Below are 42166 nucleotides of genomic sequence, written 5' to 3' on the forward strand. Positions count from 1 at the left end.
GATCATCTGCACGGCCGTGGTGTTGCGGTTCGCGAAGGCGCGCAGGCGCTCGAGCGCCTCCTGCTCGCTGAGCGCCGCGGGCAGGTCCAGGGGGGTGCGCTGACGGATGTCGGCGGGCACGGCGGCGTCCGCCAGGTCGTCGAGGCTGGTCCGGCCCACGCGGGCGAGCATGGTCTGCAGGTCGTCGGGACGGGCACCGATGTGCCGATCGGCGAAGGCCGTCGTGGGGGACGTGGTCGCGAGCTGGATCGTCATGAGGAACTCCCGGGTGCTGCACGCCAGGGCGGCGTGGATCGGTTCGAGTTCCTCCCCGCTCTGTCTGGGACCTGAGAGATTCCGCGGCCGGGGGGCCGCTTGCACCGTCGGTGAGTCCGGCGACGCGCGCCGGGCTGCTTTCCAGAGTTGCCGAACCGTGGTGGTACAGGGGCCTGAGAGTTTCCTGGGGAGGAATTGCTCCTACGGCGCCCGCCGGTCCGGATGGACCGGGGGACTCTCCCACCACGATTCATGGGCGTCTTCAGCGTCCAGGATAGCCGGATCGGGAAAGGGGTGTCCACCGTCACGCGGGGAGCCCGGGGCACGGCGGCGTACGCAGGACGTGGATTGACGACGTGCTCCAGCTCACATAAGATGTCTGACATCTTATGTGTCGGGCATGTCCTGCGGATGCCGGTGCGGACGGGCGGGCCCGCCGCCGCTCCCCTCCGGACGGGACCCGGCGCCTCGGCCCGGGACTCCTTCCGCTCCGGGCCGTCCCGAACCCGCCCATCAGAGGAGCCCTGCGGATGACCGCTCCACGGACCCTGCTCGTGCTCGACGACGACCCCACCGGGTCCCAGTGCGTCCACGACGTCGACGTCGTCCTCGAGCTCGACGCCGAGCCCGTGCTGGACGTGGTCCGGCACCCCGGGCGCACCTGCTTCGTGCTCACCAACAGCCGGGCCCGGCCCGAGCCCGAGGCCGTGGCGATCAATACCGAGCTCGTCTCGGCGGTGCTGGAGCGCCTCGCGGCCGAGCACCTGCCCTTGCCCCACCTCGTCTCCCGCAGCGACTCCACCCTGCGCGGGCACGTCGTCGCCGAGCCCACGGCCCTGGCGGACGTCCTGGAGCGGCACGGGGTGGCGGTCGACGGGTTCCTCCTCGCCCCGGCCATGATCGAGGCGGGACGGTACACCGAGGACGACGTCCACTACGCGGTGCTGCAGGGGCGCCCGACGCCCGTGGGGGAGACCGACTTCGCCGCCGACGCGACGTTCGGCTACACCTCCTCGGACCTCAAGGACTTCCTCGTGGAGCGCTCCGGAGGGGCGCTGGAGCGCTCGGGAATCCTCTCCATCGGTCTCGAGGACATCCGCTCCGGGGGCGTGCCTGCCGTCGCGGAGATCCTGCGCGGGGCCCGGGACCGGGCCTGGGTGGTCGTCAACGCCACGAGCTACGCGGACCTCGACACCGTGGCGGAGGCCCTCGCGGTGCTGGAGTCGGAGGGGCGGACCTTCGTGACCCGGTGCGGTCCGTCGTTCGTGCGGCCTCTCGCCGGTCTCGCCGACTCGCGCCTGCTCGGTCCCGAGGACATCGTCGTGGGCCCCGGGCGCCTCCCGCACGGACTCGTGGCCGTCGGGTCCCACGTCGGGCTCACCAACCGCCAGCTCGCCGAGCTGCGCGAGCGGCGCGACCTCTTCGAGGTCGAGCTGCACGTGCCCACCCTGCTCGACGACGACGCCGCCCGTCCCGGCTACGTGGCCGATGCCGTCGCGCGGATCCGCGCGGCGCTCGAGGGCCGCGACGCGGTCGTGTGGACGAGCCGCGAACTGGTGCGCACGGACGACCCCGAGGAGTCGCTGGCCATTGCGCGGTCGGTCTCCGACGCGCTCGTGGAGGTCGTGCACGGGGTGGCGCAGGCCCGCCCGGCGTGGGTCGTGGCCAAGGGCGGGATCACCTCCCACGAGGTGGCCCACCGCGGCCTCGGGATGCGCCGGGCCACCGTGGCCGGTCAGTTCTTCCCCGGCCAGATCTCGATGTTCCAGCCCACCGACGCGCCGGAGACCACGCGGGGCGGACCCTACGTGGTGTTCCCCGGCAACGTGGGCGGGGAGAGCGCCCTCGCCGACGTCGTGGACGTCCTCGACCGGGCGGCCGAGCTGGCCCGGTCGCAGGACCCGCGGCGCGGCCGACCGGCCCCGCACGGGGAACCTCCGCGCAACGTCGACCCCGAGGAGCACCAGTCATGAGCACACCGCTGTCCGTCGGCTTCCTGGGACTGGGCGCCATGGGTGCTCCCATGGCCCTCACCCTGGCCCGCGCCGGCTTTCCCGTCCGCGGCTTCGACGTCTCGCCCCGCGCCGGGGAGGTCGTGGGCGAGGCCCTGGAGCTGCTGCCCGATCCCCGGGACGCGGCGGCAGGAGCCGATGTCGTCGTCGTCATGGTGGCGACCGGGGCGCAGCTGCACGACGTCCTGTTCGGCGAGCGCGGCATCGCCGACGCCCTCGGCCCGGACACGGTCCTGCTCGTGATGGCGACCGTCGGGCCCCAGGCCCTGGAGTCCTGCGCGCAGGGCCTCGAGGGCCGCGGCGTGCGGGTCGTCGACGCGCCGGTGTCCGGGGGGACGGCGCGCGCCGCCACCGGGGACCTGCTCGTGATGGTCGGCGGCGCGGTGGAGGACGTCGACGCGGTCCGGCCGCTGCTCGACGCGATGGCCGGCAACGCCCCGGTCGTCGGTCCCCGGGTGGGCGACGGGCAGCGCTTCAAGGTGGTCAACCAGCTGCTGTGCGGCGTGCACATCGCCGTGGCGGGCGAGGCGCTGGCCCTGGCGGACTCCATGGGCCTGGACGCGGCGCAGTGCCTCGAGGTGCTCTCGACCGGCGCCGCCACGTCCTTCATGTTCGAGGACCGCGGTCCGCGGATGCTGCAGGGCGACCAGGCCGAGGTCCGTTCGGCCCTGGACATCTTCGTCAAGGACATGGGCCTGGTCACGGACGCGGCCCGGGCGGTCGACCAGCCGGTGCCGCTGGCCTCCGCGGCCGAGCAGCTCTACGTGCGCGGCCGCCGCGAGGGCCACGGCCGGCACGACGACTCCGTGGTCTTCGACGTCCTCCGCTCCCGCTGACCGGGTTCCCGTGCCGGGCGGCGCGCCGCCCGGCACGGAACGGAGCCGGCGCTCGGGTGCTCCCGGGGAGCTGCCCTGCGGATCAGCTCTTGGGGGACCAGAAGCGGCGGTCGCGGTCCCACTGCACCGTGCCGCCGTGGGCCTTGCGGAACTCCGCGAGGACCTCCTTGCTGATCCCGGTGTGGCCGTTCTCCAGGGTCCGGACCCACTCCGGGCCGAAGGTCTCGGGGATGTCCTGGACGGCCTGGTCCTGGGACAGCCGTCCCTCGGTGCGGATGCGGTCGATCATCCAGGTGGCGATGTCCTGTGCGCTCGTCATGCCCCGAGCCTACGCGGCTGCGCGCCCGTCATCGGCACGAGGGATCGGACGGGGAATCGGACGGGGTGGTGCTTGCCGAGCTGCACGTGGCGCCCGGACGTCGTGCTGACCGAAGCGGCCGGAGCCTGTTCGCGGCCGTCCTCGACGGAGCCCGGGCCGGGGCTCAGGCCAGGTGCACCACGGTGCGGGTGTCTGCGTCCCAGCGGCGCAGGGCCACGGCGCGCAGCGGCTCGGGGTGCGGGGCCAGGAGGTCGAGCGCTGCGGCCACCTGGTCCGGGCGCATCCGGCGGGCCAGGGTGACGTGCGGGGTCCAGGCGCCGGGGAACGAGGTGCGGACCTGCCCGGGAACCGCGCCCACGGCGGCGCAGACCCGCCGGTGCAGCTCGAGCAGCTCGGGGGTGGTCACGACCTGGCGGACCACCACGTAGCCGCCCCGGCCGGGGCCGAACAGCAGCACGCCGGCAGTGGTCAGCGGCAGGTCCACGAACCCGGCGGCCGCAGCGACCCGCTCGTCGACCTCCGGCACGGTCTCCGGGGCCAGGGACGGGGCGGCCACCAGGGTGATGTGGGGGCGGTTGGACTCGGAGCGGTGCCGCCCGGAGCTGGGCAGCCCCGCCGCGGCCAGCCGGTCCCAGTCGGCGCGCACGGCCGCCTCGGAGTCCTCGCCGAGCAGCAGCTCCAGGCTGTGCATCATCCGCCTCCTCGCGCGTCGGCAGCCGGCCCGGAGGGGCCGCTTCCGGTGGAGGCGAGTCTAGCTGGGGGCCCGCCGGGCTTGCCTATACTGGCCGGACGGCAATCGGGAGGACCTCCATGCGCGACATCGCGATCCGTTTCGAGGGCGCCGGCAAGACGTACCCGGACGGGACCACTGCCGTGGAAGCCCTCGACCTCGAGATCCCCCGCGGGTCCCTCACCGTGTTCGTGGGCCCGTCCGGCTGCGGCAAGACCACCTCCCTGCGGATGATCAACCGCATGGTGGAGCCCACCTCCGGCACCGTGACGGTGGAGGGTCGCGACGTCACGTCCGTGCCCTCCCACGAGCTGCGCCGCTCCATGGGCTACGTCATGCAGCAGTCGGGGCTGCTACCGCACCGGACCGTGGTGGACAACGTCGCCACCGTCCCCCGGCTCAACGGCGTCCCGAAGCGGCAGGCGCGGGAACGGGCCCGTGAGCTGCTGAGCACCGTGGGGCTCGACGAGGCCCTGGGCTCCCGCTACCCCTCCCAGCTCTCGGGCGGTCAGCAGCAGCGCGTGGGCGTGGCCCGGGCGCTCGCCGCCGACCCGCCGGTCCTGCTGATGGACGAGCCGTTCTCCGCCGTGGACCCCGTGGTGCGCCAGGACCTGCAGCGCGAGCTGCTGGACCTCCAGCGCCGGCTGCACCGCACCATCGTGTTCGTCACCCACGACATCGACGAGGCGATCCTGCTCGGCAACCGGGTGGCCGTCTTCGCCACGGGCGGGCGGCTCGCGCAGTACGCCACCCCGGAGGAGCTGCTGCGCGCGCCCGCCGACGACTTCGTGGCGGACTTCGTGGGCCGGGACCGCGGCTTCCGCTCCCTGACCTTCGACTCGGCCCACGACATCCCCGTGCACCCGGTGGCCACCGTGCGCCCGGACGGCCGCCAGGGCGTGGTCGGGGCCGGGGACGGGCGGGTCCCCGACGGATGGACGCTGCGGGTCGACGACGACGGCGCCCCCCGTGGCTGGGTGCGCCCCGGCGCGGAGGACGACCCCGTGGTCGGCGGCACCCTGCACCGGCCCGGCAGCTCCCTGCGCAGCGCCCTGGACGCGGCCCTGTCCTCGCCGTCGGGCCTCGCCGTGGTCGTCGACGACGACGGCCGCGCGGTCGGGATCATGCACCCGGGGGAGATCATCGCGGCCATCGAGGACGCGCGCCTCGGCGGGCGGGCGTCCCGATGACCTGGACGAGCCGGAACTGGCCCTACGTCCTGGAGCTCACGGGCACACACCTCCTCCAGTCGGTGCTGCCCCTGCTGCTCGGCGCCCTGGTCGCGGTCCCGGTGGCCCGGCTCGCGGCCCGCAACCGCACGTTGCGCCCGGTGCTCGTCACGGGCTCCTCCCTGCTCTACACCATCCCGTCCCTGACCCTGTTCGTGGTGCTGCCCCTGCTCCTCGGCACGCAGATCACCTCGGTGGTGAACGTGGTCGTGGCCCTGACCGTCTACGTGGTGGCCATCCTGGTGCGCTCCTCCGTGGACGCCTTCGAGTCCGTCGACCGGGACGTCCTGCAGGCCTCCACCGCGATGGGCTACCGCCCGCTGCGGCGCTTCTTCGCGGTCGAGCTGCCCCTCGCCGTGCCCGTGCTGGTCGCCGGGCTGCGGGTCGCCTCCGTCAGCAACATCTCCATGGTCAGCGTGGGCGCCGTGATCGGCGTGCAGTCCCTCGGCACCCTGTTCACCGACGGGCTGCGCCGGTCCATCCTCGAGGAGATCGTGGTGGGCATCGTCCTGACCGTGGTCCTGGCGGTGCTCCTCGACCTGGTGCTGCGGGGGGCCGGCCACGCGCTGACGCGCTGGCAACGGGTGGGTGCGGCCCCGGTCGCGCGCGTGCGCAGAGGGGTGGTCGGATGAGCCTCGTGGGCGCCGCCCTGGCGTGGTTGACCCGGCCCGAGAACTGGTCCGGGGCCGGCGGCATCCCCGCCCGGACCCTCGAGCACCTGACGTACAGCGGCGTGACGATGGCCGTGGCCCTGGCCGTGGCGGTCCCGCTGGGTCTGTGGGTGGGGCACACGGGGCGCGGCTCCGGCGTCGTCGTGGGCCTGGCCGGTGCACTGCGCGCCCTGCCCACGCTGGGCCTGCTCACCCTCTTCACCCTGCTGCTGGGGCTCGGGCTGGTGCCGCCGATCATCGCGCTGGTCCTGCTGGCGATCCCCCCGATCCTGTCGGGGACCTACGCCGGGGTCGCGAACGTGTCCCCGGCGCTCAAGGACGCCGGGGCGGCGATGGGGATGACCGGGGGTCAGGTGCTGACCCGGGTGGAGGTGCCCAACGCCCTGCCCGTGATCCTGGGCGGGATCCGCAACGCCGCGCTGCAGGTGGTGGGGACCGTGACCGTGGTCGCCTACATCAATCTCGGCGGCCTCGGCCGCTACCTCATCGACGGCCTCGCGGTGCGCGACTACGACCGGATGCTCGGCTCCGTGGTGCTCGTGGCGGCCCTGGCGCTCGCCGTGGACGCCGTCCTGGCGCTGGCCCAGCGGCTGTCCACCTCGCCGGGGCTGCGCCTCGCCGCTGCCTGACCCGCCGCAGCCCATGACCCACTGACGTCCCGTGCCAGCGACCGACAGGAGAACCACCATGACCACCGCTCCTCCGCTCCACCGCCGCGCCGCCGCGCCCGCCCTGGGCGCCGCCCTGCTGCTGGGCCTGACCGGCTGCGGAGGCGGCGGTGATCCCCTGGCCGAGACGGACGGGTCCGCGAGCGCGTCCTCGGAGACCGTGACCGTGGGCTCCGCCGACTTCCCGGAGAGCCAGATCGTGGCCGAGCTCTACGCCGGGGCGCTCGAGTCCGCCGGGGTCGAGACGGAGACGTCCCTGGGCATCGGGGCTCGCGAGGCCTACGTGGGCGCCGTCCAGGACGGGTCCGTGGACGTGGTCCCGGACTACTCCGGCAACCTCCTGCTCTTCGTGGACCCGGAGGCGACGGCGAGCTCGGCCGAGGAGATCATGGCGGCCCTGCCGGACGCGCTTCCCGAGGGCCTGACCGTGCTGGAGGCCTCCGAGGCGGAGAACAAGGACGCCATGGTGGTCACCTCCGGGACCGCGGAGCAGTACGGGCTCACGAGCATCGCGGACCTGGCGGAGGTGTGCGGGGAGCTGGTGATCGCGGGTCCGCCCGAGTTCGCCGAGCGCGCCTACGGCCTCGACGGCCTGGAGGAGAAGTACGGCTGCGTGCCCGAATCCTTCGAACCGATCAACGACGGCGGCGGCCCGCTCACCGTCCAGGCCCTCCTCGACGGCGACGTGGACGTCGCCGACATCTTCACGACCACCCCGGCGATCGCCGAGAACGACCTCGTGGTGCTGGAGGACCCGGAGAACAACTTCATCGCCCAGCAGGTCCTGCCGCTGGCCGCGGGGGACCGGCTGCCCCAGGAGGCGGTGGACGCCCTGAACGAGCTGTCCGGCAAGCTCAGCACGGAGGACCTCGTCGAGCTGAACCGCCAGGTCAGCGGCGAGGACCAGGTCAGCCCGGCCGACGCCGCACAGGAGTGGCTCTCCGCCAACGGGTACTGAGCCCGGTGCCGCGTCCCGGGGTCCGTGCTCCCGGGGCGCGGCGCCCGCCCTGCACAGGGTTCTCCACACGCGCGCAGGTCTCTCCCCGGGATCGGCAGGCCGGCCGGCCCGCTCCTGGAGGGCGGCGGCGGGCCTTTCTCCGCGGTGTCCCCAGGCCCCGTCCACACCTGTGGACAACTCTGTGCACAGGGATGTGGAGGAACGCCCGGGGCATCGGCTGAAAAGCCGGGGGCGCATCAGTATGCTGAGGGGCGGACCGCTCCCGCCGGCCGGCGGAAGCACGTCCCTGACCATCCGAGGGCTCGTCGTCAAGGAGGATCTCGAGTTCGGAGACCGCCCCGCCCCGGGGTGGACGACCGAAGGAGCAGTGTGCCCACCACCACCAGTACGCCCGGCATCCCGGGCCTGTCCCCGGAGAACCAGGCACGCGTGATCACCGCGTGCGTACGCCAGAAGGTGCAGGAACGTCGCCCGGCGGACCTGCCGGGCAGCGGATGGGCGGACTTCGACCGCCGGTTCGACGAGCACTTCCCCCGGCTGACGCTGCTCTTCGCCGAGATCTACGGTCACCGCGAGGACTTCCTCGAGCAGCTCGGCGAGCTCGGGCTGCAGCTGGCGCGCTCCTGGGCCGAGCGTCCCGACGACCTCAAGGCCCTGGACGCGCGGCGCGAGCAGGACCCCACGTGGTTCGGCGCGCGGCAGATGCTCGGCGGGGTCTGCTACGTGGACCGGTACGCGGGCGACCTGCAGGGCATCCGGGCGCAGATCCCCTATTTCCGGGAACTGGGCCTCACCTACCTCCATCTCATGCCCCTGTTCGAGGCGCCGGAGGGCAACTCGGACGGCGGCTACGCGGTGTCGTCGTACCGCCGCGTGGATCCCCGGCTGGGGACCATGGAGGAGCTCGCCGAGCTGAGCCGGGAGCTGCGCCGGAACGGGATCAGCCTGGTCCTCGACTTCGTCTTCAACCACACCTCCAACGAGCACGAGTGGGCGCGCCGAGCCGCCGCGGGGGAGCAGGAGTACGAGGACTACTACTGGATCTTCCCGGACCGCACCGTCCCGGAGCAGTTCGAGCGCACCACGCGGGAGATCTTCCCGGACGACCACCCCGGCTCCTTCACACCGATCCGCGCCACCGAGGAGGACCCCCGGTGGGTGTGGAGCACCTTCTACTCCTTCCAGTGGGATCTCAACTACACCAATCCCGCCGTCTTCCGGGCCATGGCCGCGGAGCTGCTCTTCCTCGCCGCCAAGGGCGTCGAGGTGCTGCGCATGGACGCCGTCGCGTTCATCTGGAAGCAGCTGGGCACCACGTGCGAGTCGCTGCCCCAGGCCCACGTGCTGCTGCGCGCGTACAACGCGATGTGCCGGATCGCCGCCCCGGCGGTGCTGTTCAAGTCCGAGGCGATCGTCCACCCGGACGAGGTCGCCCGGTACATCGAGCCCGGACAGTGCCAGCTCTCCTACAACCCGCTCCAGATGGCTCTGACCTGGGAGGCGATGGCCACCCGCGAGCCGAGGCTGCTGGCGCAGGCCCTCGAGGAGCGCCACGCCCTCCCGCCCGGCACGGCGTGGGTGGACTACGTGCGCGGCCACGACGACATCGGCTGGACGTTCTCGGACGAGGACGCGGCCCGGCTGGGCATCAACGGCCACGACCACCGCCGCTTCCTCAACGCCTTCTACACCGGCCGCCACCCCGGCAGCTTCGCGGACGGCGTCCCGTTCCAGGAGAACCCGCGCACGGGGGACTGCCGTGTGTGCGGGACCACGGCGTCGCTGCTCGGTCTCGCCGAGGACCCGGGGCCCGCGGTGGACCGCGTCCTGCTCGCGCACTCCCTGGCGATGAGCACCGGCGGCATCCCCTTGCTGTACCTGGGGGACGAGGTCGGCCAGCTCAACGACCCCTCCTGGGACGAGGACCCCGACCACGCCGGTGACGCCCGGTGGGTGCACCGCCCGCCGCGGCCCGTCCAGGACTACGAGCGCCGCCACGAGCTCTTCTCCGTGCAGGGCCGGATCTTCGGGGGCATCCGCAGGATGGTCGAGCTGCGCCGCAACTCCCCGGAGTTCGACGGCAACACGCTCGTCCCGTTCGACGCGCGCAACCCCCACGTGCTGGGCTACCAGCGCCCCGGCGTCAACACGGTGGTGCTGTGCCTGGCCAACTTCTCCGACTGGTCCCAGTTCGTCACGGGGGAGACCCTCTCGGGGTTCCTGCCCCAGGCCGTCGAGCTGCACGGCAACACCGAGCTCGACCTGCGCCACGGCCTGCTGCTCGACGCCCACGGATTCCTCTGGATCCGTGCGGTCCCGAAGCGCTGACCCCGTGGGTGCCTGGACGGTGCTGGTCCTCTCGGGCGTCCTCGAGGCGGTGTGGGCATCCGCGCTCGCGGCCTCGGACGGTCTGCGCCGGCCCGTGCCGGCCGCGGTGTTCGTGGTGACGGCCGCCGTGAGCCTGGCCGGGCTCGCCTACGCCATGGCCGAGCTCCCCACGGGCACGGCGTACGCCGTCTGGGTGGGCATCGGCGCGGCCCTGACCGTGGCCTGGTCCATGCTCACCGGCCGCGAGCCCGCAACACTCCTGAGGATCCTCCTGGTGCTCGGCATCGTCGGCTGCGTGATCGGGCTCAAGGTTGTCGGCTGAGGCCGGGGCGGCGCGGGCGGTCCGGGACCGGCGCGGCCGCGCCTGGGCGCTGCTGGTGATCAGCGGGGTCCTGGAGGCCGTCTGGGCCACCGCGCTGGGCGCGTCCGAGGGCTTCTCGCGGCCGGGCCCGGGCCTGCTCTTCGCCGTGGCCCTGGTGCTGAGCATGCTCACCCTGGCGCGTGCCGCCCGGGTGGTGCCGATGGGCACCGCCTACGCCGTGTGGACCGGCATCGGCGCCGTGCTCACGGTCGTGTGGGCGGCCGGAACGGGGCAGGAGCCCGTCTCGTGGGCGAAGGCCCTCTTCCTCGCGGGGATCATCGCGTGCGTCGCCGGGCTGCACGCCGCCGACCGGTCCTCCCCGGGGAAGGACCGGTGACCGGGGACCGCAGACCGGGTGCCCACCTCATGCTCGTGCTCACCGCCACGATGGCGGTGGGCCCGCTGCTGACCCACAGCCTCTCGGCGATGAGCCCCCTCGTCATCGCGGACCTGGGGCTCACCGAGGCGCAGTTCGGGCTGCTCGCCACCACCACCTTCTTCGTGGCGGCCCTGACCGCGGTGCGCACGGGCCGCTGGGCGGACCGGCTGAGCGCCCGCACCCTGCTGGTCGTGATGTTCGGCGGGGCCGCGCTGGCGATGCTGCTCACCGCCGCGGCGCCGGGCTACGCCGTGCTGCTGACGGCCATGGTGCTCTCGGGGCTCGGCCAGGTCATGGCCAATCCCGCGACCAACCGGCTCATCCGCCTGCACGTGCCCGCCGCGCGGCGCGCGAGCTGGCTCGGGATCAAGCAGGCCGGCGTGCAGGCCTCGCAGCTCGTGGCGGGTCTGAGCTTCCCCGCGCTCGGCCTGCTGCTCGGCTGGCGCACGGCCGTCCTGGTGGCCGTGGGCGCGGTGCTGCTCCTGCTCGTGCACGGCTGGTGGACGGTCCCGGGCAACCACCCCGGCGCCCCGGCGGGGCGCTCGCCCCGGACCGTGCCCCGAACCGTGCCCCGGACCGGGCCCCCGTCCTGGACGATGCTGCTGTCCCGGTCCCGGGCGGGCCTCCGGCGCGGTACCCGCCGCCGGTCCCGGAGGGCGCAGGCGCTCCCGTCCCGGACGGCACGCGCCGCCGCACGGCCGCCGATGCCCCGTGTCGTGCGCGCGTACGCCGCGGCCGCGGCGCTGACCGGGCTGGGGGCGCAGGCCGCGAACGTCTACCTGCCGCTCTACGCCCACCGGGAGCTGGGCCTGGACGTCGTCGCCGCCGGGGCCACCGTGTCCGTCTCCGCGCTCGTGGGCATCGCCTCCCGGGTGCTGTGGGCTCGGGTGATGGACCGGCCGGGCGCGGACGGCTTCGTCCTGCTGGCCGGGATGGCCCTGGGGGCGGCCGCGAGCGCCGGGCTGCTGATCCTGGCGCCGCTGCATCCCGGGCTCGCAGGGGCGGTGTGGCCGGCGGCCGTCCTGCACGGCGGCGCGGCGCTCGCGGTGAGCGTGGTGGTGATGTCCGGGGCGATGCGCGCCGTGCCCGCCGACCGGGTGGGGGCCTCCACCGGCGTGGTCACCATGGGACTGTACGCGGGGTTCTGCGCCGGTCCGCTGGTCCTGGGCGGCCTGCTCCAGCTCACGGGCTCCTTCGCGGTGGGCTGGGCCGTGGTGCTCGTCTGCTACCTGGCCTGCGGAGGGCTCGCCGTCCTCGTGCGCGTGCGCGGGTAACACGTCGTCCCCTGTTCGGGGGTGCTCCCGGGTGGTGCCGTCCCCCGGGTGGGGGGACCCCCGAGGCCCTGTACGACGCTGCGTGACGTCCCGGCACGGCCTTCTCAACAGCTTCTCCACAGGAGTTGTCCACACCGTGGATAACTTCCATCCGTGGAATTACGGTCCTGCCGGCCTCGCCGACCGCCCGCTGACCAGCCACGGCGCCGCCCGCCCCGCACAGGACGCATCGGTGCTCACCATGTGCCCAGACTCCTCCACACCTGTGGACAACTTTCTCCACGGCCTGTGCACCCAGCGGGGCGGGCGTCGCGGCAACCGGTCAGTAGAGTAGTTGTGTGCGCATGCGAAATGCTCCCGTCCGTGCGCGCCGTCCGTCCACCCCGGGCGCGAACCGGACCGGGGAGCGGAGGGCGCCATGCCGAAGGGCAGCACGACGTTCCGGCTGGTGGACACCACCGTGGTCGCGGCGGATCCGCCGCTGGTGGAGCGCGTCTTGCTCGACCCCGGGTGCCTGCGCCGCTGGAACCCCATTCCGGAACGGAACTACCGGGTCAGCACGGCCGTGCTGCAGCTCGGCACCTCGATCGAGTCCACGGTCCGAGTGGGCCCTCTCCGCTTCGACTTCGTGAACATCGTCTCCGACCACGTCCCGGGTCGGCGCCTGGGAATGCGCACCACCAAGGGGCTGGTGGATCTGCTGGTGACCATCACCTGGGAGCAGGTGGAGGGCGGGACCCGGATCGAGAAGCTCGTGGACGGGCGGTTCACCGAGTCCAAGGCCTGGCTCTGGCACCTGCTCGAACCGGCTGCCCGCCGGAGCGCCCGGCACGCCCTCGAGGCGCTCAAGCAGATGATCGAGACGGGCGACTACGAGTTCACGGTCCCGTCCCAGCTGACCCCGGACCCGCCCCGCTGCCCGCTCGAGAGCCCGCCCGACTTCTTCTGAGCTCCCCTGCCCGGTGGGCCCACCGGCGCACCGTACGCTGGTGGCGGAACCTCCTTGACCCCTGCTCGCGCACGGGATGAGGGTGGAACCACACGACAGCAATCGAAAGGATTCTCCTATGGCCGAGAAGTACACCCTTCCCGATCTCCCCTACGACTACGCGGCGCTCGAGCCCCACATCTCCGCGAAGATCATGGAGCTGCACCACGACAAGCACCACGCCACCTATGTGGCCGGGGCCAACACCGCTCTGGAGAAGATGGCCGAGGCCCGCGCGAACGGTGACGGCGCCGCCGCGGCCAAGCTGTCCAAGGACCTGCAGTTCAACCTCGGTGGCCACGTGAACCACTCGGTGTTCTGGCAGAACCTCTCCCCGGAGGGCGGCGACAAGCCCACCGGTGAGCTCGCCGCGGCGATCGAGGACCACTTCGGGTCCTTCGACGCCTTCCGCGACCACTTCACCGCCGCGGCCACCACGATCCAGGGCTCCGGCTGGGCGATCCTGGCCTACGAGCCCGTCGGGGGCAACCTGGTCATCGAGCAGATGTACGACCAGCAGAACGGCGTGCCGGTCGCCACCATCCCGCTGCTGCAGCTGGACATGTGGGAGCACGCGTTCTACCTCGACTACCAGAACGTCAAGGCCGACTACGTCAAGGCTTTCTGGAACATCGTGAACTGGGCCGACGTCCAGGAGCGCTTCGAGAAGGCGCGCACCGGGGGCCGGTCCATCATCTGATTCCCACCCCGCACCGTCGGCGCCGAGCGCGTGCGACCCCGCGAGCAGAGCCCCCGGACCGCGCGGCCCGGGGGCTCTGTGCGGTCCGGGGGTGCTGGACTGTCCGGGGGTGCTGGACTGTCCGGGAGCTCTGTGCGGTCCGGGCGTGCTGGGCCGTCCAGGGGTGCAGGGTGATCCGAGGGTGCAGGGTGGTCCGGGGCTCTGCGCCGTCCGGGCCCGGAGCGCCGCGGAGTCCCGGGGCGTCACCCGGACCGGGGTCTCCGCCCGTGGGGCACAATGGCCGGGACCCTGTTCGCACTCGACGACGAGAGCACGAGGACCCGGCATGAGCGACGAGAACCAGCAGTCCGCCCCCATTTCGCACGAGGAGATCTTCCGCTCCCACGAGGGCGGGAAGCTCTCCATGGTCTCGAGGTCCCCGCTGGTCACCCGCCGGGACCTGTCCATCGCCTACACCCCCGGGGTGGCCGAGGTCTCCCGGGCCGTGGCCGCCGATCCGGTTCTGGCCAACACCCACACCTGGGCCGGCCGGCTGGTGGCCGTGGTCTCCGACGGCTCGGCCGTGCTGGGGCTCGGGGACATCGGACCCGCCGCCTCCCTGCCGGTGATGGAGGGCAAGGCGGCCCTGTTCAAGACCTTCGCCGACCTCGACTCCATCCCGATCGTGCTGGCCACCCAGGACGTCGAGGAGATCGTGCGCACCGTGAAGCTGCTGCGCCCGTCCTTCGGGGCGGTCAACCTCGAGGACATCTCCGCCCCGCGCTGCTTCGAGATCGAGGCGAGGCTGATCGAGGAGCTGGACGTCCCGGTGATGCACGACGACCAGCACGGCACCGCCGTGGTCGTGCTGGCCGCCCTGCTCAACGCCGCCCAGGTGGTGGGCAAGGACCTGGCCGGGCTCAAGGTCGTCATCGCGGGCGCCGGTGCGGCCGGGATCGCGATCACCGAGATCCTGCTGGCCCAGGGCATCGCCGACGTGGTGCTGATGGACTCCCGCGGCATCGTCTCGCGGGAGCGCGACGACCTCAACTCGATCAAGGCCGGCTACGCGGCGCGCACCAATCCCCGCGGGCTGATCGGCGGGCCCAAGGACGCCCTCGAGGGCGCCGACGTGTTCGTGGGGGTCTCGGGCGGGACGGTTCCCGAGGAGCACCTCACCGAGCTGGCCCCCGAGGCGATCGTGTTCGCCCTGGCCAACCCGGACCCGGAGATCATGCCCGACGTCGCGGCGAAGTACGCCTCCGTGGTGGCCACCGGGCGCAGTGATTTCCCGAACCAGATCAACAACGTGCTGGCCTTCCCCGGCATCTTTCGCGGCGCCCTGGACGCGGGCGCGCGGCGGATCACCCCGGTCATGAAGCTGGCGGCCGCGCAGGCGATCGCGGCGATCGCCGCCGCGGACGGTCTGCGCCCGGACCACATCGTGCCCTCCGCCCTGGACCCCCGTGTCGCCCCGGCCGTGGCGGAGGCCGTGGCGGCCTGCGCGCGGGCCGAGGCGACCGTCTGATCCTGCCGGCCCGCGACGGCCCGGGCGACCACGGACATCCGTGGTCACCCGGGCCGTCGCAGGTCAGGAGCCGGTGTGCTCAGGCGTAGAAGCGGTTGAGGAAGGTCGCGACCACGGCGGGCCGCTCCTCGCCCTCGATCTCGATGATGCCGTCGGCGACCAGGTGCAGGCCGTTGCCCTTGACCTCCTGCACGTCGGTGATGGTCACGGTCATGCGGATCCGCGAGCCGACCTTGACGGGAGAGGTGAAGCGGACCTTGTCGAGACCGTAGTTGACCTTGGTCCGCACACCGGTGACGTCGAAGAGTTCGGACCACATCGGGATGAGCAGGGACAGGGTCAGGAAGCCGTGGGCGATCGGGGCGCCGAACGGACCCTCCGCGGCGCGCTCGGGATCCACGTGGATCCACTGGTGGTCGTCGGTGGCGTCGGCGAACGTGTTCACCTGGTCCTGGGTGATCTCCCGCCAGGCGGAGTGCCCGAGGCTCTTGCCGATCAGGCTCTTGACCTCGTCGAAGGCGACGACGGTCTGGGGCTGGGTCTGGGCTTCGGTCATGGCGTGTCCTCCGTGGTGGTGTTCGTGGTGTCTGCGGTGTCGGTGGTGGTGCGGATGGCCCCGGGCGGGCGGCTCAGACGAACGCGCTGCGGCCGGTGATCGACCGGCCGACCACGAGCGCGTTGATCTCGTGGGTGCCCTCGTAGGAGTAGACGGCCTCGGCGTCGGCGTGGAAGCGGGCGACGTCGTGGGCCAGGGTGATGCCGTTTCCGCCGACCAGCTCGCGGGCCAGCGCCACGGTCTCGCGCATGTGCAGACTGATCCACATCTTGGCCAGGGCCGAGTCCTCGTCCCGGTAGACGCCCTCCTGCTGCCGCTCGGCGAGGCCGGCGACCATGGTCAGGGACGCGGTGAGGTTGCCGAGCATGCGGGCGAGCTTCTCCTGGACGAGCTGGAAGCCGCCGACCGGGCGGCCGAACTGCTCGCGCTCCCGCACGTAGGCCAGTGCGGCCTCGTAGGCGCCGGCCTGGACGCCGGTGGCGATCCAGGCGACGTCGGAGCGCATGGCGCGCAGCATCGCGGCGACGTCCTTGAACGAGTTCACGTTCCCGAGCCGCATCGACTCGGGCACCCGCGCCGCGTCGAGGTGGATGTCGGCGTTCTGCATCATCCGCAGGGAGGTCTTGCCGGTGATCTTCTCCAGCCGCACCCCGGGGGCCTGCCGGTCCACGAGGAAGCCCTTGACCTGCCCGTCGGCCTCGTCGCGGGCGAAGACGGCCAGGTGGTCCGCGGTGAAGGCGCCGCCGATCCAGCGCTTGGCGCCGGTGATCACCCACTCGCCGCCCTCGCGCCGGGCTGTGGTGGCCAGCCCGCCGGCGATGTCGGAGCCGTGCTCGGGCTCGGTCAGGCAGAACACCCCGGTCATCTCGAAGGACGTGATCAACGGATCCCACTGCGCGAACTGCTCGGGGGTGCCGCCCACACGGCAGGCCGTGCGGAACAGCCCGGCCTGGGCGGTGTAGAACGTCGCGATCGAGGCGTCGGTGCGGGCCAGCTCGAAGATCCGGAACCCGTGGTACAGGGACCGGGGCTGTCCCCCGTCGGCGGTGAGCTCGGGCGGGGCCATGAGGTCCAGGGACTGCAGGGAGTCGACGATCTGGTACGGGAACTCCCCGGCCTCCCAGTACTCGGCCAGCAGCGGCCGCACCTCCTCCTCGAGCACCCGCCGCAGCCGGCGCAGCGGGGCCTTCTCGGCCTCGGTCAGCCTCCCCTCGATCCCGTACGGGTCGCAGCCGGGGTAGAGGCGCCCGGTGTCCGGCGGGGTGCTCACGGCCGTGCCCCGTCCAGGCCGAGCAGGCGCACGGCGTTGTGCTTGAGGATCTTGGGGCGGACCTCGTCGGTGAAGGACTGCTGCTCGAAGGCGCCGAGCCACTTCTGCGGGGTGATCAGCGGATAGTCGGTGCCGAAGAGCACCTTGTCCTGGAGCATCCGGTTGGAGGCCTTGACCAGGGACTCCGGGAAGTACTTGGGCGACCAGCCGGAGAGGTCGATCCACACGTTGGCCTTGTGGGTGGCGATCGAGTTGGCCTCCTCCTGCCACGGCACCGAGGGATGGGCCATGATCACCTGGAGCTCCGGGAAGTCCGCGGCCACCGCGTCCAGCAGCAGCGGATTGGAGTAGGCCAGCTTGATCCCGCCCCCGCCGGGCAGCCCGGCGCCCATGCCGTTCTGGCCGGTGTGGAACAGGGCCGGCACGCGCATGGCCTGGATCGCCTCGTAGAGCGGGTAGAACCGCTCGTCCGAGGGGTCGAAGCCCTGCAGGGACGGGTGGAACTTGAAGCCCTTGACGCCGTGTTCGTCGACGAGCCTGCGAGCCCGTTCCACCGCCTTCTGCCCCTGGAGCGGGTCCACGGAGCCGAAGGGGATCAGCACGTCGTTGTTGCGGGCCGCGCCCTCGGCGATCTCCTCGACGGAGTTCGGCTCGTGGCCCAGGGCCGTGGTCGCATCCACGGTGAAGACGACGGCGGCCATGTTCCACTCGCGGTAGCGCTCGGCAATGGTGTCCAGGGACGGGGAGCGGTCCTCGGCCCCGAAGTACTTGGCCGAGGCCTCGGTCAGCGCCGCGGGCAGGGAGGGGTGTCCGTGGTCGGAGCACTCGATGTGCACGTGCATGTCGATGGCGTCCAGGGACGCCAGATCCGGACCGTATTCGTAGCGCACCGGGGTCCCCCTAGGACTGCTGGGTCGCGGACTCGGGCCGGAGCTCCTCCGGCAGCGGGGGCAGGGTCTCGCCGACCGGCTGGAGGTTGCCCTCGAGGATCGCGGGGAGCTGCTCGCGCAGGGCCTCGAAGGTCCAGCCGCCGTCGCGGTACTCGGTGACCACCGGACGGGGGTGGCTGAAGACCTGGAGGCGGTCGCCGCCGGCGCCGATGGCCTGACCGGTGATGCCCGCGGCGTCGTCGGAGGCGAGGTAGGCGATCAGGCCGGCGACGTCGGCGGCGTTGCCGAAGCCGAGGTCCTTGCGGAAGAACTCCGGCATGGGCTCGCCGCGGCGGTCGGCCTCGACGGCCGAGCGGAAGAAAGGAATGGTCTCGGTCATGGCGGTGGCGGCCACGGGGATGACCGCGTTGGCAGTGACTCCGGCCTTCTTCATCTCCAGGGCCCAGGTGCGGACCATGCCCACGATCCCGGCCTTCGCCGCGGCGTAGTTGGTCTGGCCGAAGTTGCCGTACTGGCCGGTGGGGGAGCCGATGGTGATGATCCGCCCGGCCACGCCGTTGTCCTTGAAGTACCGGTAGGCCTCGCGGGCGCAGGTGAAGGTGCCGCGCAGGTGGACCTGGATGACGAGGTCGAAGTCCTCGTCGGTCATCTTCAGCAGGGACTTGTCGCGCAGCACCCCGGCGTTGGTCACCAGGACGTCGAGGCGGCCGAAGGCCTCGACGGCGCCCTGCACGAGCGCGGTCGCGGTCTCGGTGGAGCCCACCGGGGCGACGACGGCGACGGCCTGCCCGCCGGCGGCCGCGATGGCGGCGACGGCGCGGTCGGCGATCTCCTGGTCGACGTCGTTGATCACCACGGCCGCGCCCTGGCGGGCGAGCTCCTGGGCGTAGGCGAGGCCCAGGCCCTGGCCGGAGCCGGTGACGACGGCGACCTTGCCGGCGAGGGGTGCGGTGCTCGGGGATGCGGTGCTGTCCTGTGCCATGGAGTGGCTCCTTCACTGACGGATCGTCGCTCGAGGTCCGGCGGCCGGTTGGCGCCCGTTCCTGCTCCGGGTTCGGTCTTATTCCACCGTCAATCGTTGATAATGTCAATGGTTAAGAAGTTCCATCTATGCTGGCACCACGGACTCCGTAGACTGGGGTCCCCGGCCCCAGGAGAGACGCTATGACCACGCCTACCGACCCGTCCGCCGGTCTCGAGCGGTTCCTCGGGGCGCAGCTGACGACGGAGCCGATCTTCCTGATGGCCCGCACCGCCTCGATGGGCTCCGCGGCGGCCAACAGGAAACTGGCGCAGCTGGAGCTGAAGGTGCGCCACTACTCCGTCCTGGCCCTGGCCTGCGGCGAGGAGCAGCTGACCCAGCGCGAGCTCAGCCAGTTCCTGGTGCTGGACCCCAGTCAGATCGTGGCCATCCTCGACGACCTGGAGCGGCGCGGCGCGGTGGAGCGCAGGACCGACCCGCGGGACCGCCGCTCCAAGATCATCGCGCCCACCGCGGCCGGCCGGGAGCTGTACGCCCAGGCCCGTGCCTTGGTGGAGAGCTCCACCGCGGAGTCGCTGTCCCCGCTCTCCCCGGCGGAGCGGGAGCAGCTGTCCCGGCTGCTGAAGAAGGTGGCCTTCTGACCTCAGGAGCTCCCGGACGCCCGCAGGCCCCCCTGATCCGTCGGGGGGCCTGCGATCGTCCGGGGCCGCGGTGCGTGCGGCGGCCCCGGGCCCGGGTCGGTGCTCGTGGGTCGCCAGGGCGACGAGCTCCGCCGCGGGTCTGGACAATGTGATCCAGCTCTCTCTACGCTGAAGGGTGATAGTGGATTTTTTCAACTATTGGCTTTGACGACTGTTTGAGGAGACGATCGCATGCGCAATCAGGGACTGGGATCCTGGCTCGTCCGGAGGCTCGAGAAGTCCGGGCCCAGGACCGCCGTGATCCACGGGGAGCGCACGCTGACCTACCGGGAGCTGCACGACCGGTCCCGGCGCCTGGCGACGGGCCTCTCCGGTCGTGGCGTGGGCCCCGGGGACCGCGTGGCCTTCCTCGGGGAGAACAGCCCGGCCTTCCTCGAGACCATGTTCGCGGCGGGGACGCTCGGCGCGGTGCTGGTCCCCCTCAACACGCGCCTGGCGGTCCCGGAGATTCGCTACCAGCTCGAGGACGCGGGCGTCTCGGCACTGATCCACGACGCCGCCCTGACGGGCCTGGCCGAACCCGCCGCCCGGGATCTGGCGGACGTGGTCCGCTGGGTCGTGGCCGAGGAGGACGTGGACGGGATCCCCGCCCTCGAGACGGTGATCGCGGCGTCCGAGCCCTGGACGGAGGATGTCCCGGTGGGCCTGGACGACCTCGCCGTGGTCCTCTACACCTCCGGGACCACCGGCCGGCCCAAGGGCGCCTGCCTGACCCACGGCAACTTCACCTGGAACTGCTTCAACGTCCTGGTGGACTACGACGTGGCGTCCGACGACGTCGCGCTCATGATCTCGCCGATGTTCCACGTGGCCTCGCTCGGGATGGGGGTGCTGCCGACGCTGCTCAAGGGCGCCACGCTGGTGCTCGAGTCCAAGTTCGTGCCCGGCCGGGTGCTGGAGCTCATCGAGGCACACCGCGTCACCTGGCTGTCGGGGGTGCCCACCACCTACCAGATGCTGTGCGAGCACCCGGACTGGGACGCCACGGACCTGTCCTCCCTGCGCAAGCTCACCTGCGGCGGCTCCGCGGTGCCCATGCGGGTGCTGGACGCCTACGAGGACCGGGGGCTGGCGTTCACCGCCAGCTACGGCATGACGGAGACCTCCCCGGGCGCCACCAACCTTCCCGCGGCCAAGTCCCGCGAGAAGGCGGGCTCCTCCGGTCTGCCGCACTTCTTCTCCGACGTGCGGATCGTGGACGCGGCGGGGGAGCCCGTGGGGCCCGGCGAGGCGGGGGAGATCCTGCTCTCGGGGCCCAACGTCATCCGGGAGTACTGGAACCGCCCCGACGCGGCGGCCTCGTTCGAGGGGGAGTGGTTCCACTCCGGGGACCTGGGCTACCTCGACGAGGACGGCTACCTGTTCGTCGCGGACCGGATCAAGGACATGATCATCTCCGGCGGGGAGAACATCTACCCGGCCGAGGTCGAGGCGGCCATCCTGGAGCTGCCGGAGGTGGCCGCGGTGGCGGTCATCGGCGTGCCCGACGAGAAGTGGGGCGAGGTGCCGCACGCCGTCGTCGTCCCCCGGGAGGGCCGGGAGCTCACCGTGGAGCGGATCCAGGAGCACCTTGCCGGGCGGCTGGCCCGCTACAAGGTGCCCAGGACGCTGAGCCTCGTGGCGGAGATGCCCCGCACCGCGTCCGGCAAGATCCGCAAGAACGTCCTGCGCGAGCAGGCCGCCGGCTGAGGCGCGGGGCCGGTCACCGGCTCGCCCGACGACCCTCGGCCGGCCCGGAGCCGCGCTGCCGGTCCGGCCGCGCCATCGGCCTGACCGTGCCGGCCGCGGCGGCTCTGACGCTGCGGCCTGAGCCGGCGACTGCGCGGCGCGGCATGTGTCCTCCCAGGTCGGACGGGGGTCACAGAAGGGTCACGCCGCTGGATCCGCCCCTGCGCCTGCATTAGCGTTCGGGAAAACAGCCCGGGATCCCGTGCCCGGCGTCGGGGGACAGGAAATGGGGAAGCGCATGTACAAGGTCATCGCGGCACTGGCGGCTCTCGCGGCGGCGGGGGTGTCGATCGGGCTGGTGGCCCCGGCCTGGGCGGCCACGCAGCTCCACGAGGACGGCACCGGTTTCGTGACCGGCGCCGACGCCCGGGCTGCGCTCGGCTGGGACGAGGAGACCCTGCAGGCCAACGCGGCCTCGCTCGAGTTCGTGGCCGAGTCCGAGTCGGTGACCGAGATCTCGTGGGAGTGCGTCCGGCCGGGCACCTCCGAGGTCCTGGCGCAGCGAACGGACCTGGTGATCACCGAGACCCGGGGGATCGCGAGCACGCCGAGCAGGCTGTGGTGGCGGGCGGTCGTCGGCTTCCGGCTGGAGGGCTTCGACGGCAGGGGCGCCTCGAGCGCGGTCCCCGAAGGCCCCGCACCCCACTCGTGCCCCGACCCCGCGTGGGCCCTGGTGCCGGAGAGCTCGCGGACCGTGGAGCAGAAGGGCGAGCCGGTCCTGGCGGTCGTGCACGGCGGGGTGCAGCACCCGGTCCCGGCCGGCTGAGCGCGGTTCAGCCGCGGGCCGCGCCCAGCCGCCCGACGACGTCCCGGGTCGCCGCCACGATCCCGTCCACCTGCTCCGCGGTGACCTCGGCGGACAGCGTGAACCGGACCGCGGTGGTGGCGACCTCGGGCGGGAATCCCATGGCGGTCAGCACGTGGGAGGGCTCGGTGTCCCCGGCCGAGCAGGCCGAGCCCGAGGAGACGAGCAGCCCGCGCGCCTCCAGGTCCACCAGGACCGTCTCGCCGTTGACGCCGGGGAAGCAGAAGGACGCGTTGCCGGGCAGCCGCGCCGCCGGCCGCTCCCGCGGGTCCGGGCCGGTGAGCACCGCCGTGGGGACCGCGGACAGGATCCCGGTGATCAGCCGGTCCCGCAGGGCGGCGAGCCGGGCCGCCCGGTCCGGGCGCTCCTCGGCGGCGAGCCGCAGAGCCTCGGCGAGGCCCACGGCGCCGGCCACGTTCGAGGTCCCGGAGCGCCGGCCGCGCTCGTGCCCGCCGCCGCTCAGTAGCGGACGCAGGGGGGTCCCCCGGCGCAGGAACAGCACGCCCACGCCCTTGGGCCCGCCGATCTTGTGCCCGGCGAGGCTCAGCGCCGCCACGTCGAGCGCCTGTACGTCCAGTTCCAGCGACCCGGCCGCCTGGACCGCATCCGTATGGAACGGGACCTCCCGCGCCCGAGCCACCGCAGCCAGCTCGGCGATCGCCTCGACCGTACCCGTCTCGTTGTTCGCATGCATCACGGATACCACCGCGGTGCCCGGACGAACAGCCCTCTCCAGGTTCGCGGGGTCCACGAACCCCTCGGCGGACACGCCCAGCTCGGTGAGCTCGAAGCCGTCCCAGCGGGCCAGGTCCCGGGCCGAGTCGAGCACGGCATGGTGCTCGACCGCGCTCGTCACCACGTGCTCGCGCGCGGCGTCCCGGTCCCGGCGGCCCAGGGCGATGCCCTTGACGGCCAGGTTGTCCGCCTCGGTCCCGCCGGACGTGAACACCACCTCGGCGGGCCGGCAGTTCAGCACCTGCGCGACCGTCCCGCGGGCGTGCTCGAGCCCGGCCAGCGCCCGCCGGCCCGCCTCGTGGTGGCTGGAGGCGTTGCCGAACTCCTGGGTGAGATAGGGCCACATGGCCTCCAGGACCTCCCGCCGGACCGGGGTGGTCGCGGCCGAGTCGAGGTACAGCACGGTCATCCCGTCCCGGTGCCGCGGCCGGAGCCGAGCCCGATGTCGAGGCCCAGGTCCAGGTTGCGGGCCGAGTGGGTGAGCGCGCCCACCGAGATGACGTCCACGCCGGTGGCCGCGATGTCCCCGATGCTCTCCAGGCTCACCCCGCCGGAGGCCTCGACGGTGGCCCGGCCGTCGATGATCGCCACGCCGCTCACGAGGTCGTCGAGCGAGAAGTTGTCCAGCAGGATCGTGTCCGCGCCCCCGGCCAGGACCGCCTCGATCTGGTCGAGCCGGTCCACCTCCACCTCGAGGTGCACCGTGTGCGGGAGGCGGCGGCGCAGCTGCCGCAGGGCGCCGGTCAGGTCGGTGCCGTCGGCCGTGAGCAGGGCCAGGTGGTTGTCCTTGGCCATCACGGCGTCCGAGAGGGAGTGCCGGTGGTTGTGCCCGCCCCCGCTGCGCACGGCGTGCTTCTCGAGCGCCCGCAGCCCCGGGGTGGTCTTGCGGGTGTCGGCCACCCGGGTGCGCGTGATCGTGCCGGAGGGCAGGCTCGCGGCCTGCTCCACGCGGGCGACCGTCTCCTCGACGGCGGCGACGTAGCGGGCGGTCAGGGTGGCGATCCCGCACATCCGCTGGGTCAGGTTCAGGGCCACGCGCTCGCCGGTCAGCACAGCGCGGGCGGGTCCGGTCACCACGGCCAGGGTGTCCCCGGCCTCGAACCGGTCGCCGTCGGCGGAGACCAGCTCGACGGCGACCGCGGGGTCCGCGGCCGCGAACGTCGCGGCGAAGACCTGCCCGCCGGAGAAGACGCCGGCCTCGCGGGCCACCAGCTCGGCCCGGGCGGTGGTGCCGGCCGGGATGAGGTGCTCGGAGGTGATGTCGCCCCACGGGGCGTCCTCGGCGAGCCCGCGCTCCACGACCTCGGTGATGGCGGCTCGGGTCAGCATGCAGGGATCCTCTCCGGGATGTCGAATATTTCGATAAAAGCATATGTAGTGGTCAGCGCGGCGGAACCGGCCAGATGCGGGGCGGGGGCCAGGCGCCAGAACGTGCGCCGCGCGCGGGCGGGATCGGGCGCCGGGAAGTCCTCCCGGAAGTGGGCACCCCGGGATTCGGTGCGGTGCAGGGCGGCGGCGGTCACGGCGCGGCCCACGGTCAGCAGGTTGCGGTCCTCGACCGCGCGGCGGGAGCGATCGGGAGGCGGGCGGAAGCCGGCCAGCCGCCGGTCCAGTGCTTCGAGCCGTGAGCGGTCGCGCAGGACGCCGGCACCCGTCCACATGGCGTCCTGGAACCGTCCGCGGTCGAACGGCACGGCCTCCCTGCCGAACGGCGCAGCCACCCTGCCGAACGGCACCGTGTTCCCCGCGGCCGGCTCGGCGTCCCCGCCGAACGGCACCGCCTGCCGGTCGAACGACGCAGGAATGCCGGACCCGCCGGCCGCCGGCAGGAGCTCGACGCGGCCGGGCAGGACGAGGCGGGCCGGGGCGACGTCCCCGGACCGGTCGGCCCGCAGGGTGTCCGCCTGCAGCGCGCCCGCCACTCGGGCCCCGAAGACGGCGCCCTCCAGCAACGAGTTGGAGGCCAGCCGGTTGGCGCCGTGCACGCCCGTGGCCGCGCACTCGCCCACGGCGTAGAGCCCCGGGACGGTGGTGCGGCCGAGACCGTCGGTGGCCACGCCGCCCATCAGGTAGTGGGCCGCCGGGGTGACCGGGACCGGCTCGCGGGACCAGTCGATGCCGTGCGCCCGCAGGGCGGCGTCGATCGTGGGGAAGCGCCGGGCGAGGAACTCGGCGGTCGTGCCGCCCCCGTGCAGGCCTTCACCGGCCGGAACCAGCCGGGTGCAGTCGAGCAGGACCGGTCGGCCGCCCTGGGCCAGGGAGCGGCGGGCGTTCTCGCGGGCCACGACGTCGCGGGGGGCGAGCTCCGCACGCGGGTGCACGTCCTCGAGGTAGCGCCGGCCCGTCGCGTCCCGCAGCACCGCGCCCTCGCCGCGGACGGCCTCGGACACCAGGAAACAGCCCGGGGCCGCCAGCGCGGTCGGGTGGAACTGCACGAACTCGAGGTCCGCCACGGCGGCGCCCGCGCGCAGGGCCGCCGCGATGCCGTCGCCGGTGGCCACGGCGGGATTGGTGGTGTGGGGGTAGAGCTGCCCCGCCCCGCCGGTGGCGAGCACCACGGCGTCGGCGGTCAGCTCGTGGAGCCGGTCGCCGGGGTCCGTCAGGACGAGGGCGCCGACCGCACGGCCGCCGGGGTCGAGCACGAGGTCGACCAGCATGGTGTGCCGGGAGATCGTCAGGCGCCCCGCAGCCTCGGCGGCCAGCGCGGCGGCCAGGAGAGCACGCTGGATCTCGCGGCCGGTCGCGTCGCCGCCGGCGTGCAGGATCCGGGGCACGGAGTGGGCGCCCTCGAGGCCCTCGAGCCAGGGGGATCCCGGTCCGGCCGCGCGGTCGAGGGCGACGCCGCGCGCCACGAGCTCCTCGATCGCGGCCGCCGAGTCGCGCACGAGGACGCGCACGGCGTCGTCGTCGCACGTCCCCGCCCCGGCGGCGAGGGTGTCCCGGACGTGCAGCTCCTCGGAGTCGCGGGGCTGACCGGCCGGGAGCGCGGCCGTCATGGCGGCGATCCCGCCCTGGGCGCGGGCGGTGCTGGTCTCGTCGAGGCCGTCCTTGCTCAGCAGCGTCACGTCGAGCCCGTGGCCGGCGGCGCCGAGTGCCGCGGTGAGACCGGCGATGCCGCTGCCCACCACGAGCACGCGCGGTGCGCGGTCCGTGCTCACCGCGGCAGCGCCGCCAGCATCCGCTCGAGCGCCACCTCGGCGTCCCGGGCGGTCGCGGGGTCCACGGAGATCTGGTTGATCACGCGCCCGGCCACGAGCTCCTCGAGCACCCACGCGAGGTAGCCGGGGTGGATCCGGTACATCGTGGAGCACGGGCAGATCACCGGGTCCAGGCAGAAGATCGTGTGCTCGGGGTGCTGGTCGGCGAGCCGGTTGACCATGTTGATCTCGGTGCCGATCGCGAAGGTGCTGCCGGGCTCGGCGGCCTCGATCGCCTTGCGGATGTGGTCGGTGGAGCCGTTCTCGTCGGCCGCGTCGACCACGGGCATGGGGCACTCGGGGTGCACGATCACCCGCACCCCGGGGTGCTCGGCGCGGGCCTTCTCGATCTGCGCCACGGTGAAGCGGCGGTGCACGGAGCAGAAGCCGTGCCAGAGGATCACCCGGGCGTCCTGCAGCTCCTGCGCGGTGTTCCCGCCGAGGTCCTTGTTCGGGTTCCACATCGGCATCTGCTCGAGCGGGATGCCCATGGCCTTGGCGGTGTTGCGGCCCAGGTGCTGGTCGGGGAAGAAGAGCACCCGCTGCCCGCGTTCGAAGGCCCACTCCAGGACGGTCGCGGCGTTGGAGGAGGTGCACACGATGCCGCCGTGCCGGCCGCAGAACGCCTTGAGCGCCGCGGAGGAGTTCATGTAGGTCACGGGGACCACGGTCTGCCGGCCGTCGTCGCCGGTCTCCCCGAGGACGTCCATGAGCTGCTCCCACGCCTCCTCGACGGAGTCCTCGTCGGCCATGTCCGCCATGGAGCACCCGGCGGCGAGGTTGGGCAGGATCACGGACTGGTGGTCGCCGGAGAGGATGTCGGCGGTCTCGGCCATGAAGTGCACGCCGCAGAACACGATGGCCTCGGCCTCGGGCCTGCTCCGGGCGGCACGGGCCAGCTGGAAGGAGTCGCCGAGGAAGTCGGCGTGCGCCACGATCTCGTCGCGCTGGTAGAAGTGGCCCAGCACCACCACGCGCTCCCCGAGGGTCTCCTTGGCGGCGGCGATCCGCCGGTCGAGCTCCTCGGCCGAGGCGTGCTGGTACTCCTCGGGGATCACGGGCTGGGCGGGCGCACCGGCGGGCACCGTGTCGGCCTCGGAGGCCCCGGGGCCGTATCCGGCGGAGACGGCGGGCGCGAAGTCCCACGGGCTCGCGGCGAGGTCGGTGCTGCAGGTGCTCGGGGCCGGGGCGGTGCCCGGCAGGACGGCCGGCTTTCCGGTCAGCAGGTCGATGCGGGTGGCGACGGAGGTCATGTCTGCTCCTGGGTGGTGCGGCCGGCCGGGGTGCGGTCGGCGAGGTCGAGGTCGTTGTTGTAGCGGTAGAGCCGGGGCGGGCGATGTCGCGTGCCCTCCAGGCGGGTGCCCGTGTCGAGGACGGCGCCGGACGCGAGCACCTGGCGCCGGAAGTTGGCCGGGTCCAGGGGAGTGCCGAGGATGGCCTCGTGGACCTCCCGCAGCGCGGCGAGGGTGAAGGTCTCGCCGAGGAAGGAGTGGGCCACGCGGCTGTAGGTGATCTTGTTGCGCAGCCGGTAGAGGGCGTAGTCCACGATGTCGCTGTGGTCGAACGCCAGTGGGGGCAGCTCGGTGGTGCGCATCCACGTGACGTTGAGGTCGGCGTGGAGGTCGGAGGCCTGGTCGGCGCGGATCGAGGCCCAGTAGACGATCGAGACGACCCGCTCCTCGGCGTTCGCCGAGCGGGTGAGGCCGCCGAAGACGTAGAGCTGCTCGAGATAGCCGGGCTGCAGACCGGTGGTCAGCTGCAGGGACCGGGCGGCGGAGGCCTCGAGGTCCTCGTGCGGCTGGAGGGGTCCGCCGGGCAGGGCCCACATCCCCCGGAACGGGTCGCGGATGCGGCGGACGAGGGGCAGCCAGAGCTCCTTGCGGCCGTCGGCGCCTGTGTCCCGGGCGGCGAAGATGACGGTCGACACCGCCAGTGCCACGTTCTGCGCGCTCATCGCCACCTCCTTCGCATCCACTGTCTTCTGGTGGCAGTGACTATAACACTGTTCCAGTCAGTATGACGTTAACGGAGTCGTGACCATGGTGTCGCTGACCAGGCCCCATGAAAACGCGGATTCCCGGGTGTCCGCAGGGTTGTTCCCGCGCATGTGCGGGCACTTACCATCTGAGCCATCCACCAGGCCCGGTCGGCCGTGGCAGAGCGAAGCGGGGAACTTCATGGTCCGGTCCAACCGAGTCGGCACGGCGGTCGGGGGTGTCGCCCTGACGGCACTGCTCCTCACCGGGTGCGGCACTGACGACGACGGCGCCGCGGCGTCACCTTCCAGCACGGCCTCATCAGCTGCGGCGACCTCGTCGGAGGCCAGCCCGGACGCCACTCCTGCTGACTACGTGCCTGCCTCGCTCGACGGCCCCGCGCAGAACGTGCCGAAGCCCGTCATGCCGGACCTGGCGAGGGAGGAGTCCCGGGACGGGGCGCAGGCGTTCCTCGACTACTGGTCCGACGCCATGTGGTATGCCCATCAAACTGGTGATGCAACATATGCCCGTGAAATCATTAGCGGCGCCTGTGATATCTGCATGGAGCAGCTGGAATTTGTGGAAGATGTTTATGCCGATGGCGCTTGGTTTGTTGGTGGTCGAGAGAATCCTGTAATCCAAGACGCGATCATTCAACGTTATTCGGACGGAGTGTATAAGCCGGTTGTCCTTACGAGTGCTGAAGGGTTGAAGCTTGTCGAAAGCAATGAAGTTACATATGAAGCCCACCCGCGCACCGGTCAGGGGGATCCATTCCCTGTTTACTTGGATTATTCTCAAGGATCGTGGGTGTATATAACCGCTGCAAATCTGTCGGGAGCAGGGCAGTACAGTGAGTAGGGGCACAATCTCCGGGGTCATTATGCTGTTTATACTTTTCCCCCAAGTTGCGAGCGCTGAAGCTCTCGGGGAGGAGGGTGACTGGGCAGATAAAGCGACTCGGCTAAATAGTGGATATTCCATGCATGGTCAGCGCAATGCCGATATCTCGAAATCGACGACTGCTGTTGCAGACGGGGACAAGATGAAACTGGAGGTCCGGCTCGACGAGGGGCCGCCGATCATGGTTGGCAGTGATCAAGAGCAAGGTCCAGTGACAGTGGGTACCATGCCGGTTGACTACGACCCCGACGAGGACCCCGCCTTCCAGAAAGCGCTCCGCCAGTACCTGAAAGACCAGGGGATCGACCGGCCGTTCAACCCCGACACCATTGCGCAGTCGAAGTCTCAAACCTTCGGTCTGCAGAACCCGTGCACCAACCGGACCGGCGACATCCTCGAGGACTGCCTGGCGGAGCGGGACTGCACCACGGCCGACGGTGCTGAGGGTGTCTACATGAACGTCGTGGTGCGACAGGGGGACGGCCCCAGCACGCCGTGGGGAGAGCCCATGTGCGTCTCGGTCGCCGAGGCGGAGGGCGGCGAGGAGATCGTGGAGCTGCCGACCTTCACCCTGCAGGACTTCAGGACCCTGGCCGTCGCGCCCGCGGCCAGCGCCGTCCAGCCCGCGCCCGACACGCTGAGGGGGATGCACACCAATGTCTGGGCGGAGGCCCGGGCCCAGCAGTTCAGCACCGAGCTGGGCGGGTTCCCGGTGCAGGTACGGGCCGTCCCGGTCCAGTACGCGTGGGACTACGGTGACGGCTCCGCACTCGGGCCCACCGAGCTCAGCGGCGCCCCGCTCGCGGAGGGGGCATGGGACGTGGAGACCGACACCAGCCACGTCTACACCGAGACCGGCGACTACGCGGTCTCGCTCACCACCTGGTTCGCCGGCGAGTACTCGGTCGCGGGCGGCCCGTGGCTGCCCGTGGCGGGGCTCAACGACGTGGCGAGCGCCCCCGTGCCGATCAGCGTCTGGCGCTCCACGGTGCGCAACTACGCGGACGACTGCCTCGAGAACCCGCAGGGGACGGGCTGCTGATCTCCGCGCGGACCGGTACGCCGTCGGATCCTGGTGAGATGATCGATGCACATGGTTCCCCGGTCCCGGGCGAACCCGTCAGCGGTCCCGCCGGTGCTCGCGCGCCTGGCGAGGAGAGGGGCGGAACAGTGACGATCTCCGGTCCGTGGGTGCTCCACTACAGCTGGGGCTGCACCGACGACTACGGCAGGGTGACTTTCGCGTTCAATCCGGACGGCACCTTCTCGGGCGGCGGCTTCTCCGGCGCCTGGCGGCAGCACGACGGCACCCTGCTGCTGCGCTTCGCCGACGGCCCCGCGCAGTACGGCGGCACGGTCACGGGCAGTGCAGGGACAGGGGCGATGTCCTCCTTCGACGGCTCACCGGGCGGCTGCTGGTACCTGGTCAGGCAGGGTCCCGGCGGTCGACCGGAATCCGTGGACAGCAGTGCCGGGCAGCCGGCGGACGTGGCCGGGCGGCGGCTGGACTCCGTGGGGACGGCGCCCGGTGAGCCGGGCTCCACCGGGACGGCGCCCGGTGAGCTGGACGCCGCGGGCAACCGGATCTGATGCGGAGGGGTGGGGAAGCGATGACCACGGACCACGGACACCGGCACGGGCACCGGCGCGGACACGGACCGTTCTGCGGGGTGATCCCGCCGTACGTGCACGAGCAGATGGCGGTGCACGGGGACGAGCAGACCCGCAGGAACGCCCTGGCCGCGCTCGCCGTGGACACCACGGTCCGGGCGGAACGGCTGATCGCGGACCTGACCGCTCGAGCCGTCGCGGCGCAGGCGGCCGCCCACAAGGAGCGCAGGGTCCACTCGGCGGGCAACACCGCCGAGCTCCCGGGGACGCTCGTGCGCTCGGAGGATGACCCCGCCAGCGGGGATCCTGCCGTGGACGAGGCGTACGAGGGGCTGGGCTCCACGTTCGACCTCCTGCAGGAGGTCTTCGGGCGCAACTCCCTCGACGACGCCGGCATGCCCCTGATCGGCACGGTGCACTACCAGGACAAGTACAACAACGCGGCCTGGGACGGCCGGCAGATGATCTTCGGCGACGGGGACGGCCAGTACTTCAACCGCTTCACCGCCGCCGTGGACGTCATCGGGCACGAGCTGGCGCACGGCATCACCACGCACGAGTCCGACCTCCTGTACATGCACCAGTCCGGGGCGCTCAACGAGCACTTCTCCGACGTCATCGGGGCCATGGTCAAGCAGTACGTGGCCGTCCCCCGGCAGACCGCCGCGGACGCCGACTGGATCATCGGCGCCGGTCTCTTCACGAGCACCGTCAACGGGGTGGGCCTCCGCTCGATGAAGGCACCCGGCACCGCGTTCGACGACGCCGTGCTCGGCAAGGACCCTCAGCCGGACCACATGTCCCGCTTCGTGCACACCCTGGACGACAACGGTGGGGTGCACATCAACTCCGGCATCCCGAACCGGGCCTTCTACCTCGCGGCGACCGGGCTGGGCGGCCACAGCTGGGACAGGGCGGGCCGCATCTGGTACGCCGCGATGCGGGATCCCGGACTGCGGAGCCTGCGGTGGGCCGCGCAGTTCAAGGACTTCGCGGGCCTCACGCTCAAGCACGCCGCCGCCCTGTTCGGACCCGCGGAGCAGACCGTGGTGGCGGACGCCTGGCAGCAGGTGGGGGTCACCCCCGAGACCATCCGGTCGGTGGGTGCGCTCGCGGACGAGTGGGTGCTCCACTACAGCTGGGGCTGCACGGACTCCTATGCGCGGACGGACCTGATCTTCCACGAGAACGGCTCGTTCACCGGCGAGCTCTCCGGCCGGTGGCACCAGCAGGACGGCACCCTGCTCCTGTCCTTCGACGCCGGAGCGGCGCGCTACGCCGGCACGCTCGCGGGCGACGTCGCCACGGGCGCCATGTCCACCTTCGACGGCGCGGAGGGCTGCTGGCGCCTGACCCGGAAGGGCGCCACGGGTATAGTCGGGAACTGATTCCCCACCGGCCCCGCCGGTCCCCGCGCGGGTCCGGCCCGGGCCATCCGCGTCCTACGGAGGGACGGTGCCGTTCATGGCGAGAGTCAGCTACCGCCTCGAGGGAGGCATCGCGTACTTCCCCGGCCTGGCGGTGGAGCGGAGCTTCGAAATCGAGTCCCTGCCCCGAGCGCAGCAGGACGCGCTCCTCGGCCTCTTCGAGACCGTCCGTGCGCACCGGCTGGGATCTTCCGCGCCGACGACCCGCCACGGCACGGCCGACCAGCAGTCCTACGTGATCGAGGTCCAGGAGAGCTCCGGCGTCCGGCGTCTCGTGGTGAGCGAGTTCGACCAGGACCCGGCGGCCCAGGAACTGGTGGCGCGGCTGCGGGACTGCGCCGACCAGTGCGAGCCCGGGAGTTCCTGAGCCGGGTTCCTGCCGGCCCTCCGGGGTGGCCTGCCGCTCTGCTTCAGCTCGTGTTCAGCAGGAGCTGGTTGGCTGAGTCGTGCGAGCGGATCCCCGGGACACAGGGAGAAGCTGACGGTCCCGGTCGAGGAGTGGAGAGCCGCGATCGGGACCCGTCCCGGAGACCGGGCCCCGCGCGCGTCCGAGGAGTTCGCGCGCGGGGCCCGGACCCTCGCCCACAGGGGGGGAGGCCCGTAGAGTGCGAGTCCCGGCGCCGCCGGCGGACACCGCCGCCCGGTGCGCACGGCAGGACATCCCGCTCGAAGCGCCGCCCCGACCACATCGGAGAACACTGTGCCCGTCAGCGCCACCGACTACGCCCACGTCCGGCTCACGGTCACCGACATCGACCGGTCCCGCGCCTTCTACGACGCCGTCTTCGGCTTCCCGGTCGCCTTCGAGGCTCCTCCGGCGGACGCCGACCAGGAGACGAGGGACCGGCTGTCCTTCCTCTTCGGCGGCGTCATCTACCAGTTCGGCGGTGGCCTGCTGGGCCTCCGGCCCGTGGCACCGGACGGGGACCGGCACGACACGGACCGGGTGGGACTGGACCACCTGTGCTTCACCGTGGCGTCGCAGGCCGACCTGCAGGACGCCGTCGTCGTGCTGGACGACCTGGGGATCGCCCACGAGGGGATCAAGGACATCGGTGTCGGCCACATCCTGGAGTTCCGGGACCCGGACGGCATCGCCCTGGAGCTCCACGCCCCGGCCGCCGCCGCGCAGGGCTCCTGAGCTGCGCGGCGACTCATTCCTGTCCCATGGACTCCGCCCACTCGGCCACCCGGGCGCTGCTCTGCTCCTCGGAGAGGTCCTCGACCCGGGTCATGACCGACCAGCGGACGCCGAACGGGTCCCGGATGCTGCCGTAGCGGTCGCCGGAGACGAACGTGCTGACGGGCTCACGGACCGTGGCGCCGGCGGCGACGGCGCGCGCCACCGCGTCGTCGACGTCCGGGACGTAGAGGCCCAGCGAGTAGCAGTCGTCGTCGCCCGCGGGCGGGGCCACGAGGTGGAAGGCGGGGTTCACCTCGCCCAGCTGGAACCGCCCGTTGCCGAGGTCCAGGGTTGCGTGCACCACGACGGGGGTCCCGTCCGGCCCGGGCATGTCGGTGCGGTCGACGAGGACGGCCCCGAAGGTGCGGGTGTAGAAGTCGATCGCCGCGGCCGCGCCGACCACCGCGATGAAGGGGGTCAGGGACGTGAACCCGTGCGGCGTCCCGTCGGTGGTGTGCGCTCCGGTGACCCCGCGGAGACTCTGCTCTGTGCTCATGCCCCGAGCCTAAGGACCGGGGAGCGGCCGGTCTTGAAGATTTCCGCCACCTCCGGATGGCTACGCTCGTGCCATGAGCGAGCCGCCCACCACACGGGGCCACCTCACCCCGGGACCGCATGCCACGGTCGTGCGCCTGCCCGCGCCCGACGACGTCGCCCACCTCGTCCGGCAGCTGTGGATCCCCGAGTGGGACCTGCCGGCGGGGGAGCGGGCCGAGCAGCTGGTGCTGGGCTATCCGGCGAGCAACGTGGTGGTCGAACCGGACGGTGTGGCGCTGCACGGGCCCACGAGCCGCGCCTCCACCCGGGTGCTCACGGGCCGGGGCTGGGCGGTCGGCGCGCTGCTGCGACCGGCGGGGGTCCTGCTGTTCACGGAGCGCCCGGCGGACCTGCTCGACCGGTCCGCGCCTGTCCGTGCGCCCGGACTGCGCTCGGCCGTCGCGGAGGCCATGACGGGGTCCGACCCCGACGACCGGCACGCACGGGCGGCGGCCCTGCTCGCGGACCACGTCCGGCTGCTGGCGGCGGAGGTGCCCCCGGCGGCGGCGCGGGACGGTGCCGTGGCCAATCGGATGGTCGACCTCCTCGAGGCGGACGCCGATGCGCGGAGCCCGGCCGACCTGGCCCGGCAGCTGCACGTGTCGGAGCGCTCGCTGCAGCGGCTCGCGGCCCGGTTCGTGGGGATGCCGCCGCAGCTGCTGCTCCGTCGTCGCCGGCTCCAGGAGGCGGCCGAGCGGATGCGCGCGGACCCGGCCGCGGACCTCGGGGCCCTCGCCGCGGAGCTGGGCTTCGCCGACCAGTCCCACCTCACCCGGGAGTTCCGGTCGGTCCTCGGTGCCACCCCGCGCGGCTACGGCCGCGCGCGGTCCGGCCGAGAGGGGGGATGAAACGTCCCGGCGTGCCGGTTCGGAGGACGGTGACGTGCCTGCAGTCCATGATCCCGGGGGCAGTTCTGTCACGGGTGTGAGGAACGAGACAGCGGAGGCGCAAATAACTCCGCGAGATCTTCCGTTGACACGGAAAGCACCAGTTCCCTGATGAAAGGTCTCCCCGTGCCGAACTCCACCTTGTCCACTCCCTTCAGCCTCGGCTCCCTCGAGCTGCCGAACCGTCTCGTCATGGCGCCGCTCACCCGGATGCGCTCCGGCCGTGACGGCGTTCCCGGCGAGCTCAACGTGGAGCACTACGCCCAGCGTGCCTCGATGGGTCTCATCGTCACCGAGGGCACCTACCCCGACGTGGCGGGGCAGGGCTTCGCCTATCAGCCCGGCATCGAGACGCCGGAGCAGGTCGAGGGCTGGCGCCGTGTGGCCGAGCGCGTCCACGCCGCGGACGGCCGGCTGTTCATGCAGGTCATGCACGCCGGGCGGGTCACGCACCCGGACATCAACGGCGGTTCCCAGCCGGTCGCCCCGAGCGCTGTCGCGGTCGAGGGGAGGACGCACACCTACCAGGGCAAGGCCGACTACCCCGTTCCGCACGCCCTGACCGCCGAGGAGCTGCCGGCCGTGGTGGAGTCCTTCGTCCGGGCCTCGCGCAACGCCATCGAGGCGGGCATGGACGGCGTGGAGATCCACGGCGCCAACGGCTACTTGCTGCACGAGTTCCTCGCACCCGGCGCGAACCAGCGCACCGACGAGTACGGCGGCTCCCCGCAGAACCGTGCCCGCTTCGTGGTCGAGGTGGTCCGGGCCGTGGCCGCGGCCGTCGGCGCGGAGAAGGTCGGCCTGCGGATCTCGCCCGAGCACAACATCCAGGACGCCTGGGAGACGGACCACGAGGACGTCCGGGCCACGTACGCCGCTCTCCTCGACGGCATCGGGGATCTCGGCCTCGCCTACCTCTCCGTCCTGCACAAGGAGCCGGCGGGGGAGTTCGTGCAGGGGCTGCGCGCCCGCTTCGGCGGCGCCTTCCTGGCCAACAGCGGCTTCAGCGACGTCCCGACCACCCGCGAGGAAGGTGTGCAGCTGATCGAGGAGGGCGTGGCGGACGGCGTCGTCGTCGGCCGCCCGGCGATCGCGAACCCGGACCTGGCGCGGCGCTGGGCGGAGGGCCTGCCGGAGAACGTGCCGGACCCGCGGACCTTCTACACACAGGGCGCCGAGGGCTACACGGACTACCCGTTCGCGCAGGTCTGAGGGGCTCCCGCGTCCCGCTCGGCCGTGCCGGGCGGGACGCGTCCCGGACCTCGGCGGTGATCCAGGGCACTCCTTAGCCTGTCGGAGCCGGCTGGGGGCATGAACCATGGCCGCCACCACCGCCGTTCCGCCGCGAAGCCTGGAGGACGCCCTCCGGGAGGAGACGGACCTGGCCGAGATCGGCGAGGAGTTCTCCGACGGCGTGCGGGCGCTGGTCGAGGAGTCCCGTGCGGAGGCCCGGGCCGCGGGGCGCTAGTACCGGCTGCTCCACCGGCTCTGGCAGCTGCAGGAAGAGGCCAGGGAGCAGCGCTGGATGGTGGAGGCGCACTGGATGCGTCCCGGGGCGGACCGGCTGGGCCCGCACTCCCTCGAGCCCGATGAGCAGACGTTGCGGGACGTGGCCGATGAGATCGGCCCGGCTCTCCGGCTGCCTGCGGGCACCGCCCTGCGCCGTGTCGAGGACGCCGTGCTGCTCGCGGAGTCCCTGCCCGAGGTCCTCGAGGCGCTCGAGCAGGGCCTGGCGGGAGTCCGGCAGGCGGGGGTGCTCGTCGAGCTGTGGCGCGAGCTCGTGCGGGACGCCGATGGTCTCCCTCCGCAGCTGCAGGCCCCGGTCCGGAGCGTCCGCCGGATCGTCGACGAGCTGCTCCTGCGGGCACCGGACAGCACCGCGGCTCAGCTGCGCGCCTACGCACGCCGGCGCCGCGCGGGTCTGCTGCGGGAGACCGAGGAGCAGCGACACCGGTTGGCGCTGCGGGACCGGCGTGTGTGGGTCGAGCCCCGGGAGGACGGCATGGCGCAGCTGTGCGCCCTCCTGGACGCAGCCACCGCCCATGCGATCCAGGACCGCCTCGACACGCTGGTCGATCGCGCGGACCCCGCGGTCCCTGCGGCCCCGGTCGAGGTCGTCGCGACGGGGGCCTCGGCGACGCCCGCGTTGCCGCCCACGGCCGCGTCGGACGGCGGGCCGTCCGGTGTCGATGCCGGGACCACGGGGCGCCGCACAGTGCCCCAGCTGCGGGCCGACGTGCTGGCGGACCTCCTGCTCGACGGCGAGCCCGCCGATCTGCCCGGCCATCTGCGCGGCATCCGCGGGCATGTGACGGTCACCGTGCCCGTTCTCGCGCTCCTGCGAGACGCACGGGAGGGGCTCCCCGGTTCCGTCGAGGGCCTGCCGGGCACCTTCCCCTGCGCGGAGCTGGAGGGCTACGGGCCCATCCCGGTCGGTCTGGCCGAGCGGATCGCCGCACGCGCGCCGTCCTGGTCGCGGATCCTCACCCATCCCGTCACCGGGACCGTCCTGGACCGGGACCGCAGCACCTATGCCGTGCCCGCGGATCTCAAGCGCCGTCTGCGGGCCAGGGACGGCACGTGCCGTTTCCCGGGTTGCCGGCGCCGGGCATCGCGCTGCGACCTCGACCACACCGTCGCCTGGGCGGACGGTGGACGGACCTCGGCGGACAACCTCGCGCACCTGTGCCGGCACCACCACCTGCTCAAGCATCGGGACGGCTCACTCGGCCGGTGGCGGGTGGAGCACGTGGCCTCCGAGCGGCTGGAACCCGGGCACCTGCACGCCGAGCCGCTGGACCCCGGGCTGCTGGGCCCCGGGTACGTGGAACGCGGGCGCATCGAGCCTGTGCGATCGGAGCATCAGTACCGGCGACTCGGACGCGGCACGGTGCCCCGGTCCCCACTCGACGCTCGGGTCCGGATCGCGAGCCGCACTGTGTCTTGGACTCCGGTTCCCGGTCCGGTCCTCGACCCGCTCCGGCCGGCGACCCACCACCGTTCTGACCTCCTGAAGCCGGACCCGCCCGTACGCACCGACGGCCAGGCCTCCCGGTAGGCGCCCACGACCGGACAGCCCGCGGGGCGATCCGCGTCCGACTCCGCTGACCAGGAGGCGGGCCCTCCGGGTAGCGTGTGGGACATGACGACCGCACCCATCAGCACCCTCCTGGGGTCCGCCGCCCGTGTGCCGTTCGCCCTGCTCAAGCAGTTCCGGCCCCAGCGGCCCATCCACTCGGAGGGCGTCGGGCTCGAAGGCGTCCTGACCCGGGCAGGCGGCGGCACCAGCGGCATCCGCTGGATCGACGAGGCCGGTGAGGACCCCGTGCGGGCCCGGTTCTCCCGCTCTTTCGGCCTCCCGCAGGGCTGGCCCGACATCCTGGGCCTCGCCCTGCGCTGTCCCGTGCCGCCCTCCGGGCAGATGGGGGGCCGCAGCGACGGCAGGGCCGACATCCTCCTCGCGACCGCCGGGAGCGGGCGGTTCTCCCGCTTCGTCCCGACCTTCCACCGTCACGTGCCGGACAGCGCTTTCGCCTCCTTCATGCCCTACCGCGGTCTCGACGGCCCCGTGCTGGTCGCTGCCCACCCCGAGCCGCGCGCGGAGCGCCTGCCGGCCCGCCCCGACCTCTTCCGGGCGTCGATCGCCGCCGAACCATGGGCTCTCGGGATGTACTGGGCCACGCCCCTGGGTCCGTGGCAGCGTTTCGGGACGGTCGAGCTCGGCCCCGGCGTGCCGTTCGGGGACGACGAACGCTTCGATCCCCTGCTCAACGTCCCCACGGGCGCTGAGAACTACGAGTGGACCTGCCGGCTGCGGGAGCCGTCCTACACCCTGGCCCGCGCACCGCGAGGGCAGTTGCGCCGGGCGTAGAATCGGCCCATGGGACTGAGACTGAGCCCGGCATCCAGCACCGCGGCCCTCCGCCGCCACGCCCTCGTGGAGTCGCCCATCGGCCCGCTGGCTCTCGTCGAGGAGGCGGGGGCGCTCGCGGCGCTCTCCGTCGAGGCAGCACGCCAGGGACCGGTTCCTGCCTCCTTCGGGGCGCGCGACGACGGCCTCCTCCCGGAGGTCCGCGAGCAGCTCGGCGAGTACTTCGCGGGACGGCTGCAGGATTTCGACGCCGACGTCGTCCTCCACGGGACACCGTTCCAGGTGCGGGTGTGGAACGCCCTCGCGCAGATCCCGTACGGCACGACCGGTACTTACGGGCAGGTGGCCCGCGCCATCGGGGCGCCCCGCGCCGCCCAGGCGGTTGGGGCCGCCAACGGCCGCAACCCCGTCAGCCTGCTCGTCCCGTGCCACCGCATCATCGGCGCCAACGGGCGGCTCACCGGCTACGCCGGCGGCATGGAGCGCAAGGAGTTCCTGCTGCGCCTCGAGGGCGCACTGCTCTGAACTCCCACCGCTGACGCGCCACAGGAGGACCCATGACCCGTCTCGACGACCTCGCCACCGCCAATCTCGAGAAGGCGCGGGCCTCCGGCGCCGGGCGCAGCGCGGAACTCGTGGTCCACGACGGCGTGCTGCGCCAGACGGTGATGGCTCTGTGCGCCGGCAAGGAGCTCCCCGAGCACGTCTCCCCGCCCGCCGCCACCCTGCAGCTGCTCCGCGGCCGGGTGCGGGTGCTCAAACGTGGTCAGCTCGCCGAGGAGCTCACGGCCGGGGAGCTGCTGTCCCTCACCGACTCCCGCCACTCGGTGGAGGCCCTGGAGGACTCGGTGTTCCTGCTGACCACGGTCTCCCGGCCGTCGGACGGCTACGATCCCCGGGTGGCGTGACCTCGGCGCCCGGGCTCGGGTCGGGGGATGCGGCGCCCGGGTTCAGAACGCGTAGCGGACCTCGCAGTACGGCAGCTTCTCGTGCAGCAGGTCCAGGAACTGCTCCAGGTACTGCTGCTTGTCCCGGAACCGGTACCGCACGTTCAGGGCCCCGTTCTGGGAGCGCTTCGTCTCCTGGAGGTCGGGGCGCCACAGAACTTCCTCGGCCTTGGGGTGCCACTGCGTGTTGACCTCGTGCAGCTGGGCGTTGTGGGTCAGGAAGATGACCTCCGAGGCCAGCTGCTCCTTGGCCGCCGTGCTCAGGCCGTCGTCGAGCTGCTCGAAGAGCTCGGCCCAGTCCTCCAGCCACGTGTCGGTGACGATCACCGGCGAGAAGTTCACGTGCACCTCGTACCCGGCCGCCACGAAGTCGTCGATGGCGGCGATCCGCTCCGGCACCGGCGTGGTCCGGATGTCCGTCAGCTTGGCCAGGTGCGCCGGCATCAGTGAGAACCGCACCCGGGTCCGTCCCTGCGGGTCCCAGTCCAGCAGCTCCCGGTTGACGTACTTCGTGGCGAAGGACGCCTTGGCCGTGGGGTGGAGGCGGAACAGGTCCACGAGGTCCTGCACGTTGTCGCTCAGCAGCGCGTCCACCGAGCAGTCGCTGTTCTCCCCGAGGTCGTAGACCCACGCGTGCGGGTCGCACTGGTTCGGCTCCGGCTTGCTGCCCTGCCGGCGGATGTGCCGGTCCAGGTAGCCGGTGATCTGCTCGATGTTGGCGAAGACCGTCACCGGGTTGCTGTAGCCCTTCCGGCGGGGCACGTAGCAGTAGGCGCACGCCATGGCGCATCCGTTGGCCGTGGACGGCGCGATGAAGTCCGCGGACCGGCCGTTGGGCCGGGCCGCCAGCGACTTCTTGACCCCCAGCACCAGGGCCTCGCGCTTGATCCGCACCCACCGCCGTGCGTTGGTCTCGTCCCCGTGCAGCTCCGGGATCTGCCAGTGGCTCGGGACCTCCACCAGGGTGGCCTCCGGCCACCGTTCGAGGACCTGCCGCCCCCGGGGCAGCTCGGCGGCGGCCGGCTCGTAGTAGATGCGGGTGATGTCCAGCATGGACGGTTCCGGGGGCATGGGAGCGAGTCTAGGAACCGCCTCCGACAGCCGGTGGGCAGCGGCCGTCCCGGCGAGGGACGGTGGACTTCGTCCCTGACGGCGGCCAGGATGGCATCACGGTCCGACCGCACCGACCGCACCGACCGCGAAGGAGCTCCTGCATGAAATCCTTATGGCTCGACACGTACGAGGTGCCGTCGGCCGCGTCGGACGAGTTCGTCCCCGGGGCGCACTACGACACGGTCGTGGCGGGTGCCGGCCTGACCGGGCTGACCACCGCGGTGCTGCTGGCCCGTGCGGGCCAGCGGGTCGCCGTGCTCGAGGCCCGCTCCGTGGGGGCCGCCACCACGGGCAACACGACGGCGAAGCTGTCCCTGCTGCAGGGCACCACGCTCTCCCAGATCCACCGGCACCAGTCGGACAAGGTGCTGCGCGCCTACGTGGACGGGAACCGAGAGGGTCAGCAGTGGCTGATCCGCTACCTCGAGCAGCGCGGGGTCCCCTTCCAGCGCCGCGCCGCCTACACCTACGCCACGACGTCGAAGGGCGCCTCCGCCCTGCGCAAGGAGCTCCAGGCCGCGCACATCGCCGGCCTGCACGTGAACTGGACCCGCGACACCGGCCTCCCCTACAAGGTCTCCGGTGCCATCACCATGCCGGACCAGGTCCAGTTCCACCCCATGGAGGTGCTCGGCGCCCTCGTCACCGAGCTGCGGGAGCGCGGTGGCACGCTCGTGGAGGGCGTCCGGATCACCGGCGCCGGGCTCCGCTCGCCCCTGACCGTGCGCACCTCCGAGGGATCGGTCCGCGCGGACCGGCTCGTGCTCGCCACCGGCATCCCCGTGCTCGACCGCGGCGGGTACTTCGCCAAGCTCTCGCCGAGCCGCTCCTACGCCCTGACCTACCGGGTCCCCGGCGCTCCGGAGTCGATCCCGTCGGGCATGTACATCACCGCGGACAGCCCCGGGCGCACGCTGCGCACCGTGCCGGTCGACGGCGAGGAGCTGCTGCTCGTGGGTGGCAACGACCACGTGGTGGGGCGTTCCGCCTCTCCGCAGGCGGCCGTGGACGACCTCGAGGAGTGGACCCGGCGCCACTTCCCCGGCGCGCAGCGCACCCACGCGTGGGCCGCCCAGGACTACCGCTCCGTCAACCTCGTCCCGTTCATCGGCGCCCTGCCGCGGGGTGGCGGCAACATCTACGTCGCCACCGGCTACAACAAGTGGGGGATGAGCAACGCCGTCGCCGCCTCGATCGCGCTCAGCGCCGAGATCCTCGGGGGCAGCGTGCCCTGGGCCGAGACGCTGGGCCGGCGGCTGACCTCGCCGTCGGACGTCCTGAGCGCCCTGAAGCTCAACGCGAGCGTGGGGATGCACATGTCCAAGGACTGGACGGGGGCCGAGCTGTCCGAGCTGCCGGACGCGCCGCCCGCGGAGGGTGAGGGCATCGTCGGCCGGGAGAAGGGCCGGCCCGTGGGGGTGTCCACCGTGGACGGGGCCACCTGCAAGGTCTCCGCGGTGTGCAGCCACATGCACGGCGTGCTGCACTGGAACGACGCCGAGCGGTCCTGGGACTGCCCGCTGCACGGCTCCCGGTTCGCCGCCGACGGCACCCTGCTCGAGGGCCCCGCGGTCAAGGACCTCCCCCGGGTCGGGACCTGAGCCCGGCCCTCGGACGAGACGGGGGGGG

44 protein-coding genes and 1 riboswitch (1 of these 45 cut by a window edge) are annotated in these 42166 nt (G+C 72.5%); of the genes, 30 read left to right on the plus strand and 14 right to left on the minus strand.

Translation table 11 applies throughout. The annotated features are described in order from the left end of the window. Positions 1-255, minus strand: the 5' portion of a protein-coding gene (gene gcvP, locus ABD220_RS05975; RefSeq protein WP_344120705.1) for an aminomethyl-transferring glycine dehydrogenase. 2625 nt of this gene lie to the left of the window's left edge; only the first 255 of its 2880 coding nucleotides appear in the window; its start codon is at positions 253-255; the stop codon falls past the left edge of the window. A gap of 151 nt (positions 256-406) precedes the next feature. Then, positions 407-508: riboswitch (glycine riboswitch) on the minus strand. A gap of 277 nt (positions 509-785) precedes the next feature. Here gcvP and ABD220_RS05980 point away from each other — a divergent pair. Both ABD220_RS05980 and ABD220_RS05985 read left to right on the plus strand, forming a co-directional pair. Next, positions 786-2228, plus strand: coding sequence for a four-carbon acid sugar kinase family protein (locus tag ABD220_RS05980; RefSeq protein WP_344120707.1), 1443 nt, complete (start codon positions 786-788; stop codon positions 2226-2228). Next, positions 2225-3103, plus strand: a complete 879-nt coding sequence (locus ABD220_RS05985; RefSeq protein WP_344120709.1) for an NAD(P)-dependent oxidoreductase — start codon at positions 2225-2227, stop codon at positions 3101-3103. Before ABD220_RS05980 ends, ABD220_RS05985 begins: the two co-directional genes overlap by 4 nt. Before the next feature lie 82 nt (positions 3104-3185). Here ABD220_RS05985 and ABD220_RS05990 read toward each other — a convergent pair whose 3' ends face one another. Both ABD220_RS05990 and ABD220_RS05995 read right to left on the minus strand, forming a co-directional pair. Continuing rightward, on the minus strand, positions 3186-3422 hold the full coding sequence (locus ABD220_RS05990) for a DUF6953 family protein (protein WP_344120711.1): 237 nt from the start codon (positions 3420-3422) through the stop codon (positions 3186-3188). A gap of 163 nt (positions 3423-3585) precedes the next feature. Further along, complete coding sequence (locus ABD220_RS05995) at positions 3586-4116, minus strand: 2'-5' RNA ligase family protein (protein ID WP_344120713.1); 531 nt, start codon at positions 4114-4116, stop codon at positions 3586-3588. 116 nt (positions 4117-4232) lie between these two features. Here ABD220_RS05995 and ABD220_RS06000 point away from each other — a divergent pair, with 116 nt between their 5' ends. From ABD220_RS06000 to ABD220_RS06050, 11 genes are all read left to right on the plus strand, one after another. After that, positions 4233-5342, plus strand: coding sequence for an ABC transporter ATP-binding protein (locus ABD220_RS06000; RefSeq protein ID WP_344120715.1), 1110 nt, complete (start codon positions 4233-4235; stop codon positions 5340-5342). Continuing rightward, positions 5339-6013 carry an ABC transporter permease gene (locus tag ABD220_RS06005; RefSeq protein WP_344120717.1) on the plus strand — a complete coding sequence of 225 codons (675 nt, stop codon included), beginning with the start codon at positions 5339-5341 and terminating at the stop codon, positions 6011-6013. The genes ABD220_RS06000 and ABD220_RS06005 overlap by 4 nt, the downstream gene beginning before the upstream one ends. Then, a complete protein-coding gene (locus tag ABD220_RS06010) occupies positions 6010-6681 on the plus strand; it encodes an ABC transporter permease (RefSeq protein WP_344120719.1) in 672 nt (223 codons plus the stop codon). Before ABD220_RS06005 ends, ABD220_RS06010 begins: the two co-directional genes overlap by 4 nt. Positions 6682-6739: 58 nt before the next feature. After that, positions 6740-7678 carry an ABC transporter substrate-binding protein gene (locus tag ABD220_RS06015; protein WP_344120721.1) on the plus strand — a complete coding sequence of 313 codons (939 nt, stop codon included), beginning with the start codon at positions 6740-6742 and terminating at the stop codon, positions 7676-7678. A gap of 369 nt (positions 7679-8047) precedes the next feature. After that, positions 8048-10006 (plus strand): amylosucrase, encoded by a 1959-nt coding sequence (locus ABD220_RS06020; RefSeq protein ID WP_425552514.1) that lies wholly within the window; start codon positions 8048-8050, stop codon positions 10004-10006. Positions 10007-10010: 4 nt separating this feature from the next. After that, positions 10011-10328 carry a DMT family transporter gene (locus ABD220_RS06025; RefSeq protein WP_344120723.1) on the plus strand — a complete coding sequence of 106 codons (318 nt, stop codon included), beginning with the start codon at positions 10011-10013 and terminating at the stop codon, positions 10326-10328. Beyond that, positions 10318-10704, plus strand: coding sequence for a DMT family transporter (locus ABD220_RS06030; protein ID WP_344120725.1), 387 nt, complete (start codon positions 10318-10320; stop codon positions 10702-10704). The genes ABD220_RS06025 and ABD220_RS06030 overlap by 11 nt, the downstream gene beginning before the upstream one ends. Then, on the plus strand, positions 10701-12020 hold the full coding sequence (locus ABD220_RS06035) for an MFS transporter (RefSeq protein WP_344120728.1): 1320 nt from the start codon (positions 10701-10703) through the stop codon (positions 12018-12020). Before ABD220_RS06030 ends, ABD220_RS06035 begins: the two co-directional genes overlap by 4 nt. A gap of 418 nt (positions 12021-12438) precedes the next feature. Then, positions 12439-12969: an SRPBCC family protein gene (locus ABD220_RS06040; RefSeq protein ID WP_344120729.1), complete on the plus strand. Its 531-nt coding sequence runs from the start codon at positions 12439-12441 to the stop codon at positions 12967-12969. 118 nt (positions 12970-13087) lie between these two features. Continuing rightward, positions 13088-13708: a superoxide dismutase gene (locus tag ABD220_RS06045; RefSeq protein WP_298589224.1), complete on the plus strand. Its 621-nt coding sequence runs from the start codon at positions 13088-13090 to the stop codon at positions 13706-13708. 325 nt (positions 13709-14033) lie between these two features. Beyond that, positions 14034-15215, plus strand: coding sequence for an NAD(P)-dependent malic enzyme (locus ABD220_RS06050; RefSeq protein ID WP_344120733.1), 1182 nt, complete (start codon positions 14034-14036; stop codon positions 15213-15215). A 79-nt stretch (positions 15216-15294) separates the two neighbouring features. Here ABD220_RS06050 and ABD220_RS06055 read toward each other — a convergent pair whose 3' ends face one another. From ABD220_RS06055 to ABD220_RS06070, 4 genes are all read right to left on the minus strand, one after another. After that, a complete protein-coding gene (locus ABD220_RS06055) occupies positions 15295-15771 on the minus strand; it encodes a MaoC family dehydratase (RefSeq protein ID WP_344120735.1) in 477 nt (158 codons plus the stop codon). Positions 15772-15844: 73 nt separating this feature from the next. Further along, positions 15845-17041, minus strand: coding sequence for an acyl-CoA dehydrogenase family protein (locus ABD220_RS06060; protein WP_425552515.1), 1197 nt, complete (start codon positions 17039-17041; stop codon positions 15845-15847). Beyond that, on the minus strand, positions 17038-17883 hold the full coding sequence (locus tag ABD220_RS06065; protein WP_344120836.1) for an amidohydrolase family protein: 846 nt from the start codon (positions 17881-17883) through the stop codon (positions 17038-17040). The genes ABD220_RS06060 and ABD220_RS06065 overlap by 4 nt, the downstream gene beginning before the upstream one ends. 58 nt (positions 17884-17941) lie before the next feature. After that, positions 17942-18913 (minus strand): SDR family oxidoreductase, encoded by a 972-nt coding sequence (locus ABD220_RS06070; protein ID WP_344120737.1) that lies wholly within the window; start codon positions 18911-18913, stop codon positions 17942-17944. 182 nt (positions 18914-19095) lie between these two features. Between ABD220_RS06070 and ABD220_RS06075 the strand changes: the two genes are divergently transcribed. The 3 genes from ABD220_RS06075 to ABD220_RS06085 all read left to right on the plus strand — a co-directional run bounded on the left by ABD220_RS06075 (position 19096) and on the right by ABD220_RS06085 (position 22108). Then, the gene (locus tag ABD220_RS06075) at positions 19096-19554 is read left to right on the plus strand and encodes a MarR family winged helix-turn-helix transcriptional regulator (RefSeq protein ID WP_344120739.1); all 459 of its coding nucleotides are present in this window, start codon (positions 19096-19098) and stop codon (positions 19552-19554) included. Between the two features lie 231 nt (positions 19555-19785). Then, the gene (locus ABD220_RS06080) at positions 19786-21303 is read left to right on the plus strand and encodes an acyl-CoA synthetase (RefSeq protein ID WP_344120741.1); all 1518 of its coding nucleotides are present in this window, start codon (positions 19786-19788) and stop codon (positions 21301-21303) included. Positions 21304-21568: 265 nt separating this feature from the next. After that, the gene (locus ABD220_RS06085) at positions 21569-22108 is read left to right on the plus strand and encodes a hypothetical protein (RefSeq protein WP_344120742.1); all 540 of its coding nucleotides are present in this window, start codon (positions 21569-21571) and stop codon (positions 22106-22108) included. A gap of 7 nt (positions 22109-22115) precedes the next feature. On the opposite strand, the gene ABD220_RS06090 is transcribed toward ABD220_RS06085, so the two are convergent. From ABD220_RS06090 to ABD220_RS06110, 5 genes are read right to left on the minus strand one after another with little or no spacing between them, the layout of a single operon-like run. Then, positions 22116-23285, minus strand: coding sequence for a cysteine desulfurase family protein (locus ABD220_RS06090; RefSeq protein ID WP_344120837.1), 1170 nt, complete (start codon positions 23283-23285; stop codon positions 22116-22118). 2 nt (positions 23286-23287) lie between these two features. Then, complete coding sequence (gene nadC, locus ABD220_RS06095) at positions 23288-24211, minus strand: carboxylating nicotinate-nucleotide diphosphorylase (RefSeq protein WP_344120744.1); 924 nt, start codon at positions 24209-24211, stop codon at positions 23288-23290. Further along, positions 24205-26040, minus strand: coding sequence for an L-aspartate oxidase (locus ABD220_RS06100; protein ID WP_344120745.1), 1836 nt, complete (start codon positions 26038-26040; stop codon positions 24205-24207). Before ABD220_RS06100 ends, nadC begins: the two co-directional genes overlap by 7 nt. Then, complete coding sequence (nadA, locus tag ABD220_RS06105) at positions 26037-27332, minus strand: quinolinate synthase NadA (RefSeq protein WP_344120746.1); 1296 nt, start codon at positions 27330-27332, stop codon at positions 26037-26039. The genes ABD220_RS06100 and nadA overlap by 4 nt, the downstream gene beginning before the upstream one ends. After that, a complete protein-coding gene (locus ABD220_RS06110; RefSeq protein WP_344120748.1) occupies positions 27329-28033 on the minus strand; it encodes an NUDIX hydrolase in 705 nt (234 codons plus the stop codon). The genes nadA and ABD220_RS06110 overlap by 4 nt, the downstream gene beginning before the upstream one ends. Before the next feature lie 223 nt (positions 28034-28256). On the opposite strand from ABD220_RS06110, the gene ABD220_RS06115 reads away from it, so the two are divergent. The 6 genes from ABD220_RS06115 (at position 28257) to ABD220_RS06140 (ending at position 33140) form a co-directional block, all read left to right on the plus strand. After that, positions 28257-28919 carry a DUF6318 family protein gene (locus ABD220_RS06115; protein ID WP_344120750.1) on the plus strand — a complete coding sequence of 221 codons (663 nt, stop codon included), beginning with the start codon at positions 28257-28259 and terminating at the stop codon, positions 28917-28919. 268 nt (positions 28920-29187) lie between these two features. After that, the gene (locus ABD220_RS06120; RefSeq protein ID WP_344120752.1) at positions 29188-30003 is read left to right on the plus strand and encodes a PKD domain-containing protein; all 816 of its coding nucleotides are present in this window, start codon (positions 29188-29190) and stop codon (positions 30001-30003) included. 128 nt (positions 30004-30131) lie between these two features. Continuing rightward, positions 30132-30551 (plus strand): hypothetical protein, encoded by a 420-nt coding sequence (locus tag ABD220_RS06125; protein ID WP_344120754.1) that lies wholly within the window; start codon positions 30132-30134, stop codon positions 30549-30551. A 20-nt stretch (positions 30552-30571) separates the two neighbouring features. After that, on the plus strand, positions 30572-31960 hold the full coding sequence (locus ABD220_RS06130) for a M4 family metallopeptidase (RefSeq protein ID WP_344120756.1): 1389 nt from the start codon (positions 30572-30574) through the stop codon (positions 31958-31960). Between the two features lie 76 nt (positions 31961-32036). Continuing rightward, on the plus strand, positions 32037-32366 hold the full coding sequence (locus tag ABD220_RS06135) for a protealysin inhibitor emfourin (RefSeq protein ID WP_344120758.1): 330 nt from the start codon (positions 32037-32039) through the stop codon (positions 32364-32366). A 333-nt stretch (positions 32367-32699) separates the two neighbouring features. Then, the gene (locus ABD220_RS06140) at positions 32700-33140 is read left to right on the plus strand and encodes a VOC family protein (RefSeq protein ID WP_344120760.1); all 441 of its coding nucleotides are present in this window, start codon (positions 32700-32702) and stop codon (positions 33138-33140) included. Positions 33141-33153: 13 nt separating this feature from the next. Here the strand turns inward: ABD220_RS06140 and ABD220_RS06145 are convergent, their stop codons facing one another. Continuing rightward, entirely contained in the window at positions 33154-33678 is a 525-nt protein-coding gene (locus ABD220_RS06145; RefSeq protein WP_344120762.1) for a VOC family protein, read from the minus strand. 73 nt (positions 33679-33751) lie between these two features. Between ABD220_RS06145 and ABD220_RS06150 the strand changes: the two genes are divergently transcribed. From ABD220_RS06150 to ABD220_RS06180, 7 genes are all read left to right on the plus strand, one after another. Continuing rightward, positions 33752-34567, plus strand: a complete 816-nt coding sequence (locus ABD220_RS06150; protein ID WP_344120764.1) for an AraC family transcriptional regulator — start codon at positions 33752-33754, stop codon at positions 34565-34567. Positions 34568-34717: 150 nt separating this feature from the next. After that, the gene (locus ABD220_RS06155; protein ID WP_344120766.1) at positions 34718-35818 is read left to right on the plus strand and encodes an alkene reductase; all 1101 of its coding nucleotides are present in this window, start codon (positions 34718-34720) and stop codon (positions 35816-35818) included. 106 nt (positions 35819-35924) lie between these two features. After that, on the plus strand, positions 35925-36074 hold the full coding sequence (locus tag ABD220_RS06160; protein ID WP_344120768.1) for a hypothetical protein: 150 nt from the start codon (positions 35925-35927) through the stop codon (positions 36072-36074). A 57-nt stretch (positions 36075-36131) separates the two neighbouring features. Continuing rightward, positions 36132-37664: an HNH endonuclease signature motif containing protein gene (locus ABD220_RS06165; protein ID WP_344120770.1), complete on the plus strand. Its 1533-nt coding sequence runs from the start codon at positions 36132-36134 to the stop codon at positions 37662-37664. A gap of 84 nt (positions 37665-37748) precedes the next feature. Next, positions 37749-38477, plus strand: a complete 729-nt coding sequence (locus tag ABD220_RS06170) for a hypothetical protein (protein WP_344120772.1) — start codon at positions 37749-37751, stop codon at positions 38475-38477. 9 nt (positions 38478-38486) lie between these two features. Then, on the plus strand, positions 38487-39002 hold the full coding sequence (locus ABD220_RS06175; protein WP_344120773.1) for a methylated-DNA--[protein]-cysteine S-methyltransferase: 516 nt from the start codon (positions 38487-38489) through the stop codon (positions 39000-39002). Between the two features lie 32 nt (positions 39003-39034). Next, complete coding sequence (locus tag ABD220_RS06180) at positions 39035-39385, plus strand: cupin domain-containing protein (RefSeq protein ID WP_344120775.1); 351 nt, start codon at positions 39035-39037, stop codon at positions 39383-39385. 42 nt (positions 39386-39427) lie between these two features. Here ABD220_RS06180 and ABD220_RS06185 read toward each other — a convergent pair whose 3' ends face one another. Next, positions 39428-40477, minus strand: coding sequence for a spore photoproduct lyase family protein (locus ABD220_RS06185; protein WP_344120776.1), 1050 nt, complete (start codon positions 40475-40477; stop codon positions 39428-39430). Positions 40478-40638: 161 nt separating this feature from the next. Here ABD220_RS06185 and ABD220_RS06190 point away from each other — a divergent pair, with 161 nt between their 5' ends. Then, positions 40639-42138, plus strand: a complete 1500-nt coding sequence (locus ABD220_RS06190) for an FAD-dependent oxidoreductase (protein ID WP_344120778.1) — start codon at positions 40639-40641, stop codon at positions 42136-42138. The last annotated feature ends 28 nt before the right edge of the window (positions 42139-42166 follow it).

The sequence above is a fragment of the Kocuria aegyptia genome (assembly GCF_039530085.1).
Lineage (GTDB): Bacteria > Actinomycetota > Actinomycetes > Actinomycetales > Micrococcaceae > Kocuria > Kocuria aegyptia.

What these genes read in the sequence shown, in the direction of transcription:
- ABD220_RS05980 (WP_344120707.1), top strand. Translation starts at nt 786, where the DNA reads ATGACCGCTCCACGGACCCTGCTCGTGCTCGACGACGACCCCACCGGG.
- ABD220_RS05985 (WP_344120709.1), top strand. Translation starts at nt 2,225, where the DNA reads ATGAGCACACCGCTGTCCGTCGGCTTCCTGGGACTGGGCGCCATGGGT.
- ABD220_RS05990 (WP_344120711.1), bottom strand. Translation starts at nt 3,422, where the DNA reads ATGACGAGCGCACAGGACATCGCCACCTGGATGATCGACCGCATCCGC.
- ABD220_RS05995 (WP_344120713.1), bottom strand. Translation starts at nt 4,116, where the DNA reads ATGATGCACAGCCTGGAGCTGCTGCTCGGCGAGGACTCCGAGGCGGCC.
- ABD220_RS06000 (WP_344120715.1), top strand. Translation starts at nt 4,233, where the DNA reads ATGCGCGACATCGCGATCCGTTTCGAGGGCGCCGGCAAGACGTACCCG.
- ABD220_RS06005 (WP_344120717.1), top strand. Translation starts at nt 5,339, where the DNA reads ATGACCTGGACGAGCCGGAACTGGCCCTACGTCCTGGAGCTCACGGGC.
- ABD220_RS06010 (WP_344120719.1), top strand. Translation starts at nt 6,010, where the DNA reads ATGAGCCTCGTGGGCGCCGCCCTGGCGTGGTTGACCCGGCCCGAGAAC.
- ABD220_RS06015 (WP_344120721.1), top strand. Translation starts at nt 6,740, where the DNA reads ATGACCACCGCTCCTCCGCTCCACCGCCGCGCCGCCGCGCCCGCCCTG.
- ABD220_RS06040 (WP_344120729.1), top strand. Translation starts at nt 12,439, where the DNA reads ATGCCGAAGGGCAGCACGACGTTCCGGCTGGTGGACACCACCGTGGTC.
- ABD220_RS06045 (WP_298589224.1), top strand. Translation starts at nt 13,088, where the DNA reads ATGGCCGAGAAGTACACCCTTCCCGATCTCCCCTACGACTACGCGGCG.
- ABD220_RS06050 (WP_344120733.1), top strand. Translation starts at nt 14,034, where the DNA reads ATGAGCGACGAGAACCAGCAGTCCGCCCCCATTTCGCACGAGGAGATC.
- ABD220_RS06055 (WP_344120735.1), bottom strand. Translation starts at nt 15,771, where the DNA reads ATGACCGAAGCCCAGACCCAGCCCCAGACCGTCGTCGCCTTCGACGAG.
- ABD220_RS06065 (WP_344120836.1), bottom strand. Translation starts at nt 17,883, where the DNA reads ATGCACGTGCACATCGAGTGCTCCGACCACGGACACCCCTCCCTGCCC.
- ABD220_RS06070 (WP_344120737.1), bottom strand. Translation starts at nt 18,913, where the DNA reads ATGGCACAGGACAGCACCGCATCCCCGAGCACCGCACCCCTCGCCGGC.
- ABD220_RS06075 (WP_344120739.1), top strand. Translation starts at nt 19,096, where the DNA reads ATGACCACGCCTACCGACCCGTCCGCCGGTCTCGAGCGGTTCCTCGGG.
- ABD220_RS06080 (WP_344120741.1), top strand. Translation starts at nt 19,786, where the DNA reads ATGCGCAATCAGGGACTGGGATCCTGGCTCGTCCGGAGGCTCGAGAAG.
- ABD220_RS06085 (WP_344120742.1), top strand. Translation starts at nt 21,569, where the DNA reads ATGGGGAAGCGCATGTACAAGGTCATCGCGGCACTGGCGGCTCTCGCG.
- nadC (WP_344120744.1), bottom strand. Translation starts at nt 24,211, where the DNA reads ATGCTGACCCGAGCCGCCATCACCGAGGTCGTGGAGCGCGGGCTCGCC.
- nadA (WP_344120746.1), bottom strand. Translation starts at nt 27,332, where the DNA reads ATGACCTCCGTCGCCACCCGCATCGACCTGCTGACCGGAAAGCCGGCC.
- ABD220_RS06110 (WP_344120748.1), bottom strand. Translation starts at nt 28,033, where the DNA reads ATGAGCGCGCAGAACGTGGCACTGGCGGTGTCGACCGTCATCTTCGCC.
- ABD220_RS06115 (WP_344120750.1), top strand. Translation starts at nt 28,257, where the DNA reads ATGGTCCGGTCCAACCGAGTCGGCACGGCGGTCGGGGGTGTCGCCCTG.
- ABD220_RS06120 (WP_344120752.1), top strand. Translation starts at nt 29,188, where the DNA reads ATGCCGGTTGACTACGACCCCGACGAGGACCCCGCCTTCCAGAAAGCG.
- ABD220_RS06130 (WP_344120756.1), top strand. Translation starts at nt 30,572, where the DNA reads ATGACCACGGACCACGGACACCGGCACGGGCACCGGCGCGGACACGGA.
- ABD220_RS06135 (WP_344120758.1), top strand. Translation starts at nt 32,037, where the DNA reads ATGGCGAGAGTCAGCTACCGCCTCGAGGGAGGCATCGCGTACTTCCCC.
- ABD220_RS06145 (WP_344120762.1), bottom strand. Translation starts at nt 33,678, where the DNA reads ATGAGCACAGAGCAGAGTCTCCGCGGGGTCACCGGAGCGCACACCACC.
- ABD220_RS06150 (WP_344120764.1), top strand. Translation starts at nt 33,752, where the DNA reads ATGAGCGAGCCGCCCACCACACGGGGCCACCTCACCCCGGGACCGCAT.
- ABD220_RS06155 (WP_344120766.1), top strand. Translation starts at nt 34,718, where the DNA reads ATGAAAGGTCTCCCCGTGCCGAACTCCACCTTGTCCACTCCCTTCAGC.
- ABD220_RS06160 (WP_344120768.1), top strand. Translation starts at nt 35,925, where the DNA reads ATGGCCGCCACCACCGCCGTTCCGCCGCGAAGCCTGGAGGACGCCCTC.
- ABD220_RS06165 (WP_344120770.1), top strand. Translation starts at nt 36,132, where the DNA reads ATGGTGGAGGCGCACTGGATGCGTCCCGGGGCGGACCGGCTGGGCCCG.
- ABD220_RS06170 (WP_344120772.1), top strand. Translation starts at nt 37,749, where the DNA reads ATGACGACCGCACCCATCAGCACCCTCCTGGGGTCCGCCGCCCGTGTG.
- ABD220_RS06175 (WP_344120773.1), top strand. Translation starts at nt 38,487, where the DNA reads ATGGGACTGAGACTGAGCCCGGCATCCAGCACCGCGGCCCTCCGCCGC.
- ABD220_RS06180 (WP_344120775.1), top strand. Translation starts at nt 39,035, where the DNA reads ATGACCCGTCTCGACGACCTCGCCACCGCCAATCTCGAGAAGGCGCGG.
- ABD220_RS06185 (WP_344120776.1), bottom strand. Translation starts at nt 40,477, where the DNA reads ATGCTGGACATCACCCGCATCTACTACGAGCCGGCCGCCGCCGAGCTG.
- ABD220_RS06190 (WP_344120778.1), top strand. Translation starts at nt 40,639, where the DNA reads ATGAAATCCTTATGGCTCGACACGTACGAGGTGCCGTCGGCCGCGTCG.